This is a genomic window from Micrococcus sp. GbtcB5 (genome assembly GCF_019091605.1).
Lineage (GTDB): Bacteria > Actinomycetota > Actinomycetes > Actinomycetales > Micrococcaceae > Micrococcus > Micrococcus luteus.
Map to the genome: position 1 here is coordinate 1 of NZ_JAGXJK010000015.1, position 55,708 is coordinate 55,708.

Consider the following 55,708-nt stretch of genomic DNA (forward strand, 5'->3'; position numbering starts at 1 on the left):
GCCCCGGGCGCGCCAGGCCCGGCCCCGCCCCCGCCCCCCCCCGCCGGGGGGCCCCCAGCCCCGCGTTACCCCCCGGGGGGAGGGGGGGTGCCGGGGGGCCTCGGCGCCGGTCCGGTCGCCCACGACGACGGCGCGCCCTTCCGGAGGAGGACCCGCCGTCGTCGTGGGGTGGGGACGGGCGAAGCCCGTCAGGCGGGCCGGATCAGGCCGGGACCACCGGGTGGGAGCGGGTGGCGACGACCTGCTCGTCGTGCAGCTCGCGGTCCTGGATGCCCTTGGGGACGAACAGGACGGCGATGAGCGAGATCGCGGAGATCACGATGATGTACCAGGCCACGTTCTCCCAGCCGGTCTTCACGAGCTGGTCGGCGAGCAGCGGGGCGAAGGCGCCGCCGATGATGGTGCCGAGCGCGTAGCCGATGGAGACGCCGGAGAAGCGGACGCGGGCCGGGAACATCTCGGCGTACATCGCCGACTGCGGGCCGTAGGACGGACCCAGGCCCAGGGTCAGGACGAACAGGCCCAGCGAGAACAGCGGCAGAGACGCGGTGTTGAGCAGCCCGAACAGCGGGAAGGCCCAGATGATCAGGAACCCGTAGCCGAGGACGAAGGTCAGCTTGCGGCCGATCTTGTCCGAGACCCAGCCGCCGAGCAGGGTGAAGATGAACCAGCCGACGCCGCCGACGAGGCTCGCGATGAGCACCTCGGAGGAGGTCATGCCCAGGCCCTTCGGACCGCCGTACTTCGAGAACCACGCGATGAGCAGGTAGCCGACGCCATTGTTCGCGGCGAAGATCACGGCGGCGAGGATGACCTCCTTGGTGTGGTGCCGGAAGAGCTCGCCCAGCGGGGCGGACTCGTCCACCTTGAGCTGCTGCATCTCCTTGAAGACCGGGGACTCCTCGACGGCCTTGCGGATCAGGTAGCCGACGACGATGAGCACCACGGAGATCAGGAACGGGATGCGCCAGCCCCAGGTGAGGAACTGCTCCTCGGACATGGTGGAGCGCACGATGAACAGCACACCGGTGGCCAGGATCATGCCCAGCGGCACGCCGATCTGCGGGGCGGAGCCGAACAGGCCGCGCTTGCCGTGGGGGGCGTGCTCCACGGACAGCAGCGCCGCGCCGCCCCACTCGCCGCCCGCGGACAGGCCCTGCAGCAGGCGCAGCGCGACGAGCAGGATCGGGGCCCACACACCGATCTGGGCGTAGGTGGGCAGCAGGCCGATGAGGGTGGTGGCCAGGCCCATGCCGATCAGCGTGAGGGACAGGACGAACTTGCGGCCGAAGCGGTCACCGAGATGGCCGGCGACGATCGCGCCAAGCGGGCGGATGAGGAAGGAGATGCCGAGGGTGGCCCACGCGGCGATCTGGGAGCCGCTCTCACCCATCGGCTGGAAGAAGAGGGCGGCGAAGACGAGCGCGGTGGCCTGGGCGAAGATGAAGAAGTCGTACCACTCGACGGTGGTGCCGACGACGGTGCCGGCGATGACCTTGCGCTCCTCGCGGCGATCGCGCGCGGGGGCGGGCGCCGCGGGGGATGCGACGGTGTGGCTCATGGATGCTCCTGGGATGCGGGGCGGCGGCCGCCCGTGAGGCGGCGGCAGGACGGTGTGGTTCCCGACCGATCGGTCGGGAAGTGACACCCGTCACCGTATACGATCCCATGTGACTTACGCCACGATCCAGGCTGATGACGGGAATGTGACGCGGCGTAGCCGGGACGACGACGGCGCCGCGCCCCTCGTGCGAAGGGTGCGGCGCCGTCGTCGGTGGCGGGGTGCGGCGGCTCAGCCGCGGCCGGTGAACTCCGGCTTCCGCTTCTCCTGGAAGGCCTGGAAGCCCTCGGCGTAGTCGGCGGTGCCGCAGAGCTCGCCCTGGGCGATGTTCTCCGCGTCGAGGGACTCCCACAGGCCCACGCGGTGGTCACGGACCTGGGCCACGAGCTCCTTCGACGCGCGGAACGCGAGGGTCGCGCCGGAGGCCACCTGGGCGACCTTCGCGCGGGTGAACTCGAGCAGCTCGTCCGCGGGCAGGGCCCGGGAGAACAGCCCGGCCTGGACGGCCTCGGCGCCCGAGAGGAGCTCGGCCGTGTAGATCAGGTCCAGGGTGCGGTGCGCGCCCAGGCGCTCGGTGAACAGCCAGTGGCCGCCCGAGTCCAGGGTGGCCCCGAGGTTCGCGAACGGCGAGCCGATCTTCGCGTCCTCGGCCACGTACACCACGTCCGTGGCGATCGCGAGGCCCAGGCCCACGCCCAGGCAGGCGCCCTGCACCGCGGCGAAGGTGGGCACCGGGATCTCGGACATGGCCCGCAGCACCGGGGTGACCCTGTCCCGCAGGTAGGCGGTGGCGTCGTCCTCGGCCGGGACCACGGCGGAGATGTCGCGGCCCGCGCAGAAGCCGCGGCCCTCGCCGCGCAGCAGCACGGCCCGGACCTCGCCGGACTCGACGCCGGCGGCGGCCCGCTCGTAGGCGGCCTGGAGTTCGGCCAGCGCGGCCTCGTCCAGGGCGTTCATCCTCTGGGGGGCGTCCAGCACGATCTCGGCGACGCCGTTCTCGACGGTGATCTCGATCATCGGGGGCTCCTTCGGTCTCGTGGGCGGGCGCTCAGGCGTCGAAGTCCAGCGTGATCGAGTCGGAGGTCGGGCGGGTCTGGCACGTGAGCACGTAGCCCTTCTCCACCTCGTCTTTCTCGAGCGCGTAGTTCTCGTCCATCTCGTACGCGCCGTCGACGACCTTGGCGCGGCAGGTGCCGCACACGCCGCCGGCGCAGGCGAAGGGCACGTCCGAGCGGACGCGCAGCGCGGCGTTGAGGACGGTCTCGTGGGCAGACGTGGGGGACTCGACCTTGGCGGTGAGGCCGTCGAGGTTGAACTCGATGGTCACGTTGTCGCCCTTCGGGTCCACCTCCACCACGCGGCCGGAGTGGCCCTGCGGGTTCTCCGGGCGGCCGGTGGTGAACAGCTCGAAGCGCACGTCGTCCTCGGACACGCCGCGGGCGGCGAGCGTCTCACGCGTGAGCTGCACGAGCTCGAACGGGCCGCAGAGGAACCACTCGTCGGTGCCCTCCACGTCGATCACGCGGTCCAGGAGGGTGGTGAGCTTGTCCTCGTCGATGCGGCCGGAGAGCAGCGGGGACACGCGCTGCTCGCGGGAGAGCACGTGGTGCACCGTGAACCGGGCCGGGTACTTGTCCTTGAGGTCGCCGATCTCCTCGGCGAACATCACGTCCATGGCGGATCGGTTCGCGTAGATCAGGTCGAAGCGCGAGGTCTCGGAGGCCGCGAGCACGGCCTTGGCGATCGCCATGATCGGGGTGATGCCCGAGCCAGCCGCGAACGCCACCAGGTGCGTGTCCTTCTTCTCCGCGACCTTCTCGGCCGCCACCTTCTGGGCGTCGTTGAGGGAGGTGACGTGCGTGCGGGACGTGAACGCGCCCTGCGGGTTCATCACGTCGATCTTCTCGCCGACCTCGAGGCTCTCGTTGGCCCACGTGGAGAACTTGCCGCCGATGTCCTTCTTCACGGCCACGCGGATCTCGCCGCGCTTCGGGACGGCGCAGATCGAGTAGGAGCGGCGCACCTCGGCGCCGTCGAGCTCCTTGCGCAGGGCCACGTACTGACCCGGCACGTAGTCGTAGTCGTCGGCGAGCTCCTCGGGCACCGCGAAGGTGACCTCCACGGAGTCCTCGGTCAGGCGGCGCAGCTCGGACACCTCGAGGGTGTTGAACGTGGCGCGGCGCTTGCCGGTGGTGGGGGCGTCGGTGGTCTCGGTCATCAGTGCACCTTGAAGTAGTCGAAGGGCTCGAGGCACTCCCGGCAGGTGTAGAGGGCCTTGCAGGAGGTGGAGCCGAAGCGGGTGATCTCGCGGGTGTTCAGGGAGTGGCAGCGCGGGCACTTCACGGCCATGCCGATCCTGATCGGGCCGTCCGTGGCGCGCGCGACGGGCGGGGCGATGCCGTACTCGTTGAGCTTGGCCTTGCCCTCGTCCGTCATCCAGTCCGTGGTCCACGCCGGCTGGAGCACCAGGCGCACCTCGGCGTCGGGGAACCCGGCGCGCCCGAGCGCGCGGGTGACGTCCGCGGTGATGGTGTCCATGGCGGGGCAGCCGGAATAGGTGGGCGTGATGACGACGACGGCCCTCTCGCCCTCGACCCGTGCCTCCCGGAGAATCCCGAGGTCCGCGATGGACAGCACGGGGATCTCCGGGTCGTGCACGGTGGAGGCCGCATCCCAGACCCGCGCGTCGGCGGGATCGGCGGGGCGCAGCTCGCTGGCGGTGGTCACCAGGTCGCTCCCGGGTGACGGCGCGCCAGGGACTGCATCTCCGCGAGGATGTACCCGCGGTACTCGCTCATGGCGCCGGAGCGGTCGCCGCCGCGGGCGGTGCCCGTCGTCGGCACGGTCAGGCCGGCCTCCTCGATGGCCGCGCGGATGCGGGTCATCGTGGGCTCCTCCAGCGAGGACGGCAGCACGGCGACGCCCTGCTCGGCGAGGGCGCGGACGACGTCGTCGTCGTGGAAGAGCTCGGCCACGTAGGGCCACAGCTCGTCCAGGCCGCGCTGCATGCGGCGCTTCGACTCCTCGGTGCCCAGGCCCAGGCGCTGCAGCCACAGGGCGGCGTGGTCCTGGTGGTACAGGACCTCCTTGAGGGCCTTGTCCGCGATGGCGGCGAGCGTGGAGTCCGTGGACTCGCGCAGGCGGGTGTACAGCTCGTACGAGTAGAAGGAGTAGTACAGCTGGCGGGCGATGGTCTTGGCGAAGTCGCCGTTCTCGGCCTCCACGAGGCGGACGGAGCGGAACTCCTCCTCGTCGCGGAAGTACGCGAGCTCGTCCTCGGTCTTGCCCCACGCGGTGCCGGCGTAGGAGAGGAGGAAGCGGGCGTGGCCCACGAGGTCCAGGGCGATGTTGCCCAGGGCGATGTCCTCCTCGAGCTCCGGGGCGCGCGAGATCCACCAGGACAGGCGCTGGCCGAGCATCAGGGCATCGTCACCGAGGGCGAGGGCGTAGCGGGCGACGTCGTCGCTCGCCTTCTGCTCGCCCGCCGCGATCTCCTCCGCGGTGATGGCCACGCCCGCGGAGTGCCTCGTGGCGGAGTCGTTGGTCGCGAAGCTCACAGGTGCGGCACCCCCTCGGACTGCTGGTAGTAGGTGGCGTGACGGTAGGACTTGCCCTGCGCGGACTCGAAGAAGCCGCCCTTGGAGTCCGGGTCGGAGGCCGCGATGGCCTCGGCCGGGACGACCCACACGGAGGTGCCCTCGTTGCGGCGGGTGTACAGGTCACGCGCGTTCCGCAGCGCCAGGGTGGCGTCCGGGGCGTGCAGCGAGCCGGCGTGCACGTGGGAGAGGCCGCGGTTGGCGCGGACGAAGACCTCCCACAGGGGCCAGGCGTGGGAGGCGGCGGTGGTCTCGCTCATGGGTCAGGCTCCGATCAGGTGGGTCTCGGCCGGCGCGTTCTGCTCGGCCTGGCGGCGGGCGTAGGCGGCGGCGGCCTCGCGGACCCAGGCGCCCTCCTCGTGGGCCTGGATGCGGCGGGCCATGCGCTGGGTGTTCATGGGGCCGTCGCCCTTGATCACGGACATGAACTCGTCCCAGTCCAGCTCGCCGAAGTCGTAGTGGCCGCGCTCCTCGTTCCACTTCAGGTCCGGGTCCGGCAGGGTGAGGCCGAGGGCCTCGGCCTGCGGGACGATCATGTCCACGAAGCGCTGGCGCAGGTCGTCGTTGGAGAAGCGCTTGACCTTCCAGGCCATGGACTGGCGGGAGTTGGGGGAGTCCTCGTCCGGCGGGCCGAACATCTGCAGGGCCGGGCCGTAGAAGCGGTCCACGGCGTCCTGGGCCATCTGCTTCTGCTCCGGGGTGCCGTGCGAGAGCTCGTAGAGGATCTCCCAGCCCTGGCGCTGGTGGAACGACTCCTCCTTGCAGATGCGCACCATCGCGCGGCCGTACGGGCCGTAGGAGGCGCGGCACAGCGGCACCTGGTTGCAGATCGCGGCGCCGTCGACGAGCCAGCCGATCGCGCCCATGTCCGCCCAGGTGCGGGCCGGGTAGTTGAAGATCGAGGAGTACTTCGCGCGGCCGGAGAGCAGCTGCTCGTTCAGCTCGTCCCGCGGGGTGCCGAGGGTCTCGGCGGCGGAGTACAGGTACAGGCCGTGGCCGGCCTCGTCCTGGACCTTGGCCATGAGGATCGCCTTGCGCTTCAGGGAGGGGGCGCGGGTGATCCAGTTGGCCTCCGGCTGCATGCCGATGATCTCGGAGTGCGCGTGCTGGGAGACCTGGCGGGTCAGGGACTTGCGGTACGCCTCGGGCATCCAGTCGCGGGGCTCGATGCGCGAGTCCTCCGCGATCAGGCGATCGAAGTTCTCCTGGCCGGCCGCATCCTCGGGGGACGGGACGGAGGCCAGGTGCTGGGGGGAGCTGGTCTGCGTCATGGGGATCACCTCACGCTGAGTGCGGGCTGGTTCCGTGGTCAGGGCACACCGGGGTGCACCGAATTACTGACCGCTCGTTCAGAATAGGCCAGGGTGTGACCTCGGTCAACACGCCGAAGCCGGCGCGACCCGGGTGCGACGCGGCCGCCGGGACGGTGCGAGAGGGTTGGCTCCTGCACAGGCGTCCCGACGGCGTCCCCCATCCCCGGATCGCCCCTCGCCGCAGTCGCGGGGCCCGGGCCCTCCCTACGGTGGCCGCATGTCACCCCTCATCGGACCTCAGCAGATCGCCACGGCCCTGCGGGCCGTCGGACTCGACGACGACGCCGCCCGCCTGGTCGCGTGGGCCGACCCCGCCCGGCGCGAGCGGGAGGCCGCCGAGCAGGCCCTCGCCGACCTCGCCGTGGCCCAGACGCAGCTGCGCACGGCGCTGGGCGGGCTGGTCAGCGCCGCCACGGATGTGCGCTCGGCGCTGCACACGGCATGGCGCGGCGAGGCCGCCGGCGCCTATGGGGAGGCCGTGCGGCGGGCGGCGACCCTGGCGGCGGAGCTCGAACGGGAGGCCGGGGAGTGGCTCGCCCTGCGGGCCACCGCCGAGCGGGAGGCGGAGGACGCACGCCGAGACGCCGAGGCCCGGGAGCGGGCGGCCGAGGAGACGGCGCTGGCCGTCCTGCGCTCGTTGGCGGTGGCGGCGTGACCGGCGGGCGGGGTGCCGGCCCGGGGGCGGTGGCCTTCAGCACGCACGGCGGACCGGGCTCGATCTACGCGGAGGCCGAGGAGATGCGCGTCGTGGCCGGGCGGCACGAGCACGCCGCCGACGAGGCGGCCGGAGCCTCGTGGCAGGTCGACGCGGCCGCCTTCGGGCTGGGCCGGTCGGCCACGTGGCTCGCCTCCGCCGCCCTGCTGCAGGACCGACTGGCGGAGGCGGTCGGTCGGGTGCGGAACCTGTCGGAGCAGTGCGCCGAGCTGCACCGTGACCTGCTCTCCGCGGCGGCCCGCTACGAGGAGGCCGAGCGCGCGGCGGCCGGCATCATGGCCGCCGAGGACGCCTCCCTGGGGGAACTGCCGGCGCTGCTCTGGCGGGACGGCCATGACGGCCTCACCACCCGCGAGGCGGAGCGGCTCGTGCAGGACGTCGTCCAGGCGGTGCCCGAGGCCATCGTGGCCGCCATGCTCGCGGCCGCCGGGTTCCCCCTGCTCGCGGCCCTGGCACGGATCGACGTGAAGATGCTGACGAGGGCGCAGAAGCGCGTGCTGAAGCGGCCCGTCTCCTCCGCCGCGAAGAAGGGGACGGATGCCGCGTCGGACCTCACCGAGGCGCTGCGGGTCTCCCCGGACGAGGCATGGACCGTGACGGCGGACGCCCTGACCCTCGCCGGCGCGGCGCCCCGGGGCGCGGTGACCCCGCACGGGGCGCCGCAGGACCGGCCGACGGCGCCCGCCCTGCTGGACGGCTCGGCCACGGGGCTGGCCTCTCTCATCCCGCGCGCGGAGGGGGACGGAGACCTCACGGTCACGGAGGTGGTGCGAGAGAACGGGAGTCGGGCCTGGGTGGTGGGCCTGCCGGGCACCCGCGGCGGCCTGATCCCGGATCCCGAGTCGACCGACCCGTGGGACGCCGGCGGACTGTTGGACGCCCTCGGCTCCGAGTCCGAGGTCACGGCCCCGGCGGTGCGGGCGGCGCTCGAGGCGGCCGGCGTCCCGCACGGCGCACCGCTCGTCCTGGCCGGCTACTCCCAGGGCGGGGTGCACGCCGTCAACCTGGCCGGTCGTGAGGACTTCACGTCCGTGTATCCGGTGGCCGGCGTCATGACGATCGCGGCGCCGTCGGGCAACGCGGTGGAGACCGGGCGGACCGCGGTGCTGGAGTTCTCCTCGGACGGGGACCTGGCCGTCGCCGCGGACGGGGCGCCCACCCCCGTCTCGTCGCGCCGGGCCGAGGTGGTCTTCCACCCGGCCGGCCACGGATGGGATGCGCCCGGGGGTGGCTTCCGGACCGCCTCTCCGCTGGCGGTCGAGGACGACCTGGGCGCCGCCCACGACTTCGACGCCCAGGTGGACCTGATCCGGCAGTTCGAGGCCGCCGAGCCCGCGTCCCGGGCGGAGGTCGCCGGGCTCTCCGCCGCGTTGGCCGGGCTGACCGCCGGCACCGTGGCCTCGAGCCGGGCGGTGCGCCTGCGCCGCACGCCGCCCGAGCGGGACCACCTGCCCCCGGGAACCCGGTGAGCGCGCCGGCGGCGGGGCGCCCGCCGCCGCCCGCTCAGTTCGCGTCGAGCAGCACGCCCGCGAAGAACGCGTTCAGGCGGTCGACCTCGTCCAGGCCGAAGACGCCGGAGACGTACTGGTCCGGGCGGACCACGACGACGGCGCCGTCACGGCTGATGCCGCGGGCCTCGAAGATGTCCTCGCCGTGCGTGGGCCGGCACGTGGCGAAGATGTTGTTCAGGTCGTGCAGGCCGAGGGAGCCGGTGGTCGGGCGGAAGATCGACGGCACGTCCGGGTGGGCGAACTCGGTCTGCTTCTGCTGGTACACGACCTTGATGTCGAAGCGGGCGTCCTCCGGCCCGTCCGACGGGGTGTGGCGGTTGCGGAAGGACCGCGGATCCTCCACGATCGCCTTCGCCCACGCCGCGACCTTCGAATCCTCGGCGCGCGGGGAGGCGGCGTCGGCGAACACGTAGACGCGCCAGCGGCCGTCCGCGCGGTGCAGGTGTCCCAGGTGCTTGACGTTGGTGTCGCACGAGCGCTCCACCAGCCCCGACTTGAAGCGCTTGCCGATGGGGTAGCCCTGCGCCAGCGCCTGACCGGTGGCGTCCGTGGTGAGGAGGGAGGGCTGGTACTGCGTCATGAAGCCGGCCGGGAACTCGGCGGTCTTCGTGTAGAACTCGGCCACCTCGTTCGGGTCGCCCAGCTCGGAGGTGGGCTTGGCCATGAGCGTCGACCACTCCTTGTCGAAGTCGATCAGGTTCTTGGCGATCTCCTTGCGCTCCTCCGAGTAGGTCGGCACGAGCTCGACCGGGGCCATCCCGGAGAGCACCTGGCCCAGCTTCCAGCCGAGGTTCCAGCCGTCCTGCATGGACACGTTCATGCCCTGGCCGGCCTTCGCGGAGTGGGTGTGGCAGGCGTCGCCGAGCAGGAACACGTTGGGGTGGGCCACGCGCTCGCGGTTGTCGAAGCCCGAGGTGAGGCGGTGGCCCACCTCGTACACCGAATGCCAGGCGACCTCCTTCACGTCCAGCGTGTAGGGGCGCAGGATCTGCTGGGCCCGGCGGATGATCTCCTCGAGCGGGGTCTGGCGCACCTTGTGGTTGTCGTCCGCCGGGACCTCGCCGAGGTCCACGTACATGCGGAACAGGTGCCCGCCTTCGCGGGGGATCAGGAGGATCGAGCCGCTGGACGAGTGGATCGCGCACTTGGTGCGGATGTCCGGGAAGTCCGTGTCGGCCAGCGCGTCCATGACGCCCCACGCGTGGTTCGCGGCGTCGCCGGTCAGGGTGTGGCCGATCGCCTTGCGGACGCGAGAGCCCGCGCCGTCCGCGCCCACCACGTACTTGGCGCGCACCTGGCGGGTCGGTCCCGAGGCGGGGTCCTCGAGGGTGTTGCCCGCGGCGTCCACGGTGCGGCGCAGGGTCACGAGCACGGGGTGCTCGCCGTCGTTCGTGTCCTCGAGGGTCTCGAACGCCCAGCCGTAGTCCGGCCGCGCACGGGTGGGGGAGTTCTTCATGTACTCGGCGAACCAGTCCAGGATGCGGGCCTGGTTCACGATCAGGTGCGGGAACTCGGAGACGCCCTCCGGGTCGTCCTCGGCCAGCGAGGTGCGCACGATCGTGTCCGCGTCGTCCTCGGCCGGGTTCCAGAACGCCATGGAGGTCAGGTCGAAGGCCTCGTCGATGATCTCGCTTGCGAAGCCGAAGGCCTGGAAGGTCTCCACGGAGCGGGCCTGGATGCCGTCCGCCTGGCCGATCTCGAGGCGGTGGGGGCGGCGCTCGATGATGCGGGTGTGGACGTCCGGGAACATCGCGAGCTGGGCGGCGGCGATCATGCCGGCCGGGCCCGAGCCGACGATCAGCACGTCCATCTCGTCCGGCAGCTCGGCGGGGCGGTCCAGGCCGATGCCGGCCGCCACCTGGACGCGCGGGTTCGTGGAGACGTAGCCGTGGTGGTGGAAGAGCATGGGGGTCCTTTCGCTGCGGGGGATGTCGCTGCGCGGTGCGCGTGCCACCCGACGGCGTGTTCTCTCAGAGAACACGGTGTTCTCCCTGGGAACACATGTGTGCCAGACTGTACGCGGACGTGACCGGGTTCACAACCGGCGCGCGGGCCGACCACGCCCCGGGCGCGTTACGTCCGGCACCCGAGGCGAGGAGCACAGATGGCGGAGCACGACGGCGGCCCGGTCCGGGAGGGCGCACCCTCCCAGACGCTCTCCCGCGCGCTCACCCTGCTCGAGACCGTCGTGGAGGCGCCCGAGCCGCCCACCATCGCCGACCTCGCCGACGGCCTGGGCGTCCATCGCTCGGTCGCCTACCGCGTGCTGCGCACCTTCGAGGCCCATGGCCTGCTGCGCCGCGACGGCCTCGGCCGCGTCCACGCCGCCCCCGGCCTGGCCGTCCTCGCCCGCCGGGTGGAGCAGGATCTGCGCGCGGCGGCCATGCCGCACCTGACGGCCGTCTCCACCGACCTGGGCATGACCGCGTTCCTCGTGGTGTGGGACGGGGCCCACTGCCTCACCCTGGCCACGGCCGAGCCGCCCAGCGGCAACCTCGTCACGCAGCGGCCGGGGACCCGGCACCCCCTCGGGGTCGGTGCGCCGGGGATGGCGATCGCCGCCATCCTGACCGGACAGGAGTGGGCGCGGCTGCCCGGCGAGGCCCCGCCCGAGCGGCCCGAGCTCGACGACGTGCGGGAGCGCGGCTGGGCCGTCAGCTCCGACGAGGTCATCACCGGCGTCTCCTCGGTCGCGGTGCCGCTGCGGGTCCCCGGCCAGCTGCCCGCCGCCCTCGCCGTGGTCTACGCGACGCGGCCGGAGGACCCGGCGCGCCTCGGGGACCGGCTCGGTGAGGCGGCCCGGGCCGTCGCCGTCGCCTTCGGTGCGGCCTGAACCCCGGGGCGCCGAGCCCGGGTCCCGTGGTGCTGCTCACGGCGTCCGCGGCCCGCATTACCCTGGTGGCCATGACTGATGACGCACAGCAGCCGCCCGCCGTGGTCGCGCCCCACAAGAAGGTCGGCATGCTGCCGCCGTACGCCGCCGGCAAGCCGCCGGTCGCCGTCCCGGGCCTGCACCCCTACAAGCTCTCCTCGAACGAGAACCCCTACGCGCCCGTGTCCGGCGTGATCGACCGGGTGCGTCAGGTCGTGACCGGCCCGGAGGGCGCGCCCAGCACCCTCTGCCGCTACCCGGACACCCTCTCCACCGGCCTGCGCCAGGCCCTGGCCGCGCACCTGGACGTCCCGGCGGACGACGTCGTGACCGGCGCCGGCTCCCTCGGCGCCCTGGCCCAGGTCATCACCGCCTTCGCCGGCCACGGCGAGGCCGGGGAGGGCGACGAGGTGATCTTCGCGTGGCGTTCCTTCGAGGCCTACCCGATCGTGGTCCGCACCGCCGGTGCCGTGGACGTGCAGGTGCCGCTCACCGCGGACCACCGCCACGACCTGCCGGCCATGCTGGAGGCGATCACGGAGCGGACCCGCGTGATCCTGCTCTGCACCCCCAACAACCCGACCGGCCCCGTGCTCACGACCGCCGAGGTCGAGGACTTCCTGGCGCGCGTGCCCGCGCACATCCTCGTGGTCATCGACGAGGCGTACGTGGAGTTCGTCCGCGACGAGGACGCGGTCAAGGGCCTGGAGATGTACCGCAAGCACGCGAACGTCGTCGTGCTGCGCACCTTCTCGAAGGCGCACGGCCTGGCCAACCTGCGCGTGGGCTACTCGGTCTCGCAGCCGGAGATCACCAAGGCCCTGCGCACCGTGGCCACGCCGTTCGCGGTGTCCACGGTGGCCGAGGAGGCCGCGATCGCCTCGCTCGAGCACCTGGACGAGGTCCTCGAGCGCGTGCAGATCGTCGTCGACGAGCGCGAGCGCGTCGCCGCCGCCCTGGCCGAGGCCGGCTGGGACCTGCCCTCCTCGCAGGCCAACTTCGTGTGGCTGCCGCTCGGCGAGCGCACCCAGGCGTTCGCCGAGGCCGCCCAGGCCCGCGCCCTGTCCGTCCGGGCGTTCGCGGGCGAGGGCGTGCGCGTGAGCATCGGCGAGAAGGAGGCCAACGACCGCTTCCTCGAGGTCGCGCGCGACTTCCTGGCGTGAGCGGCCCGGCGCGAGCGGCACGTTGGACCGGCTGATCCGGGTCCGCTTCGCGTTCGACGCGGAGCGTCCGGCGTTGACCGTGGCGGCCCTGGCCCGGCGCACCGAGCTGCCCCTGGCCACCGCCTATCGGTGGGTGGACCGGCTGGTGCGCGCCGAGCTGCTGCAGAAGGACGAGGACGGCGTGGTCCGGCCCGGCCTGCGGCTGTGGGAGATGGCCTCCCGGAGCGCGCCGAGCATGTCCCTGGCCCGGACGGCCATGCCGTTCCTCGTGGACGTGCAGTCGGTCCTGCGGCAGCACACGCAGCTCGCGGTCCTCGACGACGACGGCGTCCTCGTGCTCGCCCGGCTCTCCTCCCAGGGGGCCGTGGTGAACCAGGCGGACGTCGCGGGTCGGCTGCCGCCGTTCACCACCGCCCTGGGACTCGTGCTGCTCGCCCACGCCCCGGTCGAGACGGCGGAGCGGTTCATCGCCCGGCACCGGGACCGGCTCGGCGCCGTCGTGGATCACCATCCCCTCGAGTCGGGGCGTGCGGTGCCCGCGGGCGTGCGGGCGCGGGTGGCCACGCCCAGCGAGCCGCGGCTGCGAGCGCTTCTGGCGGATGTGCGGCGGGAGGGGTACGCGGCCGTGGACGGCGCGTTGGACGAGGAGTCCCGGGGGGTCGCCGTGCCGGTCCGCGGGGCCGACGGCGTGGCGGCGGCCGCGCTCGGGGTCGTCGTCCCCCGCGAGGCGCCGTACACCCCGGGGGTGCCGCCCCTGCTGATGACGGCCGCCCGGGGGATCGCCCGCGGACTCGGCGGCCATTCTCACTGAGTGAGAACGGCCGGGCGCGGGCCGTGTCCTGCGCCACAGGATGGTCGGGACCTCCGCCGCCGGCCCCGGCCGCGCGGCCCGACCCGCCCGGCCCGACCGGTGACGTCCCCCGGAAAGGACGCCATGACCCAGCCCCCCGTGACCCGCACCCGCGTCGGCATCGTCGGCGGCGGGCCCGCCGGCCTGATGCTCTCCCACCTGCTCGCGCGGCAGGGGATCGACAACGTCGTCCTCGAGTCCCGTGACCCCGAGACCATCGCGCACACCCACCGCGCGGGCATCCTCGAGCAGCCCAGCGTGGAGATGCTGACGGACATGGGCGTCGACGGCCGGGTGAGGACGGTGGGCGACGAGCACCGCGGCATCATCCTGCGCTTCGACGGCGAGTCGCATGCCCTGGACTTCCCGGAGCTCGTGGGTGCCACGGTCACCCTGTACGCGCAGAACGAGGTCTTCGTCGACCTCGCCGCGGCGCGGCGGCGCGACGGCGGCGACGTCCGCTTCGAGACCGAGGTGCTCGAGGTGCTCGACGTCGACTCGGACACCCCCGGCGTCCGGTTCCGCTCCGTGGCCGCTGGCGAGGAGGGGCCGGTCGAGGAACTGCGCTGCGACATCCTCGTGGGCGCGGACGGCTCGCGTTCCACCGTCCGCAAGGCCCTCCAGCGCGACACCGAGGGCGAGGACCACTTCCACGCGTACCCCTTCGCCTGGTTCGGCATCCTCGCCGAGGCGCCCAAGTCCTCGCCTGAGCTGATCTACGCCCGCTCCGAGCATGGCTTCGGCCTGATCTCGCAGCGCTCGGAGACCGTGCAGCGCATGTACTTCCAGTGCGACCCCTCGACCCGCGTGGAGGACTGGTCCGACGACCGGATCTGGGACCGGCTGCAGCGCATCGTGGCCGGCCCGGACGGCTTCACCCTCAAGACCGGCCCCATCATCGACAAGACGGTGCTCGGCTTCCGCTCCTATGTGCGCACACCGCTGAGTCACCGCAACGTCTTCCTCGCCGGCGACGCCGGACACACCGTCCCGCCCACCGGGGCGAAGGGCCTGAACCTCGCCTTCGCGGACGTGCGCGTCCTGGCCGAGGCGCTCGAGTCGTGGGCCGCCACGGGCTCGCGCGACCTGCTCGACGCCTACTCGGAGACGGCGCTGACCCGCGTGTGGAAGGACCAGAACTTCTCCTACTGGATGACCACCATGCTCCACGCCCGCCCGGACGCCTCGGAGTTCGAGGACATGCGCGTGCGCGGTGAGCTCCGCAACGTGGTCCAGTCCCGTTACGGACGGCAGTTCCTCGCCGAGCAGTACACCGGCTGGCCCTCCGCCTGAGCCCGACCGATCCCCGACCCCGCAGAGAAAGGAGCCGACGTGAGCATCGCCGCCCAGGCCAAGGACGACGACACGTTCGACAGCGCCCACGTGCTCGATCCAGCCGCCACCCGCGACTCGCAGGGGCAGATCAGTGAAGAGATCGCGACCGTCCATGCCCAGGCCCAGGGCGAGACCCAGCCGCGGCTCGACTTCCCGCCCTATCGCTCGTCGGTGTTCCGCCACCCCACCAAGTCGCTCGTGCACGCCGACCCCGAGACCGTGGAGCTGTGGTCCCCGGCCTTCGGCCACCGCGACGTGCACCCGCTCGAGGCGGACCTGACCGTCGGCCAGAACGGCGAGCCGATCGGCGAGCGCATCAAGGTGCGCGGCCGCGTGCTCGACGACGACGGCCGCCCCGTGCGCCACCAGCTGGTGGAGATCTGGCAGGCCAACGCGGCCGGCCGCTACGTGCACAAGCGGGACCAGCACCCCGCGCCGCTGGACCCGAACTTCACGGGCATCGGCCGCACACTGACCGGCGCGGACGGGACCTACGAGTTCACCACCATCAAGCCGGCCCCGTACCCGTGGAAGAACCACCGCAACGCGTGGCGCCCGGCGCACATCCACTTCTCCCTGTTCGGCACGGACTTCACGCAGCGCATGATCACCCAGATGTACTTCCCGGGCGATCCGCTGTTCCCGCTGGACCCGATCTACCAGGGCATCACGGACCAGGCCGCCCGCGACCGGCTCGTGGCCACCTACGACCACTCGGTGACCAGCCACGAGTGGAACACCGGCTACTGGTGGGACATCGTGCTCACGGGCAGCCACCGCACCTGGATGGAAGACGAGGAGGGCGATCACTGATGCGGATCGACGAGACCACCGAGCGCACCGCCGACGGGAGGCTGGTCCCCACCCCGGGCCAGACCATCGGCCCGTTCTTCGGCTACGCGAACGGCTACGAGCAGGTCCACCTGCCGTGGCGCGACGGCCACCAGCTGGTCCCCGCGGGCCGCGCGGACGCGATGCGCCTGTTCGGCACCGTCTACAACGGCAACGGCGATCCGATCCCGGACGCCATGATCGAGATCTGGCAGGCCGACGCCGAGGGCGTCATCTCGCAGGAGGACGGCTCCCTCGTCCAGGACGGCTTCACCTTCACCGGCTGGGGCCGCTGCGCCGTGGACAACGCGGGCCGCTACACCTTCTCCACCGTGGAGCCCGGCGTGGTGAACGAGGACCGCGCCCGGTTCATCCACGTCGTCGTGTTCGCCCGCGGCCTGCTGAACAAGCTGCACACCCGCGTGTACCTGCCCGAGGACGCCGAGGCGATCGTGCAGGACGCGTTCCTGACCTCCCTCGACGAGGACCGCCGTCGCACCCTGATCGGCACCCGGAACGACGACGGCTCGCTCGAGTTCGACATCTGGATCCAGGGCCCCGGGGAGCACGCACCGAAGGAGACCGTGTTCCTGCAGTTCCCCGGCATCGAGTACCCCGAGCTCGACTGACGCCGGCCTCGGCCGCAGGCCCGGCCCCTCCCACACGCGGGACGGGTCGGGCCTGACGCCGCCTCCGGAGCCCGATCCCACCCCTCCGACCCCAGGAGCCCGCCATGACCTCAGCCGCCGCCGACCTCGCCGCCGTCGCCGACGTCGGCCTCCTGGATCCGGCCTGGGCCGGCAGTCGGGCGGAGGCCGCCACCGCGGACCGCACCTTCCTGGGGCACCTGCTCGACGTCGAGGCGGCCTGGGTGCGCGTGCTCGCCCGGCACGGGCTCGCCACGGAGGCGGAGGCGGCGGCCGCCGCGGCGGCGGGCGACCCGGACGCCTACGACCTCGCCGCGCTCGCCCGCGCGGCCCAGGGCGGCGGCACCCCCCTGATCCCGGCGCTGAAGGCGCTGCGCGCGCAGCTGCCGGCCAGCTCCCGCGCCGTGCACCTGGGCGCCACGAGCCAGGACGTCGTGGACTCCGCGCTGATGGTCATGGTGGGCCGGGTGGGCGCGATCCTGGCCGAGGACCTCGCCGCCGCGCAGGACGCGCTTGCGGAGCTGGCCCGCGCCCACCGCTCGACGCCGATGGTCGCCCGATCCCTCGCCCAGCACTCCCTGCCCTCCACCTTCGGGCTGCGCGCCGCGAACTGGCTCGACGGCCTCGGCCAGGCCGCGGATCGGCTCGCCGCCGCCGTCGCGGACCTGCCCGTCCAGTGGGGCGGCGCCGCCGGCACCCTGGCCTCCCTGTCCGGGCACGTCGACCGCGCGCACCGCGCGGGGACCCTCGGCCCCGAGGTCACCGCGTTCACCCTGGTCGAGGACCTCGCCGCCGAGCTGGGCCTCGCCGCCGAGCTGGGCCCTGGGACACGAACCGCATGGCCGTCACGGGCGTGGCCGCGGCCCTGGCCGACGTCGTGGCCGCGTGCGGGAAGATCGCCAACGACGTGCTGACATCGGCGCGGATCGAGAACGGCGAGCTCGGTGAGCCGCTTGCGGCCGGCCGCGGCGGCTCCTCCGCGATGCCGCACAAGCAGAACCCCGTGCTCTCCGTGCTGATCCGCTCCGCCGCGCTGTCCGCCCCCGGGCTCGCGGCGCGGGTGTACACGGCGGCCGGCGCCGCGGACGACGAGCGCCCGGACGGGGCCTGGCACGCCGAGTGGCCCGCGCTGCGCCGCCTGCTGCGGGTGGCCGGCGGGACCGCGGCCCTGACCCGCGAGCTCGTCTCCGGCCTGCGCGTCCACGAGGACCGCATGCGGCGCAACCTGGAGCTCACCGGCCCGCTGCTCGTCTCCGAGCGGATCATGGCCGAGCTGGCTCCGGAGCTGGACGAGGCCTCCGGCGAGCCGGGCTCCGGGAAGCGGCTGATCCAGGACGTCGTGGACCGCTCCCTGGCGTGCGAGGGGAACTTCCGCGCCCTGCTGCGCGCGGCGGTCCCGGAGTCCGTTCCGGACGCCCGCCTCGACGACCTCCTCGACCCCGCCGCCTACACGGGGGAGGCCGAGGCCCTCGTGGACCGCCTCCTCGCCGCCCGCCGGGGCACGACGACGCCGCCCCGCACCTGAGACCATCTCCGTCAGAACCGGCCGCGCCCCTCGGGGTGCGGCGCCGCCGCAGAGGAAGGACCGCCCATGAGCACCCCCCGTGTCACCACCACCCTCCTGAAGCCCGCCCAGGACCCCGCCCGCGTGCTCGTGGTCGGCACCGGCGTCCAGGCCCTGTGGAGCCTCGCCGCGCAGCAGCTCCCTGAGGACACCGTGGTGGTCGGCTACGACCTGCCCGGCCACGGCGCCTCCGAGCCCCACGCCGAGCCGTTCTCGATGGCGGAGCTGGCGGACGCCGTCGTCGCCGCCGTGCAGGCGCTGCAGGAGGACGGCACCGTTCCCGCGGACCTGCCCGTGCACTTCGCGGGCGTCTCCCTCAACGGGTGCGTGGCGCTGCAGCTGGCCCTGGACCACGCGGACACCGTCTCCGGTGTGGCCGTGATCTGCTCCGCCGCGAAGATCGGCGAGGCGGGGTCCTGGCGCGAGCGCGCCGAGCTCGTGGAGCGTGCCGGCACCCCGACCCTCGTCGAGGTCTCGGCGCAGCGCTGGTTCGCCGACGGGTTCATCGCGGCCCACCCGGAGCGGACGACGGGCCTGCTGCACACCCTGCAGGAGGCGGACCGCCATTCCTACGCGCGCCTGTGCGAGGCGCTGGCCGACTTCGACGTGCGCGGGCGCCTCGGGGAGATCGCCGTCCCCGTCCTCACGATCCACGGCGTGGCGGACCAGGTCACCCCGCCCTCGGCGGGCGAGGAGATCGCCGCCGCGGTGCCGGGCACCGTGACCCACGTGTTCGACGAGACCGCCCATCAGGCCCCCCTCGAGCAGCCCGAGCGCACCGCCGCGGCCCTGGCCGCCTTCCCGGCGCGCTGAGCCGCCCGCCCCCTCCCGCCCTGCCCCGCACGACGACGCCCCCACCACGAGGAGAGACTGCGCATGAGCGCCGAGCAGCCCATCGGGCACGACATGGACCGCACCTCCCAGGAGGTGCTCGACGCGGGCATGGCCGTGCGCCGCGAGGTCCTGGGCGACGCCCACGTGGACCGCGCCGAGGCGAGGAAGGACGCCACCACCGAGGACTTCCAGAACCTGATCACCCGCTACGCATGGGGGACGATCTGGACGCGGCCCGGTCTGGACCGGCGGATGCGCTCAGCCGTGACCATCTCCGCCATGGTGGCCGGCGGCTACTGGGACGAGTGCGCCATGCACCCGCGCGCCGCCCTGCGCAACGGCCTGACCCGGGAGGAGATCCAGGAGATCCTCCTGCAGACCGCGGTCTACGCCTCCGTGCCGGCGGCGAACATCGCGTTCAAGCTCGCCCAGGAGGACGCCGACCTCGCCGAGGGCAGGCCGCTCTGAGCGCAACGTTCACAGCGCGCACGAGGCCCCATGCCCGGGAAGGACATGGGGCCTCGTCTGCGCGCTGATCAGTCGAGCTCGACGACCACCGGCTGATCGAGGGAGAGGCCGCCCCCGGAGACCTTGACCTGGGTGATCTCGGTCCCTGCCGGAACGTCGAACCACAGGTAGCCGCTGGCCACGTTGCCCGGGTTGGTCGGCTCGATGTTCATGCCGTTCTCGGTGCCGTAGATCGATGCGTCCGTGCTGTAGCTGTACTCGGCCCCGTCTGCGCTGACGAGCTTCACGCTGTCGGCGAAGAACGTCCGCTCCTCCTTGGCGTTGTTCTTCGCGCTGATCTGCACGGGCACGAACTCGCCCTGGGCCTCCGTGGAGAAGCCGGACGGGCCGACGCTCGCGACGGGCGTATCGACCGACTCAACGGTCGTGGCCCAGTCGCCCACGGTGAACTCCTGGCCGAGGCCGACCTTGGCTGCCTCGTCGCTGGAGCTGGTCTCGCCCTGGGAGGCGGCCTCTCCGCCCCCCTCCGAGGTGCTGTTCGAACCGCCGCCCATCATGGAGGCGAGGACGGCGATCACGATCAGGGCGAGCAGGCCGATCAGGGCGTACTTGAGACACCCCCCTTTCTTCTTCGCGGGGGGCTGCACGACATTGCCGTTGGCGTCGTAATACACAGGATTGCTCTTGCGGGCCACGATGCTCCTTCGGGAGGGCGCAGTGATGTCACATGCCGTTGTGGCCAACGGCTGCCATGCACGGCGCGTGAATTGAGTAATGAATGATGGGAGTATCGCATGCCGTAGAGGAAGCTGGGAGTACTCCCCGGAGCATCGCGTTCCAGCTGGCCCAGGAGGTCTTCGCCCGGCACGATGCCGACCTTGCCGACGCCGGGTCCGGCGTCGTGCTGGGCATGTGGGACCCGGCCGGCCTCCTCTACGGCCTCGGACTCATGGCCGTGGCGGCCGTGACCCTTGTCCGCCGCGCCCCGTTCGGCGGGTCGATCATGGTGCGGGTGGCCCGCTGCACTTGTGACCCTTCTGGCGGCCGTTCCACCCCGGAGAAGGGTCAGAACCGCAGTCGATTCGCGGGGGCCGGTGCTACGGTCGGGCCGAGCCGCCCCACCCCCACTCTCGGAAGGACACCCATGCGTGAGCGCGTCGCCCTGATCGGAGCCGGCCCGTCCGGCATGGCCCTGCTGAGGAGCCTCGCCCTGGCCGAGGACGCGGGGGCGGCGGTCCCGGAGGTCGTGGCGTTCGAGCGCCAGGACGACTGGGGCGGCCAGTGGAACCTGGACTGGCGCACCGGCGCGGACCGCCACGGCGAGCCCGTGCACTCCGCCATGTACCGGGACCTGTGGATCAACGGGCCCAAGGAGTGCATGGAGTACCCGGACTACCCGTTCGATGCGCATTTCGGCCGCGCCGTGTCCTCGTACCTCCCGCGGGAGGCCATGCGGGACTACATCGTGGGCCGGGTGGCCAAGGTGGCCGGGCGCATCCGCCCGCAGATCCGGTTCGCCACGGCCGTCCGCTGGGTGCAGCCGCTCGACGACGGCGGGTTCGGGGTGACCTCGGAGGACCTGGTCACGCGCGAGGCCGTCACCGAGCGGTTCGACCGCGTCGTGGTGGCCACCGGGCACTTCCACACCCCGCACCTGCCGTCCTGGCCCGGCGTGGAGACCTTCCCCGGGCAGGCCCAGCACGCCCACGACTACCGAAGCCCGGAGCCGTACACGGGCCGTCGCGTGCTCGTGGTGGGCTCCTCCTACTCCGGGCAGGACCTGGCCCTGCAGCTGCACCGCGCCGGCGCCGCCCACGTGACCACCGCCTACCGTGCCCGCCCGCAGGACATCGCGTGGCCGGCCGGCATGGACGAGGCCCCCGAGGTGCAGGGGTTCGACGGTGCGGAGGTCACCTTCGCGGACGGCTCCACCGCCGAGTACGACGCCGTGCTGCTGTGCACCGGCTACCGCCACCACTACCCCTTCCTGCCGGGCGAGCTGGCGCTGGCCGGCCCGAACCTGCTGGCCCCGTTCGGGCTGTGGAAGGGCGTGGTCTGGCACGCCGACCCGCGCGTGCTCTACCTGGGTGCCACCCAGCAGCTGTTCACCCTGACGCTCCTGGACGCGCAGGCCTTCTTCGCCCGCGACGTGCTGCTCGGCCGCGTCCCGGTGCCCGGCGATGAGGAGCGTCGGGCCGACATGGACGCCTGGTTCGAGCGGATGACGCGGATCGACGGGCCGCCGGCCGCGCTGGCCTACCAGGGCGCGTACATCCAGGACCTGTCCTCCCACACGGACTGCCCGGAGGTGGACGTCGAGGCGGTGGCCCGCACCTTCCTCGAGATGCGCGACGCCCGGATCGAGGACGTCCGGACGTTCCGCGACCGGCGGCACCGCTCGACCGTGACCGGCACGCTGGCCGCGGCGCACCCGGTGCCGTGGATGGACCGCCCGGACGACTCCCTCGAGGAGTACCTCCGCCGCTTCCCGGCCTGACCCCCCACCCTGCCCTTCCCGTTCCGAATCCACTGCACTTCCGACCCTTCTGGCGGCCGTTCCGGGCCTCAGAAGGGTCAGAACCGCAGTCGATTCGCGGGGGCGGGTGCTGGTGCTGGTGCTGGTGCGGATGCGGGTGCGGGGAGTGCTGAAGGGGGTGGGCGCTCAGCGCTGGAGCGCGGCCAGGGCGGCCTCGGCGTCGTCCGCGGCGGCGCGCAGCACCGGCAGGGCCTGCACGACGGCGGCCGCCACCTCCGGCGTGCGCGGCGCCGGCACGCGGGCCCCGGTCCGCAGGGCCGCCCGGCGCGCGCCCGGGTCGCGATGGTCCGGCCCGAGGGACAGCGCCGTGTTGATCGCCACGGCCACTCGCCCCTCGGCGTCGCGCACGGGCACGGCGACGCTGCTCAGATGGGCGTCCAGCTCCGCGGTCACCACGGCGTGGCCCTGCTCCCGCACGCGCGCCAGCTCGGCCATCAGCGCGTCCACGTCCGTGAGGGTGTGCTCCGTGGCGGGGGTGCGCGGGGCGCCTGCGAGCAGGGCACAGGCCTCGTCCTCGGGCAGGTCGGCCAGCAGCACGCGGCCCATGGACGTGGTGAACGCGGGCAGGCGCGTGCCGACGTCGAGGTTCACCCGCAGGATCCGCTCGGTGTGCACACGCGCGATGTACATCAGGTGCGCCCCGTGGAGCACGCCCGCGGAGCAGGACTGGTGCAGGCGCTGCGAGGCCTGGGTGAGGATCGGCCGGAGGATCTCGGAGACGGACCGGCCGGACCAGTAGCCGTGGCCGAGCTCCAGCACGCGCGGGGTCAGCGCGAACCGCCGCCCGTCCTGCACGGCGTAGCCGAGCTCCGTGAGCGTCAGCAGCATGCGCCGCGCCGTGGCCCGGGTGACCCCCGCGGCGGTCGCGGCCTCGCTCACCGAGAGCGTGGGGGTGTCCGGGGTGAACGCGCGCAGCACCGCCAGACCGGACGCCAGGGCGCGCACCACGTCCCCGCCCGACGCGGGACGTGCGCCGGGGGCGTCGACGTCGTCGGTCATGTCCGCCAGCGTAGTCCGCTATGCGCACAGCGCACGCCCGTGCGCGTCACGCACACACCCTTCCCCGCCCGCCGAGGCGGTCCTACGGTGAGGCCATGAGCCTCACCGATGCCTACGTGTTCGACGCCGTCCGCACCCCCTTCGGCAAGGTCGGCGGCGCGCTGTCGGGGGTGCGCCCCGACGACATGGCCGCCCACGTGGTCCGCACCCTCGTGGACCGCGCCCCGGGCCTGGAGGGCCTGCGCGCCGCGTCCGCCCAGGCCGTGGCCGACGCCGCCGCCGGCCGCCCGATCGAGGCCGGCACGGACGCCGCCGCCCCGCAGCGGATCGACGAGGTCGTCTTCGGCAACGCCAACGGCGCGGGCGAGGAGAACCGCAACGTGGCCCGCATGGCCACCCTCCTGGCCGGCCTGCCGCTGTCCATCCCCGGCACCACCGTGAACCGCCTCTGCGGCTCCTCCCTGGACGCGGCGATCATCGCCTCCCGCCAGATCAACACCGGCGAGGCGGACGTGGTCCTCGTGGGCGGCGTGGAGTCGATGTCCCGTGCCCCGTGGGTGCTGCCCAAGACCACCCGCCCGTTCCCCATGCACGACCTGGCGGCGGCGAACACCACGCTCGGCTGGCGCCTGATCAATGACGCGATGCCGCCGGAGTGGACCGTCTCGCTCGGCGAGGCCACGGAGCTGCTGCGCGAGCGCTTCGGCATCTCCCGCGAGCGCCAGGACGAGTTCGCCGCGCGCTCGCACCGCCTTACCGCGCGGGCGTGGGACGAGGGGCGGTATGACTCCCTCGTGGCCGCCGTGCCCGGCACGGACCTGGAGCGGGACGAGACCGTCCGCCCGGACTCCACCCCCGAGACCCTCGCCGGCCTGCGCACCGTGTTCCGCCGGGAGAACGGCACCGTCACGGCGGGCAACGCCTCGCCCATGAACGACGGCGCCTCGGCCGCCCTCCTGGGCTCGTCGACGGGCGCCGATGTGCTCGGCCTGGAGCCCCTGGCCCGCATCGCCGGCCGCGCCACCGCCGCCAACGAGCCCGACTTCTTCGGCTACGCGCCGGTGGAGGCGGTGAACCGGGCCCTGTCCCGCGCCGGGATCGGCTGGAAGGACGTGGCCGCCGTCGAGCTCAACGAGGCCTTCGCCGCCCAGTCCCTGGCCTGCACGGACGCCTGGGGCGTGGACCCGGAGATCGTGAACGCCTGGGGCGGCGCGATCGCGATCGGCCACCCCCTCGGGGCCTCCGGCACCCGCGTGCTCGGCACGCTGGCCCGCCGCCTCGAGGCCTCCGGTGAGCGGTGGGGCGTGGCCGCGCTGTGCATCGGCGTGGGCCAGGGCATCGCCGTCGTCCTCGAGAACGTGGCCGCGCGCTGACGCGTCCGGCCGAGCACCCACCCGACCCCCTCATCCAAGGAGTCCCCATGCTGGAGTTCGTGGACACGGCCGCGCAGGCCGTCTCCCGCATCACCGACGGCGCCACGGTGCTGATCGGCGGGTTCGGCAACGCCGGCCAGCCGATGGAGCTGATCGACGCGCTGCTCGAGTCCGGGGCCACCGGCCTCACGGTGGTCAACAACAACGCGGGCCAGGCGGACGCGGGCCTGGCGCTGCTGATCAAGGAGCGGCGGGTCGCCAAGATCATCTGCTCGTTCCCGCGCCAGTCCGACTCGTGGCATTTCGACGAGGCCTACCGTGCCGGGGAGATCGAGCTGGAGCTCGTCCCGCAGGGCAACCTGGCCGAGCGCCTGCGCGCCGGCGGCGCCGGCATCGGCGGCTTCTTCACGCCCACCGGCTACGGCACGCAGCTGGCCGAGGGCAAGGAGGTCCGCGAGATCGACGGCACGCGCTACGTGCTGGAGGCCCCGATCCGCGGCGATGTCGCGCTCATCAAGGCGTACGCGGCGGACCGCCACGGCAACCTCGTGTACCGCAAGACCGCCCGCAACTTCGGACCCGTCATGGCCGCGGCCGCCGCCACCACGATCGTCCAGGTGGACGAGGTCCGCGAGGAGCCGATCGACCCGGAGCACGTGGTGACCCCCGGCATCTACACGGACACCGTGGTGCGGATCGACACCGAGTCCGGGGAGAAGGAGCGCGCCGAGCGGGCTGCCCTGGCGGAGGGCCGGCCGAAGCCGTGCGCGGCCACGACGACCGCGGCCGAGCCGGCCGCCGAGGGGAAGTGAGGAGAGCGATGAGCATCACCCAGACCGACACCCCGCTGACCCAGGACGAACTGGCCCGTACGATCGCGGCGGACATCGCCCCCGGCTCCTTCGTGAACCTGGGCATCGGCCAGCCCACCACGGTGTCCAACTACCTGGAGGCGGAGAAGAACGTCACCCTGCACACCGAGAACGGCATGCTGGGCTTCGGCCCGCAGGCCGAGGGCGAGCAGATCGATGAAGACCTCATCAACGCCGGCAAGATCCCCGTCACCGAGCTGCCCGGGGCCGCGTACTTCCACCACGCCGACTCGTTCGCCATGATGCGCGGCGGCCACCTGGACGTGTGCGTCCTCGGCGCCTACCAGGTCTCCGCGACCGGCGACCTCGCCAACTGGTCCACGGGCAAGCCCGGGGCGATCCCCGCCGTCGGGGGTGCGATGGACCTGGCGATCGGCGCCAAGGACACCTACGTGATGATGGATCTCTTCACCAAGAAGGGCGATCCGAAGCTGCTGGCCGAGTGCACGTTCCCCCTCACCGGCGTCGGCTGCGTCTCCCGCATCTACGCGGATCGGGGCGTCTTCCTGCTGGACGCCTCCGGGGTCGTGCGGGTCCGCGAGCTGCACGGCATCACGTGGGAGGAGCTGGAGGCGGCGCACCCCGGCGTGCGGTTCGAGAAGCTCGAGGACTGAGCCGCGGCGCCGCAGCCACCGGCCCCACGGGCTCTCGGAGGCCTGCGCCGTCGTCGACTTGTCCTGGGGAGCAACGTCGGTTGACTTATCCCGGGTGCGGCGGCCTACGACCGGTGATAACTCAACCGACGACGGCGGCCGGCAGGCCGTCCCGCGCCGCGATAGACCAGCGGCACGGCACGGGCGAGGCCCCCGAGCGCGGCCGGAATGTGCCGAGGAATCTCCTTGACACCCCACCGGGGGGGATGATGATTACCCTACTCACAGGGGTATGAGAGACATCACAGATGGTCAGGGGGATCTTCTGGGTGTCACACAGCAAGGAGGCCATCATGGCCCTGCTCAGGAAGACTGCCGCGTGGGGAGCCGCTGCGGTCGGTGCTGCGGCGCGGGTGCAGTACGGGGCCTTGTCAGAGCCTCTCGGCGGGAACTGACCGTGACGGGCAGGGGGCTGCGGACGTTCGGGCTGCTCGTCACCCGTGCCGTGCTGCTCGTGGCACTGTGCGGGCTGGCGCTGAGCCTCGTGGGCTCCCTGTCCGTCCACCATCGGCAGTACTTCGGAGCCGCGGAGTGCGGCGACGCGGTGTGGGATGTCGGCATCGGAGGCAGCGGCGAGGTCTGGTCCGCCACGGAGGCCGCCCTGACCGGGCGGAACCTGACCCTGATGGCCAACGGGGCGGACCCCGGCGTGCGCCACCTGGCCGGCCCCGCGGCCCCGTGTCTTGCGGGCGTCGACGTGCCGACCTTGGAATCTCTGCGGGCAGCGCGAGGGTTTCTGGTGCGCGAGGGCAGTGTGCTGGCCGATCGCGCAGCGGGGGAGGGGGAACTGGCGGGCCGGCCTGTGGCCCTCGCCTCATCGGCCCGCTGGCGAGGACTGCCCTCGGACGGGGTGATCCAGCCGACCCCGGCGTTCGACAACGCCGCCGCCTACGTCGGGTTCCTCGTGGGCGACCCCGCCGACCTGGACGGATTCCTGCAGAACCTGCGAACCGCCGGCCTGGAAGTCGACGCGGCGCCGGCACCCACGGCGATGACCGCGTCGCTCGGGACGCCCGTGCTCGGCGTGACCTCGTCGCTGACCGGCCTCACTCTGATGAGCGTCACGGCGTTCTGGGTGCTGACTCTGCGCGCGGGGGAACGTCCCTCTTTGCGGGTGCTGCGCCTGCTCGGGGTCTCCCCGCTCCGGGCCGCCGTGTCTCGGGCTCGCGTGAGCCTGGTGCCGTTCCTCGGCGCTGCGGGGATCTCTGCCGCGCTGTGGCAGGGGATGGTGCTGACCGGTGCGGTCACGGAACCGTCCCCGCTCGTCGCAAGCGGCGTCATCCTGGTCGTGCTGCTGGGCGACGCCGTGCTCGTGGCGGCGACCCATGTGGTCTCTCTCTGGATGCGAGCGCCCCGGTGAGCCTCCGGAGTCTCGGCGTGGCCTGGAGCGACGGGCTGCGCGACACGCTGAGGTTCTGGCCGTTGGTGCTGGTCGCCTTCGTCCACGCGGTCGCCTCGTGCTCGCTCTTGGGACTGTCCTTCCAGCAGGCGAGCGAGGCGCAGGAGATCGATCGGCACCTGCAACGGTGGGAGCAGCTCGGTGCGGCCTCGTTGCGGGGCTACTACCTCGCGGGGCTAGGGGATCTGGAAGGGCGCGGCAACGCCCCGGGCGAACCGCAGCAGGAGCCGCCCGAGCCCGACCTCTCTGCCGGCTCCCAGACCGACTCCGTCGACGACGGTCGACGCACCGCCGCGCTGTTCGCCCTCCTGACGGACCCGCACCGGACGGCGTACACGATGGACCCCTACGGGGACCGATTCGGCGATGACCTCCCCGGCGCCCTGCTGGTGACCGAGGACTTCTTCGCCGGGTCCGGTCTCGACGAGACGCTGTCTCCGACGGGTCAGTCCCCGCATCGCGACGCCGACGGCACGGCCGCTCCCTACGCGGTGCTGGGCAGCGACTCCTCGGCGAAGGATCCGTACGCGCTCACGGCCGGGGGCGTCCTGCCACCGCCGACGCGTGTGCAGTTCCAGGACGCCATGATCCCGGTGACCGGACGGCTGGCGCCGGGCGCCACCGCTCTGGATCCGATGATGGGATCGGTTCCGCTGGACGAAGCCGTCCTGGTGGTCGTCCCGACCTCGATGCTGGCGAGCCTGTACCCGCCAGACGCGTTGGAGGGCCTCCTGCTGCGCACCATCGTCCTGGGCCAGGATGCCGTCCCGGCACTGGATGCGGCAGGACGAGCCCTCGAAACGGACGCTCTGGTGGTCACCGCCGAACCCCTGACTCCGCAGTCCTCCGCGCTGCTGCAGTCCCTGAGCGCCAGCTCCCGCACGCTGCTCGTCCTGTTCGGCGCGGCGGTGCTCGGCGCCGTCGTCTCCCTGTTCGGCGTTCTCGGCGTGCTCGCCCGGGCTCTGGCCCCCACCTGGCGGATCGCCGCGATGGTGGGCGCCGCCCGCTGGCAGGCCGCGGTGCGGATCACCGTTCCCGTGCTCTTCGCATGGGTCCTGCCGGCCGTTGTCGGTCTCACCGCGGGTGCGTCCGCCCTGCCGGGGCCGCCGTCCACCGGCCCGATGTCCGCCGCGCTCATCGCCGTCATGGCGATCGGCGCCGTCGCCACCCTGTCCTCCTGGCGCGCACTCGCGGCGACCTTCGGTCGCCGCCCCCGCCGCCACCGGCCGACCAAGGAGACCGCATGAGCCTCCTCGAAGTCCACGACGTGGACAAGACGTTCCTCTCCGGCGGGGAGGCGGTGCCCGTCCTCCGGGGGGCCTCTCTGCTGGTTCCGGCCGGTGAGATGCAAGCCGTCACCGGGCCTTCCGGGTCCGGGAAATCCACCCTGCTGCGGATCCTCGCGTGCCTGGATTCCCCGGACTCGGGTCGCGTCCTGCTGGGGGGAGAACCCCTCCCGGAGCCGTGGAGCCGGGGCGGGGACCGGTATCGGAACCAGCGGTGCGGCATCGTCCTGCAGGACTTCGCCCTCATGGAGCACGCCACCGCACTGGAGAACGTGATGCTGCCCCTGCGCTACGGCCCGGACCGGGTCCCGCGTGGGGAGCAGCGACGCCGCGCGGGGGAGGCCCTCGAGCGGGTGGGGTTGGGAATGCGCACGGGTCACCGGGCCCGCACGCTGTCCGGCGGGGAGAAGCAGCGGGTGGCCGTCGCCCGCGCTCTCATCAACGAGCCGCCGCTGGTCCTGGCGGACGAACCGACGGGGGCGCTGGATCAGGAGAGGACGCGGGACGTCGTCGACCTGCTGCGCGGAGCCGTGGGGCCTGAGCGGGCCGTGGTGGTCGTGACCCATGACCCGAGGGTGGCGGCCGCCTGCGACCGGCGCTGGCACCTCGTGGACGGGGAGCTGGCACCACAGGACTGAAGCGGCGCGCGCCGTCGTCGACTTCTCGTGGGGAGCAACGCCGGTTGACTTATCCCGGGTGCGGCGGCCTACGACCGGTGACAACTCAACCGACGACGGCGGCCCGCACCTTCACGCGCAGGTGCGGGCCGACGTCGTCCCGGCGGGGCGCTCAGGCGGTGCGCAGCACCATGCCCGGGTGGAGCATGGTCGAGACCGTCATGCCGTTGAGGCGTTGCAGGCGCTCCATGGAGACGCCCGTGCGCTGGGAGATGAGCCACCAGCCGTCGTTCGCCTGGACCACGTACGTGGCGGGCGAGGGCGCCGGGGCGGAGGCGGTCTGGCCAGTCCGCAGCACCATCCCCGGGTGCAGCACGGTGGTCGCGGTCATGCCGTTGAGGCGATGGAGGGTCTCCATCGTCACGCCGGTGCGGTGGGCGATGATCCACCAGCCGTCGCCCTCGCGGACCGTGTACGTGCCCGGGGCAGGGGCCGGGGTCGGGGCAGGCGCGGGCGGGGAGGCCGGCGCCGTGGCGGCCGTGATGAGCACCATCCCCGGGTGCAGGACGGTCGACGCCGTCATGCCGTTGAGCCGCTGGAGCTCCGCGGCGCACACGCCGGTCCGTCGGGCGATGACCCACCAGCCGTCGTCCGGCTGCACCGTGTAGGTGCCGGTGGTGATCGGGGTGGGCTCCGGGGCGGTCGGGTCGGCGACGGTGCGCAGCACCATGCCCGGGTGGAGCACGGTCGACTCGGTCATGCCGTTGAGCTCCTGGAGGGTGGCCGCGGGCACGCCGGTGCGGCGGGCGATGGTCCACCAGCCGTCGTTCGGCTGCACCGTGTACGTGCCGGCGGTCGACGGCGCGGTCGTCGGGGCCGGCGTCGGAGCCGGGGTGGTCGGTGCCGGCGGCTGGCCGGCCGCCGTCGCGATGGCCTCGGCGCGGTCCCGCAGGTCGTCGAAGCGGGCCATCAGGTGCTGCCCCGGGCACGCGGTCGCGGACGTGGCCCGGTGCGGGAAGATCGTGTCCACGGTGACGGGCGTGCCCGCGGCGTACTTCGTGCTGCCGCCCGAGGTCAGGGTGACCCGGCCCCGCGCGTGGATGCCGTCGCGGTACAGGTAGTAGGCGGTGGCGCGGGCCATCGCGTCCACGACCTCCTCGGACGGGGCGACGACGTCGTGGTCGCCCATCGTGGAGACGCCCATCGTGCCCCGGTTGAACCCGCCCGCGTGCGTGCCCAGCGGGTTCGAGTCCAGGGCGCCGCGGCGGCCCTCGTAGATGTTGCCGAAGCGGTCCGTGATCAGGTGGTACGGGAAGTCGCCCCAGTCGAGGGTCTTCGTGTAATACGCGTAGATGCCGCGCATCTGCTCCACGGCCTGGGCGCGCGTGTAGTCGTTCGTGCCGGCCGTGTGGTGGATGGTCAGCGCGCGCACCTGGTCGAACTGCGGGGAGGGCTCGGCCCAGGACTCGTCCGCGCCCCACTGCGCGCGGGTGATCACGTCCGGGAGGATCTTCGCGCGCGCGTCCGAGGCCGTGGCCACGGTGCGGGCCTCGGCGGGCTCCTCGCCCCCGACGACGGCGCTCGACTTCACGCCCCGGGGCAGGCCGGCGGTCTCGGCGGCCTGCTCGGCGGCCACCGCCGGGTGCGCGCTCGCGACGGTCTCGTCCGTGGCGGCCGTGCCCGGGTCGATGAGGGACAGCTCGAGGCCGGCCGGGGCTGCGCCGTCGACGGTGGTCACGCGCAGCTGGGCGCCGTCCGCGCCGAACGCGACGAACGGGTCCGTGCCGGTGCGCGCGGGGGCGGCGTCCTCAGGCAGGACGGGCCGCTCCAGGACCTGCCACGGGCCCCAGGCCCCGTCCTGACGCACGCGGATCTCCACGCGCTCGACGGCGTCGTCCGCCGCGGCGTCCCACACGGCGGCGGCCACCGTGAACGGGCGGTCCACCACGGGCTCGCCGAGCACGACGCCGGCCGGAGCCTCCTCGGCCGGGACGAGGTTCTCGCCCTCCTGCGGGACGGTCGCGACGCCGGCGCCCTCGACGGGAGCGGCCGACGCGGGGGTCGTGGCCGTCCCGGCGGTCGTGGCACGGGCGGCGTCGTCGAGCGGGCGCGCGTCGGGGGCGCCCTCCGTGGTCGCGGACGGCTGCTGCGGGAGCAGGCCGCCGACGAGGACGGAGAGCGCGGCGACCGCGACGGCGGGCGCGAGCGGGCGGGGGGACGCGGCGGAACCCGGCAGGAGAATCTTCATGCGGATGCCTTCGGAAGGTGGAGTGCCCGAGGAATGACAGGCGCGGGCCGTGTCGCTTTCCCGGGTCGGTGACGTGGTGCGGGCGGGATGACGGCCGGAGAGCCGTCGTGATCGTAGCGTGATCGACCATTCCCGGGAGCATTTCTCGGAGGCTTGTCGGGTCATTTCACGCCCCGGTGATGTCCGGTTCATCCATTCACAGGTGGGCGCGGTGTGGCACCGGGGCGGAGCACAGCGAAGGGGTGTCGGGTCCGCGCCGGGAGATACGGTGACGGGAGACCACCACGGGCCGCCCGGCCCGGGAACCAGAGGAGGCAGACCATGGCGGAGCCGATCCACATCGGCGCGGCGGCGGACGTCCCGGAGGGCGAGGCGATCGTCGTCCCGGCGGCGACGGCGGGGACGAGGGACGACGTCGCGGTGTTCCACACGGACGCGGGCGAGTTCCACGCGATCGACGACACGTGCACCCACGAGGACGCCTCGCTGGCCGAGGGCTGGCTCGAGGATGACCGGGTGGAGTGCCCGCTGCACGCCGCGCAGTTCTGCCTGCGCACCGGCGAGGCGCTCTGCCTGCCCGCCACCAAGGGCGTCGGCGTGCACCGCGTCGAGGAGCGCGAGGGCCAGCTCTACCTCGTCCCCGGCGCATGAGCCACGACGTCGAGGCCCCGGCGGGCGTGCCCGGCTCGGTCGCGGTGGTGGGCGGCGGCGTCGCGGGCTTCGCCGTGGTCCGCGAGCTGCGGCGTCGCGGTTTCGCGGGCGGGATCGCACTCGTGGACCCGCAGGGCGTGCCCTATGACCGGCCGCCCCTGAGCAAGGAGTTCCTGACCGGCGACGCGGACGCGCACCGCCTGCTGCTCGCCCCGCCGGCATGGTTCGCCGAGCACGGGGTGGAGCTGGTGGAGGACGAGGCGGTCCGGGTGGTGCCGGGCGGCGTCCACCCCGACGGCGGCCCCGCGCCCCACCGGGTGGAGACGGCCTCCGGGCGGGTCCTGGACGCGGACGCGGTCGTGCTCGCCACGGGCGGGCGACCCCGGGCCCTCGACGTCGCCGGCGCCGACCACCCGGACCTGATCACCCTGCGCACCCGCGCCGACGCCGAGGCCCTGCGCGACCGCCTGACGTTCGGGGCCGAGGTGGCGGTCGTGGGCGGCGGCTTCACGGGGGCGGAGGTCGCGGCCGCGGCGCGCCGCTCGCTCGCCGCGGTGACGCTCGTGACCGGGACGGACGCCCCGGCTCGCGCGGCGGTCGGGCCGGCGCTGGCCGCCCGCCTGCACCGGATGCACGCCGAGCACGGGGTCGCTGTCGAGGTCGGCCGGGCGGCCTGGATCGAGCACCGGGACGCCGACGGCGGCGCCGCGCTGCCGGCCGCCCACCGGCTCCACCTCCACGACGGGCGGACCGTGGACGCCGACGTCGTGGTGCTGGCCGGGGGCACCGTGCCGGACACCGCGCTCGCCGAGGACGCCGGTCTGGAGGTGGCCGACGGCGTGCTCACGGACGCGATGGGCCGCACGACCGTGCCCGGGATCCTGGCCGTGGGTGACGCCGCGCGCGCCCGGGAGTCCGCGTGGGCCCCGTCCCGGCACTGGGAGCCGGCCCTGCGTTCCGGCGCGGCCGCCGCGGCGGCGATCCTGGGGGAGGAGGCGGACGCCCCGGGCGCCCCGTGGTTCTGGTCCGACCGGTACGACGCCCACGTGGAGGCCGTGGGGGACATGACGGTGCCGGCCGGTGGGCGGATCGTGGACCGCGAGGTGCGCGGGACGGTGGTGGCGAGCTTCGCCCTGGCCGCGGACGGGACCCTGCGCGGGGCCGCGTCGATCGACGACCCCATGACCGTCAAGGCCGCCCGGCGCATCATCGACCGGGGGATCGTGGTGGACGCCGCGCTCGCGGACCCGGCCGTGCCGGTGAAGTCGCTGGCGCGGGGGTGAGGGCGTCCGTTTCGTCAACGAAAGCGGCCTGGAGGGCGTCCGTTTCGTCAACGAAAGTGGTCAGGTGCCGCAGTAGGTGACGAACGGGGCCCCGTCCTCCGGCCACGGCTCCGCGTACCGCTCGAACCCGGGGCGCGGGGTGAAGGGATCCGTGACGGCCTCGAGCAGCCGGTGGACGGCGGTGAGGTCCCCGTCCTCCGCGGCCGTCAGGGCCTCGTCGAGCAGGTGGTTCCGTGGGATGTAGACGGGGTTCACCGCGCGCATCCGGGCCGGATCGGGACCCATCGCCCGCCAGTCCGCGAGCCAGGCGGCGAGCCCCGCGGGGTCCGGGGCGCCGGGGACGAGTCGTGCCGCCTCGGTGCGGGCCGCGTCGTCGTCCACGGGCGCCGCCGTGTGCTCGGCCAGCCGCACCCAGAACGAGGTCCAGTCGGCCCGCGCCGCGGCCAGCCACGGGAACAGGCGGTCGGTGAGCGCGGCGACGTCGTCCTCCGCCACGGACGCCGGGAGACCGAGCTTGTCCTGCAGTCCGCCCCGCCACGCCGCGAGATGGGCGCCGTGGAACCTGCCCAGCGCCTCCTGGGCGAGTGCGACGGCGCGGTCGGGGTCGTCGTCGAGCACGGGCACGAGGGCCTCGCCGAGCCGGGCGAGGTTCCACGCCGCGATGGGCCCCTGATTCCCGTACGCGTACCGGCCCTGGGTGTCGATCGAGGAGAAGCTCGCGGCCGGGTCGAAGGCGTCGATGAACGCGCAGGGGCCGTAGTCGATGGTCTCGCCGGACAGGGTCATGTTGTCCGTGTTCATCACACCGTGCACGAAGCCGACGAGCATCCAGCGGGAGACGAGCGCGGCCTGCGCGGCGATCACCGCCTCGTAGAGCGCGAGCGCGGGGTGCTCGGCGTCGGTGGCGTGCGGGTGGTGGCGGGCGATGGCCTCGTCGACGATCCGGCGCAGCACCTCCGTGGGGTGCGCCTGCTCGGGGAGGGCCGCGGCGTACTGGGCCGTGCCGACGCGCAGGTGCGACGCGGCCGTCCGGGCCAGCACCGCACCCGGCAGCACGGTCTCGCGGCGGACCGGGTGGCCCGTGCCGACGACGGCCAGCGCCCGCGTGGTCGGCACGCCGAGGGCGTGCATCGCCTCGGAGACCACGTACTCGCGGAGCATGGGGCCGAGCACGGCCTGCCCGTCGGCGTTGCCGCGCGCGAAGGGCGTGCGACCGGAGCCCTTGAGATGCAGGTCGTGGAGCCGACCGTCCGGAGCCGTGAGCTCGCCGAGGAGGAGGGCGCGCCCGTCACCCAGGCGGGGAGAGTAGTGGCCGAACTGGTGGCCCGCGTACGCCTGCGCGACCGGCCGCGCGCCCGGGCCGGGCTGCTCGCCGGTGAGGAAGGAGACGCCGTCGTCGGTGGCGAGCCACTCGGCGTCGAGGCCGAGCTCCGCCGCGAGGCCGGCGTTGAGCAGGACGAGCTGCGGGCCGTCCGTGGCCTGGGCCTGCCAGGGCAGGGCGAGCTCGGGGAAGGTGTCGGCGAAATGCGAGCTCAGGGCGGGAACGGACGTGGTCATGGGGCCACGCTACGTGGGGGAGCACGGGTGTTCACGGGCCGACTCCCACCGGGCCCGTCCTTTCGAGGCGGGAAATCGACCCCACGGGCGTGGACCAGAGCGCTTTGACCTGGATTTCCCGCCTCGAAACGGGGGGCCGTGGCGGACTGCGGTGACCGTGGATCTCACCGGGTCACCCACCGAACTCGGCCGCCCGGCGCCGCACGCGCACGACGACGTCCGCGTAGTCGTCCCGGGCGTCGGCCCACATGACCTTGATCGACAGCCAGTCGTGGTCGGCGCACCAGCGGTCGCGCAGCACGTCTCGGGCCTGCTGCTCGGCGGTGCGGTGGTGCTCGCCGTCGTATTGCAACGCGAGGCGCCACGGCCGATACCCGAGGTCGACCGTCGGAGCGCGGCGGTCTGACGAGTCCAGCCGATACTGCACCTCGGGCTCCGGTAGCCCGGCGTCCACGAGCGCCAGCCGCAGACGCGTCTCGCGCGGCGAATCCGCCCCCACGCGCATCCTCGCCAGCGCCGCCCGGGCCAGTCCTCGCCCCCGGAAACGTCCCCGTTCGGCCAGGGAACCGATGAGCTCCTCCGTGGTGTAGGCGGGAGCCCCGCGTCCGCCGCCGGGCAGCCACGGCGGGCAGAGCAGGGCGTCACCGGCGACGACGACGTCCCGCTCCGTGAGCGCCGCCCGTGCCGCGCACAGGTCCCACAGGGTGCGGGCCGGCGTCGTCACGAGCACGCCGCCCCACGTCATCCGCTGTCCCTCCGGCACCTCGATGCGGTGCGGCACCAGACCCGCCTGGACCGGCCGGCCACCCGAGGTGCCGACGCTGACGTGCACCTCCCCAGGGGCCAGCAGCCGTTCGGGCACGGTCAAACCGTGCAGGCGGGCGGCGGTCTCGTGGCTGACGACGACGTCGGGATGGCGCCGCTGGTACGCGCGGACCTCATCCAGCGTCCACTCACGCACGGAGACCGCCGCAGGGCCGGCCGGCCCGTAGATGCCGTGGCGCAGCCGACGCAGGTCTGAGGACTGCAGTCGGGACCACGTCACGCCCGCCCGGCGCGCGTCGTCGACCGTGAAGGCGGCGGGGTCGATCGACGGCGGCAGCGGGGCGGGACGACGGGGCATGCGGTGAGCGTGCCCCGTCGCTCCACGTCCCGAGACGGACGAGCGGGGGTCTGGGGATGCACGAGGGGGTCCGGTGCGGTTGTGCAGGAGGCGGCGACGTCCCCCGAAGCGCCGGCCCCGAGCCATTCGAGGCGGGAAATCCACGTCATGGGCCAGGATCGGACGTCCATGGGGTGGATTTCGCGCCCCGAAGTGAGGGGATGGCCAGGTCAGTACGACGCGCGGGGCGCGCCCTCCCCGTCGGTCGCGGCGTCGCTCGGGGCCGGGCACCAGCGGTCGGCGAGGGCCTCGGCGGCGCGGGCCAGCAGGGCGACGTCGGCGCCCACGTTGACGTAGTCCGCGCCGGCGACGGCGTAGGCGTCGGCCTGCGCGGGCACGAACGCGTTGACGCCCACGATCTTCCCGGCGGCCTTGACCTTGGCGATGACCTCCTCGACCGCGGCCACCACCTCCGGGTGCGACTGCTGGCCGAGCAGACCCAGGGACGCGGAGAGGTCCGAGGGGCCGATGAAGACGCCGTCGATCCCGTCCACCGCCGCGATCTCTTCCGCGTTGCGCACGCCTGCGGCCGTCTCGATCTGCACGATCACGGAGACGTGGTCCGCCGCGCCGGGCAGGTAGCCGGGGATCCGGTTCCAGCGGCCCGAGCGTGCCAGGGCGGAGCCCACGCCGCGCACCCCGCCCTCGGCGGAGCCGTCCGGGTAGCGGGCGGCGGCCACGGCGCGGCGGGCCATCGCGGCGTCGTCGACCATGGGCACCAGCAGCGTCTGGGCGCCCAGGTCCAGGAACTGCTTGATGGCCACGGTGTCCAGCGCCGGCACACGCACCAGGGTGGGCACGCGGTAGCCGGCGATCACGCGCAGCTGGGCGAGGACGTCCTGCAGGGTCAGCGGGGCGTGCTCGGCGTCGATGAGCAGGTAGTCGAGGCCCGCGCCGGCGCAGATCTCCGCCGTCGTCGGGTCCCCGGAGGAGAGGAACATGCCGGCGGCGGGGCGGCCCCCACGGGCGGCGACGGCCTCGGGTGTGAAGAGGTCGCGGAACAGCGGCTGCGGGTTGTGGCGGACGGGCATGGGATGTTCCTCCGGGGTTCTCCGCGCCCTCCACCCGACGCGGGTTGAGTTGTCGCGGGTGGAGCGGGGTCGTACTGGTGATAGGTCAACCCGCGTTGCGGGCGGGCGGGGCGACGACGACGGGCGGGTCAGGCGAAGCGGCAGGTGATGGTGCCGAGCGGGCCGTAGTCGGCGTAGACGGTGTCGCCCTGGTACACCCACATCGGGCGGGTGAAGGAGCCGGCGAGCACGATCTCACCGGCTTCGAGCGCGTCTCCGTGCCCGGCGATGCGGTTGGCCAGCCAGTGCACGCCGTTGGCCGGGTGGTTCAGCACGCCCGCGGCCACGCCGGTCTCGATGATCTCCTCGTTGCGGGAGAGGATGCCGGAGACCCAGCGCAGGTCCACGTCGTGCACGCCCACGGGGCGGCCGCCGATCACCAGGGAGCCCAGCGCCGCGTTGTCCGAGATGGTGTCCGTGATGGTGCGGCCGGCCATCTCGATGCGCGAGTCCAGCACCTCGAGCGCGGGCACCACGTACTCGGTGGCGCGCAGCACGTCCATCAGGTTCAGGCCGGGCCCGCGCAGCTCGTCCCGCAGCACGAACGCCAGCTCCATCTCGATGCGCGGATGGGTGTACTTCTTCCACTCGTACACGTGGCCGGACTCGAACACCTGGTCGTCGAAGATCACGCCGTAGTCCGGCTCGTCGATCCCGGTCGCGTCCTGCATGGCCTTGGAGGTCAGGCCGATCTTGTGGCCCACCTTGCGGCGGCCCGCCTCGGCCTGGCGCTCGGCCCAGATGCGCTGGACGGCGTACGAGTCCTCGATCTCCATCTCCGGGTAGCGCGCGGTCAGCCGCGGCACGGGCACGCGGTCGATGCCCGCGCGGTGCAGCTCGTCGGCGATCTTGACGTGGGTCTCGTGGTTCAGCACAGCGGTCTCCTTCACGACGACGGGCAGGGGCCTGGCCTTGATCGTATACGATTACGCGGCTCGGCCCCCGGCCCTGTCGCCATCCTGTCACCGCCCCGGATCAGTCCGGGGCGCGCGTCCCGATGCCCAGCCCGGGCTGGCGGCGGTGCACCGTGAGGCAGGCCAGCCCCCCGACGCCCGTCTGCGAGGCGGGACACCCCTGCTCCCCACGCTTTGAGGCGGGAAATCGAGCTCAAACTGGCCCTCCCGGCTCGAATGAGATGGATTTTCCGCCTCGAACGGCGTGGGGCGGGGAGACGCGGAGGATGGCAGGGAGGGCGGACGCCGACGGCGGGCACCTGCGTTGGGTGCCCGCCGTCGTCGTGGTGTCCCGAAGCGGCGCCCGGCAGTGCCGTCAGAGCTGGTTGCCGAGCTTGTACTCGCCCTGCTTCCACTCCGGCATGGACTCCTCGCCCTGCCCCTCCCGGGTGTAGGAGAAGCCGTCGGCGCCGATGGTCACGGCCATCTCCGAGTCGTCGGTGCGGGAAACCAGCGGCTGCAGGTTGCCGTCGAGGTCCAGCACGCGGGAGGCATCGGTGTACCAGGACGGCACGACCGGGGTGCCCCACCAGTCGCGGCGCTGGTTGTCGTGCACGTCCCAGGTGACCACGGGGTTGTCCGGGTCGCCGGTGTAGTAGTCCTGGGTGTAGACCTCCACGCGGTGGCCGTCGGGGTCGCGCAGGTAGAGGTAGAACGCGTTGGAGACGCCGTGGCGACCCGGGCCGCGCTCGATGTGGTCGGACATGCGCAGGGCGCCGAGCTTGTCGCAGATCGCCAGGATGTTGTGCTTCTCGTGCGTGGCGAAGCACACGTGGTGCATCCGCGGGCCGTCGCCGCCGGTCATGGCGGTGTCGTGCACGGTGGGCTTGCGGCGCATCCACGCGGCGTAGACGGTGCCGTTCTCGTCCTGGATGTCCTCGGTGACGCGGAAGCCCAGGTCCTGCATGTAGCGGGCGGCACGCGGCACATCCGGGGTCACCTGGTTGAAGTGGTCCAGGCGGACCAGTGCGCCCGGGGTGTAGAGGTCATAGCGCCAGGCCAGGCGCTCCACGTGCTCGACGTCGTGGAAGAACTCGTAGGGGAAGCCCAGCGGATCCTCGACGCGCACGGAGTCGCCGACGCCCTTGACGAAGCCATCCTTCCGGCGCTCGACACGGCAGTCCAGCTCCTCGTAGAAGGCGACCGCCTTGTCCAGGTCCTCGGGGGTGCGCACGCGGTAGGAGAACGCGGCCACGGCGGCGGTCTCGCCCTGGCGCAGCACCAGGTTGTGGTGGATGAACTCCTCCATGGAGCGCAGGTAGACGGTCTCCTCGTCCTCCTCGGTGACCACGAGGCCGAGCACGTCCACGTAGAACTCGCGGGACTGGGCGAGGTCCGTGACCACGAGCTCCATCGAGGCGCAGCGCAGGATGTCCGGCGCCTCGGACGTCGGGGTGGGGAGGGGGTTCTCCGGGTCGATGGGGGCTTCCTTCGTGACGAAGAAGCCGGAGGAGGTCTTCTGGCGGCTCTCGAGGTTGGTCATCGGTGCTCCTTGGTGATGGCGGTGCGCTGTGGCCTGGGACACGTTCACTGGCTCGATCGTATACGATCCGCGCGGCCGACGGGAAGGCCGTCGAGGAACGCGGGTTGAGTTGTCGCGGGTCCGGGGCGCCCGCACCCGCGACAACTCAACCCGCGTCAGGTGGGCCGGGTGGGCCGGGGGAGAGACCCGGCGCGGCCCCACCACGACGACGGCGCCCGCACCGTCGCGGGGACGGTGCGGGCGCCGTCGTGGTCGCCGGTCAGCGCGGGGTCAGCCGTCGATCTTCGCCGCGGCCTGCTCCTGCTTGCCGAACACCGGGTTGTGGACCTCGCCGAGGTTGATGTGCACGGCCTGTTGATCGGTGTAGAAGTCGATCGAGCGGTAACCGCCCTCGTGGCCCAGGCCGGAGGCCTTCACCCCGCCGAACGGGGTGCGCAGGTCCCGCACGTTGTTGGAGTTCAGCCACACCATGCCGGCCTCCACGTTCTGCGCGACGTTGTGGGCGCGCTTGAGGTCGTTGGTCCAGATGTAGGCGGCCAGGCCGTACTTGGTGTTGTTGGCCAGCTGCAGGGCCTCCTCCTCCGTGTCGAAGGGGGTGATGGCCACCACCGGGCCGAAGATCTCCTCCTGGAAGATCCGGGCGTCCGGGGCCACGTCCGCGAACACGGTGGGCTGCACGAAGTTGCCCTCGGGGAAGCCCTCCGGGCGGCCGCCGCCGGCCACCAGGCGGGCCTCGGTCTTGCCGATCTCCACGTAGGACATGACCTTCTCGAAGTGCTCCGGGTGCACGATGGCGCCGACCTCGGTGGTCTCGTCGTCCGGCAGGCCGACCTTCACGCGGGAGGCCTGGGCGGCGTAGCGCTCCACGAACTCGTCGTAGACGGAGCGCTGGACCAGGATGCGGGAGCCGGCGGTGCAGCGCTCGCCGTTCAGGGAGAACACGCCGAAGATGGTCGCGTCGATCGCGGCGTCCAGGTCCGCGTCCTCGAACACCACGGCCGGGGACTTGCCGCCGAGCTCCATGGACAGGCCCTTCAGGTGCGGGGCGGCGTTGGCGAAGATGATCTGGCCGGTGCGGGACTCGCCGGTGAAGGAGATCAGCGGCACGTCCGGGTGCTTCACGAGCGGGTCGCCCGCGTAGCCCTCCTCGCCGAAGCCGTGCACCATGTTGAACACGCCCTTCGGCAGGCCGGCCTCCTCGAAGATCCCGCCCCACAGGGAGGCCGAGAGCGGGGTGAACTCGGCGGGCTTGAGCACCACCGAGTTGCCGGTGGCGATGGCCGGGGCCAGCTTCCAGGACTCCAGCATGAACGGGGTGTTCCACGGGGTGATCAGGCCGGCGACGCCGATCGGCTTGCGGTTCACGTAGTTGATCTGGCGGCCCGGCACCTTGAAGGTGTCGTCGTGCTGGGCCACGATCAGGTCCGCGAAGAAGCGGAAGTTCTCGGCGGCGCGCGCGGCCTGGCCCCTCGCCTGCTTGATCGGCAGGCCGGTGTCGAAGCACTCCATGGCGGCCAGCTGGTCGCCGCGGGTCTCCATGATGTCCGCGATCCTGTGCAGCACGCGGGAGCGCTGGCGCGGCAGGGCCTGGGACCATTCGCCGGACTCGAAGGCCCGCTTCGCGGCGGCGACGGCGCGGTCGATGTCCGCGGCCTTGCCGGAGGCGGCCGTCAGGTACGGCTCGTTGGTCACCGGGTCGAGCACCTCGAAGGTGTCGCCGTCGATCGAGTCGACGAACTCGCCGTCGATGTAGTGGCGCAGGACGTCGGGCAGGCCCTCGGGCTTGCGGGCCTCGATGCTGGTCTTCTCCGTCATGGTGTCTCTTTCGCTGAGTGCTTCGGGGGCGGATGGTCGGGGTCTGGCGCCGACGACGTCGGCGCCGGTCCGGCCGGCGGTCACGCGGACGGCTCGGCGCCGTGCTCCAGGTAGGCGCGCAGGGTGTTCAGGCGGTGGGCGCGGGCGGCGGCCTCGATCTCCTCGAAGCGCGCCCCGTCCTCGATCAGGCGCAGCAGGTGCTCGTGCTCGTCCACGGAGGCCACCGCCCGGCCGGGCACGTACGCGAACGTGGAGGAGCGCAGCGCGGCCAGGCGGTTCCAGCCGCGGTGCACCAGGTCGTGCACGTGCTCGTTCTGGTGATGCTCGAACAGGATCGAGTGGAAGCGGCGGTTGAGCTCGGTGAACGTCACCGGGTCCCAGGCCGTCTCCGACTCCGTCATCGCGCGCATGGTCGCGTTCACCTCGCGGGCCGCCGCGAGGTCCTCGGCGGTCACGTGCGGGGCGCACTGGGCGGTGGAGAACCCCTCCACCAGCGCCAGCGTCTCCATGGTGTGGCGGTACTCGACCGGGTCGATGCCCACCACGGTGGCGCCCACGTTGCGCTCGTAGGCCACCAGCTTCTCGGACTGCAGGCGGCGGATCGCCTCCCGCACGGGCACCACGGACATGCCCAGCTCCGCGGCGATCTGGGACAGCACCAGCCGGTCGCCCGGCTCGTGGCGCTGGTCCCGGATCCCCTCGAGGATCGCCTGGTAGGCGCGGTCCGCCTTGGAGACGGGGGCGCCTGCGAGGCCGACCGTTCCGATGTCCGTGCGGCGCATGCTCAGGCGTCGCCCTCCGGGGCCGGGGCGTCCGGCAGGGTCTTGCGGTACTCGGCGAACTTGGCCTTCCACTCGGCGTTCGGGGGGAACATCCCGTCCACCGGGTAGCCGGCCTTGACCTGCTCGTACGCCCAGGCGTCCTGGAGCTCCTGCTCGTAGGCGTCGTCCACAACCTCCTGGAGCAGGGACGGCGGGATGACCACCACACCGTCGTCGTCGCCGACGATGATGTCGCCGGGCTGCACGGTGGTGCCGCCGCAGGCGATGGTGCCGCCGACCTCCCACGGGATGTGACGGCGGCCCAGCACCGCCGGGTGCGTGGCGCCGGCGTACACCTGGAGGCCGACCTCGGCGACGGCGGCGGAGTCGCGGATGCCGCCGTCCGTGATCACGGCGTTCGCGCCGTTCACCTGGGCGCGCAGGGCCAGGACGTCCCCGAGGGTGCCGGTGCCGTGCTCGCCACGGGCCTCCATGACCACCACGTCGTCCGGCTGCACCGAGTCGATCGCCCGCTTCTGGGCGTTGAAGCCGCCGCCGAACTCCTTGGCCAGGTCCTCGCGCTTGGGGATGTAGCGCAGGGTCTTGGCGTAGCCGAGGACGCGCCGACCCCGGTGGATCGGGCGCGGGCCGTCGATGGTCGCGTTCTGGACGCCGCGCTTCTGCAGCTGGGCGGTGAGGGTGGCCACCGCGATGGCGTCGATCTTGGCGCGCAGCTCGGGGGTCAGCAGGGAGCGGTCCGGCTGCGGGGCGCTCGCGACCCAGTGGCCGTTCTCGTCCACCGCGGACGACGACGGCGCCGCGGCCTGCGGGGCCAGGCCGGCGGCCTCGCGGGAGCCCCAGGCCTCCTCGCGCTGCACGTCGTCCACCTGCGGCTGCGCGCCGAACGGGGCCAGGGAGTGCTCCGAGTCGACGACCGTCGTCACCAGGCGGCCGGTGGTCGGTGCGCCGGGGGCGCTGGGGGCGTCCACCTCCACCTCGACGACGTCGCCCGGCTGGGCCACGGAGGACCCGGCGGGGGTGCCGGTGAGGATGACGTCGCCCTCCTCGAGCGTCATGAGCTGCGAGAGGTCGGCCACGAGCTGGCCGAACGGGAAGACGAGGCCCTCGGTGGTGTCGTCCTGGACGATCTCGCCGTTGACCCAGGTGCGCACGCGCAGGGCGGCCGGGTCCAGGCCCGCGGCGGAGATCACCGCGGGGCCGAGCGGGGTGTAGCCGTCGCCGGACTTGTTCTTGACGTTGGAGCCCTTGTCCGCGTGGCGGAGGTCGTAGAGGCCCCAGTCGTTGGCGGCGGTGATGCCGGAGACGTGCGACCAGCCCTCCTTCGGGCTGACGCGCCGGGCGGTGCGGCCGATGATCAGCGCGATCTCGCCCTCGTAGGCGAGCAGCTCGGTGCCGGCGGGGCGCTCGATGGTGTCGCCGGTGCGGGCGAGGGAGGTGCCGGCCTTGAGGAAGTAGCCGGGGGCCTGCGGGGACTGGCCGCGCTGGGCGATGCGGGAGGGGTAGTTCAGGTGGACGGCGAGCACCTTGCCCGGCCGGTTCTCCCGGACGGTGAAGTCGTGCTCGGTGACGGTGGGCGTGGGGTCCGGTGTGCTCTGCGTCATGGTCGAGATCGTATACGATCTCGCGGGCCCGGGGAAGAGGTCGCACGTCCGGCAGACGCGCCGGGCCGACGTCGTCGTGGGCGCCCGCCGCGGCTCAGCGGGCCCGGGCGATCGACTCGTTCACCACCGGGGCCAGGCGCCGCACGCCCTCCACGAGCTTCTCGGCCGCCACGAACGAGTACGCCAGGCGCAGGGTGGAGTGCGTGCCCTCGACGGGGGTGAAGGCCGCCCCCGGCACGAACACCGCGCCCGCCTCGATGCCGCGGTGCATCACCTCGAGGGTGTCCACCCCGGCGGGCAGGGTGGCCCACAGGAAGAAGCCGCCCTGCGGGGTGATGAACTCGACCCCCGGGTCCCAGTGCTCACGCACCGCGTCCACGAGCGCCGCGGCCCGCTCGCGGTACAGCCCGGTCACGTGGCGGACGTGGCCCTGCCAGTCCAGCTGCGTGACGAAGGCGGTGGAGAGCATCTGCGAGTACGTGGACGCGTGGATGTAGGCCGACTCCGCGCACAGGTAGAACTCGCGCTTGAGCGCGGCCGGCACGAGCGCCCAGCCGATGCGCACGCCCGGGGAGAAGATCTTGGACATCGTGCCGAGGTGGACCACGTTGTCCCGGTGGTCGGCGGCGATCGGGGCGACGGGCTCGCCGTCGAACGCGATCTGCCCGTACGGGTTGTCCTCCACGATGAGCACGCCGTGCTTCTCGCAGATCGCGCCCACCTCGGCGCGGCGGCCCGGGGGCAGCAGGGCGCCCGAGGGGTTCGCGAACGAGGGGATCGTGTAGAGGAAGGCCACGCGGCGGCCCTCGGCGGCCAGGCGGGTCAGGGTCTCGTCGAGGGCCGCGGGCACCAGGCCGTGGTCGTCGGTGCCCGTGGCCACGGCCTCGAGCTGCCAGGTGGTGAAGGTGGTCAACGCGCCCACGAATGTGGGGTCCTCCACCACGACGACGTCGCCCGGGTTCGCGAACGCCCGGCAGGCGGTGTCGATCGCGGCCTGCGAGCCGGGGGTGATGACCACGAGGTCGGGATCCGCGTCCGGGATGCCGTCGGCGGCCATCACGGCGGTCGCGGCGGCACGCATCGCCTCGGTGCCCTGGCCCGGGCCGTACTGCAGGGACTCCGTGCCGAACCGGGTCATCAGGTCGGAGGCGATCCGGCCCAGCTCGTCGAGGGGCAGGTCGGCGAGCCACGGGTTCCCGCCCGCGAGCGAGACGAGGTTCGGGTCCATCGCGATGTCGAAGACGTCGCGGACCGCGGACTGCTTCACGCCGACGGCGCGCTGGGACAGGTGATCTCGGAGGTTCCGCACGCTCGGCACCCTATAGCACGGCGCGGCCGTGCCCGAAGGTCCGATGACGGGCGACGACGGCGGGTCGCGCGGTCAGGGGGCGCTCGGCTCCTGGGCGGGGGACCACGTGCCCTGGGTCGGCTCGGCGGGACCCCACGACGACTCCTCGTCCGGCGCCCAGGTGTCGTCCGAGGGCTCGGCCGGCGCCCAGGTGTCGTCCGAGGGCTCGGCCGGAGCCCACGTGTCCTCCGGCGACTCGCCCTCCGGCGCCCACGTCTGCCCGCCGGATCCGTCGCTCGGCTCCCCACTCGGCGTGGGGTCCCCCTGCGGGACGTCCACGGACTCGCCGAGGCGGAGCGGTTCGAGCCCCAACACGTCGTCGAGGTCCCGGCCGTCCACCTCGAGCCGGACCTGTCCCGCTGACGTGAAGGCGGCGGCGGTCGCCTGCAGCTGGGCGCGGATCCGCTCGGCCGTGCAGTCGTCCTCCGGCGTCACGGTGCCGGTGAAGGTGAAGATCTCCACGTCGCCCGCGCGGCGGTGCCCGGTCGGGGTGAGGGTCTCGCGCGCGTCGAACACGGCGTTCCACAGCGACGGGTCGCCGTGCCAGCCGCGCTCGTCCGCGAACAGGAAGTCCAGGGCGGCGTCCGCCTCGTCCTCGGTGTCCGTCGGCACGGTCTGCACGGGCACCAGCAGGTCGCCGCAGCCGAAGGGCCGGCCGCTCGTCCCCGGGACCGCCTCCGCCTCGGCGACGGCGAGGTAGACCGTCAGCGGCTGATACCCCTCCGTCGCGGGCAGGGGCACGCCGTCGTCGGACGCCGAGTCCTCGGCCAGGTCGGGGGCGACCGCGCAGCCGGCCAGCAGGCACGCGGCCGCCACGGCACCCGTGAGCCGCAGGGCGCGGGAAGGGGGGGTCGGGCGCATCGGGTACTCCTGGCGGTCGGGGGTCGGCGGCGTCGGACGGACCGACGGCCTCTCCATGCTACGGCCGTCCGTCTCGCCCGCCGCGAGCGGATGTGAGGCCTCCCGCGGGTGGGAAGGGGCCCGCGGGCGGACGGCCGCGGCGGGCTAGGCTGGAGGCCATGCCCGTGAGGAACCGTCGCGCCGCCGCCCTGCCCGCCAAGCTCAGCCGCTCCTGGCTGCTGGTCAACGCGGCCACCCCCGACGCGTTCGCCCCCGCCCTGGCCTCCGAGGCCGACTCCGTCATCTTCGACCTCGAGGCCGCCGTGCCGGAGGAGCAGAAGGACGCGGCCCGCCAGCACGTCGTGGACGCCCTCTCCGGCGGCATGACGGCGTGGGTGCGCATCTCCGCGACCTCCACGGACCACTGGCAGCGGGACCTCGAGGCGCTCACGGGTCTCGACGGCGTGCGCGGCGTCGTGCTGGCCGAGACCGAGGAGCCGGAGCAGGTCACGTTCACCGCGATGCGTCTGCGCGCCGGCACCCCGGTGATCGCCCTGCTGGAGTCCGCCCTGGGCATCGAGAACGCCACGGCCGTGGCCAAGGCGCCGGGCACGTTCCGTCTCGCCTTCGGCGTGAACGACTTCCGCAAGGACGTCGGCGTCGGCGAGGACCCGCTGGCCATGGCCTACGCCCGCTCCCGCATGGTGATCGCCTCCCGCGTGGGCGGTCTGCCCGGGGCGATCGACGGACCGCCCGGCAACGCGGACGGTGAGGACGCGGTCGTCGACTCCAGCGCCGTCACCGCCTCGATGGGCATGACCGGCCGCCTCGTCCTGAACCGGGATCAGGTGGACTGGGTCAACCGGGCGATGTCCCCGTCCGAGGACGAGCTCGCGTGGGCCCGCGACCTGCTCGAGAAGCATGCTCAGGGCGCCGCCGTCGGCGACGGTTCGTACCTGCCCCGCGTGCTGCGCGCCCAGAAGATCGCGGACCTCGCGGACTCGTACGGGCTCTGGAACGCGTGAGCACGGCCGGGGCGAGCGCATGAGTCCCCGCACCGACGGGTGGCTCCGCCCATGATGGCGTGGATCGACGGGCTGCCGCTGCTGTGGTCCATCGGGTTCTTCTGGATGCTGGCGATCCTGCGCACCCTGATCGTGTTCGCGCTCGGGCGGGGGCTGGCCTCCGGCGTCGAGCGGACCCGCTGGTTCGCCCGCGTGATGGAGGGGCCCGTCTATGTCCGGGCCCAGCGCTTCATCCAGCGCCACGGGGTGTGGGCCATCCCGTTCTGCTACCTCACGGTGGGCATCCAGACGGCGGTGATCGGCTCCGCCGGCGTCGCCCGCATGCCCTGGCGCCGGTTCCTGCCGGCGGCCGCGCTCGGCACGTTCCTGTGGGGCGTGGTGTACGGGACCGTCGGGATGGCCGTGGTGTGGGCCGTCATCGGCGCGGCGCTCGGAGAGGGCCGGGGCGCCCTCGCCCTCGTGCTGATCCTCGCGGCCGTGGCCGCGTTCGTCGTGTGGCGCCGACGCCGCACGCTGCGCCGGCACGGGGCCGGGTGACGTCGTCGTCCGTGACGCGGGCCGGGCTTCGCCGCCGGGGGACTAGAGTTGACCGCGTCTTCGCCCCGGCCAGCCGCCCCGCGGCCGGGGCCGCCACCCCTTCGGAAGGACCACCATGAGCGACGAGCGCGCCCGCAGCTTCTCCGCCTCCACCGCCTCCGCCGCCGACGACGGCGCCCGCGGCACCGGCACGACCCGCGTCAAGCGCGGCCTGGCGGACATGATGAAGGGCGGCGTGATCATGGACGTCGTCAACGCGGAGCAGGCGCGCATCGCCGAGGATGCCGGCGCCGTGGCCGTCATGGCGCTCGAGCGGGTCCCGGCCGACATCCGCGCCCAGGGCGGCGTGGCCCGCATGTCCGACCCCGACCTGATCGACGGGATCGTCGAGGCCGTGTCCATCCCCGTGATGGCCAAGGCGCGCATCGGCCACTTCGTGGAGGCCCAGGTGCTGCAGGCGCTCAAGGTGGACTTCATCGACGAGTCCGAGGTGCTCTCCCCGGCGGACTACGTGAACCACATCGACAAGTGGGACTTCGACGTGCCCTTCGTGTGCGGCGCCACCAACCTCGGCGAGGCCCTGCGCCGCATCACCGAGGGCGCGGCCATGATCCGGTCCAAGGGCGAGGCCGGCACCGGCGACGTCTCCGAGGCCGTGAAGCACATCCGCACCATCCGCAAGGAGATCGCCCAGCTCCAGGGCCTGGCCCAGGATGAGCTGTACGTGGCCGCGAAGGAGCTGCGGGCGCCGTACGAGCTGGTGCGCGAGGTCGCCGAGACCGGCGCCCTGCCCGTCGTGATGTTCACCGCCGGCGGCGTGGCCACCCCGGCCGACGCGGCCCTGATGATGCAGATGGGCGCCGACGGCGTGTTCGTGGGCTCCGGCATCTTCAAGTCCGGCAACCCGGCCGAGCGCGCCCGTGCCATCGTCAAGGCCACCGCCCAGTTCGACGACCCGATGGCGGTCGCCGAGGCTTCCCGCGGCCTGGGCGAGGCCATGGTGGGCATCAACGTGGGCGACCTGCCCGCCCCGCACCGCCTGGCCGAGCGCGGCTGGTGAGCCGCGGAGTCCCGGGCGCCCGGAGGCCCTAGGGTCGGGGCCATGGTGAGTCCACAGAAGACCGTCGGCGTGTTCGCGCTCCAGGGCGACGTGCGGGAGCACGCCCACGTGCTCGAGTCGCTCGGCGCGCGCACGCGCCCGGTGCGCCGCCCTGCGGACCTCGAGGGTCTGGACGGCATCGTGCTGCCCGGCGGCGAGTCCTCCGTGATGGACCGCCTCGCCCGGATCATGGGGCTGAAGGACCCGCTCATCGCCGCCCTCCGCGACGGCCTGCCCGCCTACGGCACGTGCGCGGGGCTGATCATGCTGGCCCGCGAGATCCGCAACCCGGCGCCGGATCAGGGCGGGCTCGGCGTGCTGGACGTGGCCGTGCGGCGCAACGCCTTCGGCGCGCAGGTGGACTCGTTCGAGGAGGACCTGGACGTCCCCGCGGTCGCGGCGGAGCCGGTGCACGCCGTGTTCATCCGCGCCCCCGCCGTCGTCCAGGCGGGGGAGGGCGTCGAGGTCCTGGCGAGTGTGCCGGCGTCGCGCGTGTCCGTGCCCGCGGCGGACCCGGTGCTCGACGGCGACGCCCGGCTGCCCGTGGCCGTGCGGCAGGGCCACCTGCTCGCCACGGCCTTCCACCCCGAGGTGACCGGCGACTGGTCCTTCCACCGGGCGTTCCTCGCGGGGCTCTGAGGGGCCGGCCGGCCCCGCGCGCGACGGGCGCGGGGCTCAGGCCTCCGCGAGCACCTCGGAGGTGACGCGGACGTCCTTCCGGGGGTCCAGGCCGAGCTCGTCGGCCACGGCCGTGGCGACGGAGGGCAGGGTGAGCACGCCGTCGTGCGCGTTGAGGCCCCCGGCGAAGCCCTCGTCCGCGGCCAGTGCCGCGCGCCATCCGAGGTCGGCGATGCGCTTGATGTAGGGCAGCGTCGCGTTGGTCAGGGCCGCGGTGGAGGTCTGCGGCACGGCGCCGGGCATGTTGGAGACGCTGTAGTAGATCTTGTCTCCCACGAGGTACGTCGGATCCTGGTGGGTGGTGGCCCGCGAGTTCTCGAAGCAGCCGCCCTGGTCGATCGCGATGTCCACCAGCACGGAGCCGGGCCGCATGGACTCCACCATCTCGGCGGTCACCAGCTTCGGGGCCGCGGCGCCGGGGATCAGCACGGAGCCGATCACGAGGTCCGCGTCCGCCACGGTCTCGCCGATGTTCAGGTGGGAGGAGGCCAGCGTGCGGATCCGGCCCTGGTGGACGGCATCCAGCTGGGCGAGCCGCTCGAGGGAGATGTCCAGGACGGTCACGTCCGCGCCCATGCCCGCGGCGATCACGGCCGCCGCCTCGCCGGCCACACCTCCGCCGATCACGGCCACCCGGGCGCGGCGGGTGCCGGGCACGCCGCCCATCAGCACGCCCGAGCCGCCCTGCGGTTGGAGGAGGTGGTAGGCGCCCGCGGCGGGGGCCAGGCGGCCGGCCACCTGGCTCATGGGGGCCAGCAGCGGCAGGGAGCGACCGCGGGTGACCGTCTCGTAGGCGATCGCCGTCGTGCCGGCGTCCAGGATCGCCCGCGTGCACGCGGGAGAGGCGGCCAGGTGCAGGTAGGTGAAGAGGACCTGGCCGCGGCGCAGGCGGCCGTACTCCTCCGGCTGGGGCTCCTTGACCTTGAGGACCAGCTCCGCGCGCTGCCAGAGCTCGTCGACGTCGTCGACCAGTTCGGCACCGGCGTCGCGGTAGTCCTGGTCCGAGGCGCCGGAGCCGACGCCGGCCCCCGACTGCACGAGGACCTGGTGGCCCGCGCGCACCAGCTCCTGGACCCCGCCCTGCGTCAGGGCGACACGGAACTCGTTGTTCTTCACTTCGGTGGGCACGGCGACCAACATGCGGCGAATCTAGCCGATCCGGCCCGTTCCGGCGAGGGCACGGGGGCCGCTGCGCGCTCGCCCATGCCGCCGTCAGCGCGGTGCCCGTCCCGTCATACTGGTGAGGTGACTCCCGCGCTGATCTCCCTCGTGGCCGTGCTCCTGCTCCTGGTGGGGCTGGTGGGCACCGTGTACCCCGTCCTGCCCGGCTCGCTGCTCAACCTCGTGACGGCTCTCGGGTGGGCCGCGCTGCTGGGGTCCCCCGCGTCCTGGACGTTCGGCGTCATCGCGGCCGGTCTCGCTGTGGCGGGGCTGAGCGCGTCCGCGGTGCTGACCGGTCGGCGGCTGCGGCGTGAACGCGTCACCCGCGGCCCGATCCTGTGGGGGGTGGCCGGCGCCGCCGTCGGGTTCTTCGTGATCCCGGTGGTGGGTCTGTTCCTCGGCTTCGCCGTCGGCCTGTTCGCCTCCCAGTGGGCCCGCACCCGGGACGCCCGGGCCGCGCTCAGCAGCTCGATCGGCGCGCTCACGGCCATGGGCATGGGCATGCTCGTGGAGTTCTGCTGTGCGCTGGGCTCGCTGACCGCCGTGGGCGTGGGCGCCCTGGTGCACGGCGTCACCGCCTGAACCGCCGGAGCCGTCCGTCCGGCGGGACCCCGCGCGCGCCGGACCCTTCGCCGGCTCAGCCGCCGGCGGGCACCCTGCCGGTCTGGGCGAGGGCGGCGAAGCCGAGGACGTGCTCCCGCAGCTCCTGCGCGGCCGCCCGGCCGTCCCCGGCGGCGGAGGCGGCGAGGATCCGCCGATGGTCGGCCTGCAGGCCGGCGCGCACGGCGGGCCAGTCGGACAGCCCGGCCACGGTCTCGGTCACGTAGCCGATGGTCGCCTGGCGCAGGGAGTCCAGCATCATCGCCGTCACGACGTTCCCGCCCAGGGTGGCCAGCCGCACATGGAACTCGGTGTCGAGCAGGTGGAAGTCCTCTTCCGGCAGCGCGGGGTCGTCCATCCGGTCCAGCAGGGTTTCCACCTCGGCCAGGACGGCGACGCTCTCGGGGTCGCCGGAGGTGGCGGCGGCCGCCTGCGCCGCATCGGTCTCGAGGAGCACGCGCGCGGCGACGACGTCGGCCATCGGCAGGGACCGGGTGGCGATGTGCAGGCGCAGCGCCCAGCCCAGCGCCGCGGACGGCTCGGAGACGACGACGGCGCCCGAGTTCGGCCCGGAGCCGGCGCTGGCGCGGATCAGGCCCATGGCCTCGAGCATCCGGGTGGCCTCCCGCACGGACGCCCGGGAGATGCCGAAGCGTTCGGCCAGGGTGCGTTCGCCGGGCAGCTTGTCCCCCACGACCACGGCGCCGGAGCGCAGCTCGGCCTCGAGCCAGTCGAGCACGATGGTGTAGGCGGGGGCAGCGGTCATGGACGGACCTTCCGAGGGGGCGGGGCGGCGACCGTCCATCCTACCGACGGGCGCCGCCCCGCTCGGGTGGTGCAGGCGGTCAGCCCGCCGCCGGCAGCATCCACGCCAGCACGTTGGACTGCAGGTACACGAGCGTGCACACCGCCAGCAGGAGCACGAGCGACCACACCACCACACGACGCAGGATCTCGGACTCCCGGCCCTCCATGCCGACCGCCGTCGCGGCGATCGCCAGGGACTGCGGGGAGATCATCTTGCCCACGACGCCGCCGGAGGTGTTGGCGGCCACCAGCAGGGCCGGATCGGCGCCGATGTTCGTGGCGGCGGTCTGCTGCAGGGTGGAGAACAGGGCGTTCGCGGAGGTGTCCGAGCCGGTCACGGCGGTGCCGAGCCAGCCGAGCACCGGGGACAGGAACACGAAGGCCGCGCCCAGGCCGGCCACCCACGTGCCCATGGCGACCGTCTGGCCCGAGAAGTTCATGACGTAGGCCAGGGAGAGCACGATCACGATCGTCAGGGCGGACCAGCGCATGCGGGCGAAGCAGCGGCCGATCTCGGCGAGCGCGTTCCCCACCGAGAGCGGGAACCGGCCGTCGTGGTCGAACCGGGAGTAGACCACGGCCATGATCAGGCCGGCGATCAGCAGCAGCGTGCCGGGGGAGGCCAGCCACTCGAACTTGTACACGGTGCTCGCCAGGGGCGCGCCGGAGGCGTCGACGAGGTGCCCGTCGAGCCCGGGCCACGGGATCTTCGCGGTGACGGAGTTCAGGGCCGCGGTGATCGGGGGGACCAGCTTGGCCAGGGCGAACACGGCCACGACCACGATGTAGGGCAGCACGGCCATGAAGATCCGGCCGGGGGTGAGATCCTGCGCCGCCGCGCGGGCGGGGGCGTCGAGGCGCTGGCGGGCCTCCTCGGCGCCCCGCGGCCGCCAGAAGCGCAGCAGCAGGACGGCGGCGGCGAGGGAGACCAGGGAGGCCACGACGTCGGTGAGCTCGTAGGAGAAGTGGGTCGAGGCCAGCCAGATGGCGACGGCGAAGCTCGCGCCGATCACGATCAGCGCCGGCCACGTCTGCCGCACGCCGCGCAGCCCGTCGATGATGAACACGAGCAGGAACGGCACGATCACGGCCACGAACGGGGCCTGGTGGCCGACGATCGCGCCGATGTGCGTGGCGGGGATGCCGGTGAGCGTGCCGGCGGTGGTGATGGGGGTGCCCACGGCGCCGAAGGCCACGGGCGCGGTGTTCGCCAGCAGCACGGCGGTGGCCGCCCGCAGCGGGGGCACACCCAGGCCGAGCACCATGGTGGCCGTGATGGCCACGGGGGCGCCGAAGCCGGCGAGGGCCTCGAGCAGGCCGCCAAAGCAGAACGCGATGAGCACGGCCTGGATGCGGATGTCTCCGCCGCCGAGCGAGTCGAAGATCGCGCGCATGTCGTCGAATCGCCCGGAGAGCACGGTGACCTGGTAGAACCACAGCGCCATCACGACGATCCAGACGATCGGGAACAGGCCGAAGGTCGCTCCCTGGGCGGCGGCCAGCGCCGCCAGGTGGGCCGGCATGTGGAAGCCCAGCACGGCCACGAGCAGGGCCACCACGAGCGCGGCGAGCCCCGACTGCCAGGCCTTGAGGCGCAGACCGAGGAGGGTGGCGAAGAACGTCAGCAGGGGCAGGACGCCGAGCGCGGCGGAGAGCGCGACGCTGCCGGCGGCATCGGGGGTGGGGGTGAAGGTGTGCACGGGGGTCTCCCGGTGGGCGAGGGGACGGGGCGAGATCCGGTCGGGCCGGTGATGGTCGGACCACTGTGGTCAGACCAAGGAGCGTACTGTGAGGGCGGTCACCTCGCAAGCGGCTGGCATGATATGGTCTGACCACTACGGCACCCGTGTGCTGCCGCACCGCACGGCGCCCCAGGCGCCCCGTCCGGAACGGAGACCGGCATGAGAATCGCCCTGTTCGCCACATGCATCGTGGACGCGATGTACCCCAAGGTGGCCCTCGCCACCGTCCGCATCCTCGAGCGGCTCGGCCATGAGGTGGTCTTCCCGCCCGGCCAGGTCTGCTGCTCGCAGATGCACGTCAACAGCGGATACATGGAGGACGCCCTGCCCGTGGTGCGCAACCACGTCCGCACCTTCATGAAGGCCGACTACGACCTCGCCGTCGCCCCCTCCGCCTCCTGCGTGGCCTCGCTCGGCCACCAGCAGCCGGACGTCGCCCGCTCCGGCGGGGACGAGGGGCTGGCCCGCGACGCCGAGGTCGTCGCCTCCCGCACCCTCGAGCTGTCCCAGCTGCTCACGGACGTCCTCGGGGTGACGGACGCCGGTGCCCAGCTCGGCTCCTGGTTCCCGCACACCGTGACCTACCACCCCTCCTGCCACGGCATGCGCCTGCTGCGCCTGGGCTCGCGCCAGGAGGACCTGCTGCGCACCGTCGCGGACATCGACCTGCGCCCGCTGCCGGACGCCGAGGAGTGCTGCGGCTTCGGCGGCACCTTCTCCCTGAAGAACCCGGACGTCTCCGCCGCCATCGCGGAGGAGAAGATCGAGAAGGTCACCGCGTCCGGCGCCTCCCTCTGCACGGGCGGCGACGCGTCCTGCCTGCTCCACCTGGACGGGGCCATGCACCGTCGTGAGGCGCGCGGCCAGGACGGCCGCCCGCTGCGCACCGTGCACCTCGCCGAGATCCTCGCGGCCACCCGGGAGAACCCGCTCGAGGTCGACGGCCCCGTCGAACTGTCCATCCCCGCGTCCGCCGGCGCCCGCCGCGGACCGTCCGCCCGTGTTGAGGAGGCCCGCCGATGAGCACCGCACCCACCCGCGTGCGCCTGGGAATGCCCACCGTCCGCCCCGTCCACGGCGAGGGCGAGATCCTGCTGAACACCCCGTTCCCCCAGTCTTCCCGCGAGCAGCTGGGGAACGGCCAGATGCGCGCCAACATCCGCCGGGCCACGCACACCATCCGTGCCAAGCGTGCCGGCGTCGTCGAGGAGCTGCCGGACTGGCAGGAGCTGCGCGCCGCCGGCTCCGCGCTGAAGCAGTCCGTCATGGCGGACCTGCCCGCGCTCCTGGAGCGGCTCGAGTCCGAGGTCACCGCGCGCGGCGGCGTCGTGCACTGGGCCCGGGACGCGGCCGAGGCCAACCGCATCATCACGGAGCTCGTCACCGCCAAGGGCGTGGACGAGGTGATCAAGGTCAAGTCCATGGCCACCCAGGAGATCGGCCTGGACGCCGCGCTCGAGCATGCCGGTGTGGCCGCCGTCGAGACGGACCTGGCCGAGCTCATCGTCCAGCTCGGCCACGACCGGCCCAGCCACATCCTCGTCCCGGCGATCCATCGCAATCGCCGGGAGATCCGGGACATCTTCCTCCGGGAGATGCCGGACACGGACGAGAGCCTCACCTCCGAGCCGGCCGATCTGGCCGAGGCCGCACGCCGGCACCTGCGCGAGAAGTTCCTGAGCACGAAGGTGGCGATCTCCGGGGCGAACTTCGGCGTCGCCGAGACGGGCACGCTCTCCGTCGTCGAGTCGGAGGGCAACGGCCGCATGTGCCTGACCCTGCCGGAGACGCTGATCACCGTGATGGGCATCGAGAAGCTCGTGCCCACCTTCGAGGACCTCGAGGTGTTCCTGCAGCTGCTGCCGCGCTCGTCCACGGGCGAGCGGATGAACCCGTACACCTCCATGTGGACGGGCGTCACCGAGGGCGACGGTCCTCAGGAGTTCCACCTGGTCCTGCTGGACAACGGCCGCTCCGCGGTGCTGTCCGACCCGAAGGGCCGTTCCGCGCTGCACTGCATCCGCTGCTCGGCGTGCATGAACGTGTGCCCCGTGTACGAGCAGACCGGCGGCCACGCCTACGGCTCGGTCTACCCGGGCCCGATCGGCGCGATCCTCTCCCCGCAGCTCACCGGTGTGGACGCGGGGGAGAACGGCACCCTGCCCTACGCCTCCACGCTGTGCGGCGCGTGCTACGACGTGTGCCCCGTGGCCATCGACATCCCCTCGATCCTCATCCACCTCCGGGACGAGGACGTGCAGGCCACCCACG

The 55,708-nt window shown here is 73.2% G+C and carries 52 protein-coding genes (1 of these 52 cut by a window edge); 28 read left to right on the top strand and 24 right to left on the bottom strand.

What is annotated here, in order from left to right; genetic code table 11:
• Nucleotides 1-202: 202 nt before the first annotated feature.
• The 7 genes from KVS67_RS06995 to paaA form a co-directional block, all read right to left on the bottom strand.
• Nucleotides 203-1,561, bottom strand: coding sequence for an MFS transporter (locus KVS67_RS06995; RefSeq protein WP_069941107.1), 1,359 nt, complete (start codon nt 1,559-1,561; stop codon nt 203-205).
• A 231-nt stretch (nt 1,562-1,792) separates the two neighbouring features.
• Nucleotides 1,793-2,578: an enoyl-CoA hydratase/isomerase family protein gene (locus KVS67_RS07000; RefSeq protein ID WP_049146507.1), complete on the bottom strand. Its 786-nt coding sequence runs from the start codon at nt 2,576-2,578 to the stop codon at nt 1,793-1,795.
• Nucleotides 2,579-2,609: 31 nt separating this feature from the next.
• Nucleotides 2,610-3,779 (bottom strand): 1,2-phenylacetyl-CoA epoxidase subunit PaaE, encoded by a 1,170-nt coding sequence (paaE, locus tag KVS67_RS07005; protein WP_217565154.1) that lies wholly within the window; start codon nt 3,777-3,779, stop codon nt 2,610-2,612.
• Nucleotides 3,779-4,288 (bottom strand): 1,2-phenylacetyl-CoA epoxidase subunit PaaD, encoded by a 510-nt coding sequence (gene paaD / locus KVS67_RS07010; protein WP_336627758.1) that lies wholly within the window; start codon nt 4,286-4,288, stop codon nt 3,779-3,781. Before paaD ends, paaE begins: the two co-directional genes overlap by 1 nt.
• The gene (paaC, locus tag KVS67_RS07015; RefSeq protein WP_095347245.1) at nt 4,285-5,118 is read right to left on the bottom strand and encodes a 1,2-phenylacetyl-CoA epoxidase subunit PaaC; all 834 of its coding nucleotides are present in this window, start codon (nt 5,116-5,118) and stop codon (nt 4,285-4,287) included. The genes paaD and paaC overlap by 4 nt, the downstream gene beginning before the upstream one ends.
• Nucleotides 5,115-5,417 (bottom strand): 1,2-phenylacetyl-CoA epoxidase subunit PaaB, encoded by a 303-nt coding sequence (gene paaB / locus KVS67_RS07020; protein ID WP_020624884.1) that lies wholly within the window; start codon nt 5,415-5,417, stop codon nt 5,115-5,117. The genes paaC and paaB overlap by 4 nt, the downstream gene beginning before the upstream one ends.
• A gap of 3 nt (nt 5,418-5,420) precedes the next feature.
• Nucleotides 5,421-6,428, bottom strand: a complete 1,008-nt coding sequence (gene paaA, locus KVS67_RS07025) for a 1,2-phenylacetyl-CoA epoxidase subunit PaaA (protein WP_036316646.1) — start codon at nt 6,426-6,428, stop codon at nt 5,421-5,423.
• 259 nt (nt 6,429-6,687) lie between these two features.
• Between paaA and KVS67_RS07030 the strand changes: the two genes are divergently transcribed.
• Complete coding sequence (locus KVS67_RS07030; protein ID WP_095347247.1) at nt 6,688-7,125, top strand: hypothetical protein; 438 nt, start codon at nt 6,688-6,690, stop codon at nt 7,123-7,125.
• Nucleotides 7,122-8,654: a hypothetical protein gene (locus KVS67_RS07035; protein WP_203552740.1), complete on the top strand. Its 1,533-nt coding sequence runs from the start codon at nt 7,122-7,124 to the stop codon at nt 8,652-8,654. Before KVS67_RS07030 ends, KVS67_RS07035 begins: the two co-directional genes overlap by 4 nt.
• 34 nt (nt 8,655-8,688) lie before the next feature.
• Here the strand turns inward: KVS67_RS07035 and KVS67_RS07040 are convergent, their stop codons facing one another.
• Complete coding sequence (locus tag KVS67_RS07040) at nt 8,689-10,602, bottom strand: FAD-binding monooxygenase (RefSeq protein ID WP_203552739.1); 1,914 nt, start codon at nt 10,600-10,602, stop codon at nt 8,689-8,691.
• A gap of 198 nt (nt 10,603-10,800) precedes the next feature.
• Between KVS67_RS07040 and KVS67_RS07045 the strand changes: the two genes are divergently transcribed.
• From KVS67_RS07045 to KVS67_RS07085, 10 genes are all read left to right on the top strand, one after another.
• A complete protein-coding gene (locus tag KVS67_RS07045; protein ID WP_217565155.1) occupies nt 10,801-11,529 on the top strand; it encodes an IclR family transcriptional regulator in 729 nt (242 codons plus the stop codon).
• Between the two features lie 71 nt (nt 11,530-11,600).
• Complete coding sequence (locus tag KVS67_RS07050) at nt 11,601-12,731, top strand: histidinol-phosphate transaminase (protein ID WP_217565156.1); 1,131 nt, start codon at nt 11,601-11,603, stop codon at nt 12,729-12,731.
• Between the two features lie 22 nt (nt 12,732-12,753).
• Nucleotides 12,754-13,542 carry an IclR family transcriptional regulator gene (locus KVS67_RS07055; protein WP_217565157.1) on the top strand — a complete coding sequence of 263 codons (789 nt, stop codon included), beginning with the start codon at nt 12,754-12,756 and terminating at the stop codon, nt 13,540-13,542.
• A gap of 123 nt (nt 13,543-13,665) precedes the next feature.
• The gene (locus tag KVS67_RS07060) at nt 13,666-14,874 is read left to right on the top strand and encodes a 4-hydroxybenzoate 3-monooxygenase (protein WP_036316631.1); all 1,209 of its coding nucleotides are present in this window, start codon (nt 13,666-13,668) and stop codon (nt 14,872-14,874) included.
• Nucleotides 14,875-14,913: 39 nt separating this feature from the next.
• A complete protein-coding gene (gene pcaH, locus KVS67_RS07065; RefSeq protein ID WP_368669039.1) occupies nt 14,914-15,729 on the top strand; it encodes a protocatechuate 3,4-dioxygenase subunit beta in 816 nt (271 codons plus the stop codon).
• Complete coding sequence (gene pcaG / locus KVS67_RS07070; protein WP_217565158.1) at nt 15,729-16,376, top strand: protocatechuate 3,4-dioxygenase subunit alpha; 648 nt, start codon at nt 15,729-15,731, stop codon at nt 16,374-16,376. Before pcaH ends, pcaG begins: the two co-directional genes overlap by 1 nt.
• Nucleotides 16,377-16,480: 104 nt before the next feature.
• The gene (locus KVS67_RS14045) at nt 16,481-17,308 is read left to right on the top strand and encodes a lyase family protein (RefSeq protein WP_254629269.1); all 828 of its coding nucleotides are present in this window, start codon (nt 16,481-16,483) and stop codon (nt 17,306-17,308) included.
• A complete protein-coding gene (locus tag KVS67_RS14050; protein WP_254629270.1) occupies nt 17,233-17,919 on the top strand; it encodes a lyase family protein in 687 nt (228 codons plus the stop codon). Before KVS67_RS14045 ends, KVS67_RS14050 begins: the two co-directional genes overlap by 76 nt.
• 66 nt (nt 17,920-17,985) lie before the next feature.
• Nucleotides 17,986-18,771, top strand: a complete 786-nt coding sequence (locus tag KVS67_RS07080) for an alpha/beta fold hydrolase (RefSeq protein ID WP_217565159.1) — start codon at nt 17,986-17,988, stop codon at nt 18,769-18,771.
• Nucleotides 18,772-18,834: 63 nt separating this feature from the next.
• Nucleotides 18,835-19,260, top strand: coding sequence for a carboxymuconolactone decarboxylase family protein (locus tag KVS67_RS07085; protein WP_020625039.1), 426 nt, complete (start codon nt 18,835-18,837; stop codon nt 19,258-19,260).
• Between the two features lie 68 nt (nt 19,261-19,328).
• On the opposite strand, the gene KVS67_RS07090 is transcribed toward KVS67_RS07085, so the two are convergent.
• Entirely contained in the window at nt 19,329-19,955 is a 627-nt protein-coding gene (locus KVS67_RS07090; protein ID WP_129867092.1) for a DUF4352 domain-containing protein, read from the bottom strand.
• 83 nt (nt 19,956-20,038) lie between these two features.
• On the opposite strand from KVS67_RS07090, the gene KVS67_RS07095 reads away from it, so the two are divergent.
• Nucleotides 20,039-21,757: an NAD(P)-binding domain-containing protein gene (locus KVS67_RS07095; protein WP_200891080.1), complete on the top strand. Its 1,719-nt coding sequence runs from the start codon at nt 20,039-20,041 to the stop codon at nt 21,755-21,757.
• Nucleotides 21,758-21,922: 165 nt separating this feature from the next.
• On the opposite strand, the gene KVS67_RS07100 is transcribed toward KVS67_RS07095, so the two are convergent.
• Nucleotides 21,923-22,795, bottom strand: coding sequence for an IclR family transcriptional regulator C-terminal domain-containing protein (locus tag KVS67_RS07100; protein ID WP_020624471.1), 873 nt, complete (start codon nt 22,793-22,795; stop codon nt 21,923-21,925).
• Between the two features lie 95 nt (nt 22,796-22,890).
• Here KVS67_RS07100 and KVS67_RS07105 point away from each other — a divergent pair, with 95 nt between their 5' ends.
• The 6 genes from KVS67_RS07105 to KVS67_RS07130 all read left to right on the top strand — a co-directional run bounded on the left by KVS67_RS07105 (nt 22,891) and on the right by KVS67_RS07130 (nt 29,016).
• Complete coding sequence (locus KVS67_RS07105; RefSeq protein WP_020624470.1) at nt 22,891-24,168, top strand: thiolase family protein; 1,278 nt, start codon at nt 22,891-22,893, stop codon at nt 24,166-24,168.
• Nucleotides 24,169-24,215: 47 nt separating this feature from the next.
• On the top strand, nt 24,216-24,980 hold the full coding sequence (locus KVS67_RS07110; protein ID WP_036339722.1) for a 3-oxoacid CoA-transferase subunit A: 765 nt from the start codon (nt 24,216-24,218) through the stop codon (nt 24,978-24,980).
• 8 nt (nt 24,981-24,988) lie between these two features.
• The gene (locus KVS67_RS07115; protein ID WP_020624468.1) at nt 24,989-25,654 is read left to right on the top strand and encodes a 3-oxoacid CoA-transferase subunit B; all 666 of its coding nucleotides are present in this window, start codon (nt 24,989-24,991) and stop codon (nt 25,652-25,654) included.
• 436 nt (nt 25,655-26,090) lie between these two features.
• The gene (locus tag KVS67_RS07120) at nt 26,091-27,053 is read left to right on the top strand and encodes a hypothetical protein (protein WP_217565160.1); all 963 of its coding nucleotides are present in this window, start codon (nt 26,091-26,093) and stop codon (nt 27,051-27,053) included.
• Nucleotides 27,050-28,339: a hypothetical protein gene (locus KVS67_RS07125; protein ID WP_217565161.1), complete on the top strand. Its 1,290-nt coding sequence runs from the start codon at nt 27,050-27,052 to the stop codon at nt 28,337-28,339. Before KVS67_RS07120 ends, KVS67_RS07125 begins: the two co-directional genes overlap by 4 nt.
• Nucleotides 28,336-29,016, top strand: a complete 681-nt coding sequence (locus tag KVS67_RS07130; protein ID WP_217565162.1) for an ABC transporter ATP-binding protein — start codon at nt 28,336-28,338, stop codon at nt 29,014-29,016. The genes KVS67_RS07125 and KVS67_RS07130 overlap by 4 nt, the downstream gene beginning before the upstream one ends.
• 151 nt (nt 29,017-29,167) lie before the next feature.
• On the opposite strand, the gene KVS67_RS07135 is transcribed toward KVS67_RS07130, so the two are convergent.
• Entirely contained in the window at nt 29,168-31,243 is a 2,076-nt protein-coding gene (locus KVS67_RS07135) for a LysM peptidoglycan-binding domain-containing protein (protein WP_217565163.1), read from the bottom strand.
• A 321-nt stretch (nt 31,244-31,564) separates the two neighbouring features.
• Between KVS67_RS07135 and KVS67_RS07140 the strand changes: the two genes are divergently transcribed.
• Nucleotides 31,565-31,894 (top strand): bifunctional 3-phenylpropionate/cinnamic acid dioxygenase ferredoxin subunit, encoded by a 330-nt coding sequence (locus KVS67_RS07140; protein WP_002857882.1) that lies wholly within the window; start codon nt 31,565-31,567, stop codon nt 31,892-31,894.
• A complete protein-coding gene (locus tag KVS67_RS07145) occupies nt 31,891-33,177 on the top strand; it encodes an NAD(P)/FAD-dependent oxidoreductase (RefSeq protein ID WP_217565164.1) in 1,287 nt (428 codons plus the stop codon). The genes KVS67_RS07140 and KVS67_RS07145 overlap by 4 nt, the downstream gene beginning before the upstream one ends.
• A gap of 60 nt (nt 33,178-33,237) precedes the next feature.
• On the opposite strand, the gene KVS67_RS07150 is transcribed toward KVS67_RS07145, so the two are convergent.
• The 10 genes from KVS67_RS07150 to KVS67_RS07195 all read right to left on the bottom strand — a co-directional run bounded on the left by KVS67_RS07150 (nt 33,238) and on the right by KVS67_RS07195 (nt 45,809).
• Nucleotides 33,238-34,734, bottom strand: coding sequence for a YdiU family protein (locus KVS67_RS07150; protein ID WP_217565165.1), 1,497 nt, complete (start codon nt 34,732-34,734; stop codon nt 33,238-33,240).
• Nucleotides 34,735-34,906: 172 nt separating this feature from the next.
• Nucleotides 34,907-35,857, bottom strand: coding sequence for a hypothetical protein (locus KVS67_RS07155; RefSeq protein WP_217565166.1), 951 nt, complete (start codon nt 35,855-35,857; stop codon nt 34,907-34,909).
• A gap of 209 nt (nt 35,858-36,066) precedes the next feature.
• Nucleotides 36,067-36,927: an HpcH/HpaI aldolase/citrate lyase family protein gene (locus KVS67_RS07160; protein WP_305799834.1), complete on the bottom strand. Its 861-nt coding sequence runs from the start codon at nt 36,925-36,927 to the stop codon at nt 36,067-36,069.
• 128 nt (nt 36,928-37,055) lie between these two features.
• A complete protein-coding gene (locus tag KVS67_RS07165; protein ID WP_217565167.1) occupies nt 37,056-37,841 on the bottom strand; it encodes a fumarylacetoacetate hydrolase family protein in 786 nt (261 codons plus the stop codon).
• 394 nt (nt 37,842-38,235) lie between these two features.
• On the bottom strand, nt 38,236-39,402 hold the full coding sequence (gene hpaD, locus KVS67_RS07170; RefSeq protein WP_217565168.1) for a 3,4-dihydroxyphenylacetate 2,3-dioxygenase: 1,167 nt from the start codon (nt 39,400-39,402) through the stop codon (nt 38,236-38,238).
• A 270-nt stretch (nt 39,403-39,672) separates the two neighbouring features.
• Entirely contained in the window at nt 39,673-41,217 is a 1,545-nt protein-coding gene (gene hpaE, locus KVS67_RS07175) for a 5-carboxymethyl-2-hydroxymuconate semialdehyde dehydrogenase (RefSeq protein ID WP_217565169.1), read from the bottom strand.
• 80 nt (nt 41,218-41,297) lie between these two features.
• Nucleotides 41,298-41,999, bottom strand: coding sequence for a GntR family transcriptional regulator (locus KVS67_RS07180; RefSeq protein ID WP_036339691.1), 702 nt, complete (start codon nt 41,997-41,999; stop codon nt 41,298-41,300).
• Nucleotides 42,000-42,001: 2 nt separating this feature from the next.
• The gene (locus KVS67_RS07185) at nt 42,002-43,600 is read right to left on the bottom strand and encodes a fumarylacetoacetate hydrolase family protein (protein ID WP_217565170.1); all 1,599 of its coding nucleotides are present in this window, start codon (nt 43,598-43,600) and stop codon (nt 42,002-42,004) included.
• 94 nt (nt 43,601-43,694) lie between these two features.
• The gene (locus KVS67_RS07190) at nt 43,695-44,909 is read right to left on the bottom strand and encodes a PLP-dependent aminotransferase family protein (protein WP_095694999.1); all 1,215 of its coding nucleotides are present in this window, start codon (nt 44,907-44,909) and stop codon (nt 43,695-43,697) included.
• A 72-nt stretch (nt 44,910-44,981) separates the two neighbouring features.
• Nucleotides 44,982-45,809: a hypothetical protein gene (locus KVS67_RS07195; protein WP_217565171.1), complete on the bottom strand. Its 828-nt coding sequence runs from the start codon at nt 45,807-45,809 to the stop codon at nt 44,982-44,984.
• Between the two features lie 158 nt (nt 45,810-45,967).
• On the opposite strand from KVS67_RS07195, the gene KVS67_RS07200 reads away from it, so the two are divergent.
• The 4 genes from KVS67_RS07200 (at nt 45,968) to pdxT (ending at nt 49,088) form a co-directional block, all read left to right on the top strand.
• Nucleotides 45,968-46,813, top strand: coding sequence for a CoA ester lyase (locus tag KVS67_RS07200; protein WP_144825175.1), 846 nt, complete (start codon nt 45,968-45,970; stop codon nt 46,811-46,813).
• Between the two features lie 51 nt (nt 46,814-46,864).
• A complete protein-coding gene (locus KVS67_RS07205) occupies nt 46,865-47,350 on the top strand; it encodes a DedA family protein (protein ID WP_217565172.1) in 486 nt (161 codons plus the stop codon).
• 115 nt (nt 47,351-47,465) lie between these two features.
• Nucleotides 47,466-48,410, top strand: a complete 945-nt coding sequence (gene pdxS / locus KVS67_RS07210) for a pyridoxal 5'-phosphate synthase lyase subunit PdxS (RefSeq protein WP_060775464.1) — start codon at nt 47,466-47,468, stop codon at nt 48,408-48,410.
• Nucleotides 48,411-48,452: 42 nt separating this feature from the next.
• Nucleotides 48,453-49,088 (top strand): pyridoxal 5'-phosphate synthase glutaminase subunit PdxT, encoded by a 636-nt coding sequence (gene pdxT / locus KVS67_RS07215; protein ID WP_217565173.1) that lies wholly within the window; start codon nt 48,453-48,455, stop codon nt 49,086-49,088.
• Between the two features lie 36 nt (nt 49,089-49,124).
• Here the strand turns inward: pdxT and ald are convergent, their stop codons facing one another.
• Nucleotides 49,125-50,267, bottom strand: coding sequence for an alanine dehydrogenase (gene ald, locus KVS67_RS07220; protein ID WP_217565174.1), 1,143 nt, complete (start codon nt 50,265-50,267; stop codon nt 49,125-49,127).
• Nucleotides 50,268-50,372: 105 nt separating this feature from the next.
• On the opposite strand from ald, the gene KVS67_RS07225 reads away from it, so the two are divergent.
• Nucleotides 50,373-50,870: a DUF456 domain-containing protein gene (locus KVS67_RS07225; protein WP_036339666.1), complete on the top strand. Its 498-nt coding sequence runs from the start codon at nt 50,373-50,375 to the stop codon at nt 50,868-50,870.
• Between the two features lie 55 nt (nt 50,871-50,925).
• Here KVS67_RS07225 and KVS67_RS07230 read toward each other — a convergent pair whose 3' ends face one another.
• Nucleotides 50,926-51,654, bottom strand: a complete 729-nt coding sequence (locus KVS67_RS07230) for a FadR/GntR family transcriptional regulator (protein WP_036313468.1) — start codon at nt 51,652-51,654, stop codon at nt 50,926-50,928.
• 79 nt (nt 51,655-51,733) lie between these two features.
• On the bottom strand, nt 51,734-53,395 hold the full coding sequence (locus KVS67_RS07235; RefSeq protein ID WP_217565175.1) for an L-lactate permease: 1,662 nt from the start codon (nt 53,393-53,395) through the stop codon (nt 51,734-51,736).
• 201 nt (nt 53,396-53,596) lie between these two features.
• Here KVS67_RS07235 and KVS67_RS07240 point away from each other — a divergent pair, with 201 nt between their 5' ends.
• Nucleotides 53,597-54,460, top strand: a complete 864-nt coding sequence (locus KVS67_RS07240; protein ID WP_036339657.1) for a (Fe-S)-binding protein — start codon at nt 53,597-53,599, stop codon at nt 54,458-54,460.
• On the top strand, nt 54,457-55,708 hold the 5' portion of the coding sequence (locus KVS67_RS07245; protein ID WP_217565176.1) for a LutB/LldF family L-lactate oxidation iron-sulfur protein. It continues 389 nt past the right edge of the window; only the first 1,252 of its 1,641 coding nucleotides appear in the window; the start codon lies at nt 54,457-54,459; its stop codon lies off the right edge, out of view. Before KVS67_RS07240 ends, KVS67_RS07245 begins: the two co-directional genes overlap by 4 nt.

Bases quoted from the DNA above. Each gene is read 5' to 3' on its own strand.
- KVS67_RS06995 (WP_069941107.1), bottom strand. From the start codon at position 1,561: ATGAGCCACACCGTCGCATCCCCCGCGGCGCCCGCCCCCGCGCGCGAT.
- KVS67_RS07000 (WP_049146507.1), bottom strand. From the start codon at position 2,578: ATGATCGAGATCACCGTCGAGAACGGCGTCGCCGAGATCGTGCTGGAC.
- paaE (WP_217565154.1), bottom strand. From the start codon at position 3,779: ATGACCGAGACCACCGACGCCCCCACCACCGGCAAGCGCCGCGCCACG.
- paaB (WP_020624884.1), bottom strand. From the start codon at position 5,417: ATGAGCGAGACCACCGCCGCCTCCCACGCCTGGCCCCTGTGGGAGGTC.
- paaA (WP_036316646.1), bottom strand. From the start codon at position 6,428: ATGACGCAGACCAGCTCCCCCCAGCACCTGGCCTCCGTCCCGTCCCCC.
- KVS67_RS07030 (WP_095347247.1), top strand. From the start codon at position 6,688: ATGTCACCCCTCATCGGACCTCAGCAGATCGCCACGGCCCTGCGGGCC.
- KVS67_RS07040 (WP_203552739.1), bottom strand. From the start codon at position 10,602: ATGCTCTTCCACCACCACGGCTACGTCTCCACGAACCCGCGCGTCCAG.
- KVS67_RS07045 (WP_217565155.1), top strand. From the start codon at position 10,801: ATGGCGGAGCACGACGGCGGCCCGGTCCGGGAGGGCGCACCCTCCCAG.
- KVS67_RS07050 (WP_217565156.1), top strand. From the start codon at position 11,601: ATGACTGATGACGCACAGCAGCCGCCCGCCGTGGTCGCGCCCCACAAG.
- KVS67_RS07060 (WP_036316631.1), top strand. From the start codon at position 13,666: ATGACCCAGCCCCCCGTGACCCGCACCCGCGTCGGCATCGTCGGCGGC.
- pcaG (WP_217565158.1), top strand. From the start codon at position 15,729: ATGCGGATCGACGAGACCACCGAGCGCACCGCCGACGGGAGGCTGGTC.
- KVS67_RS14045 (WP_254629269.1), top strand. From the start codon at position 16,481: ATGACCTCAGCCGCCGCCGACCTCGCCGCCGTCGCCGACGTCGGCCTC.
- KVS67_RS14050 (WP_254629270.1), top strand. From the start codon at position 17,233: ATGGCCGTCACGGGCGTGGCCGCGGCCCTGGCCGACGTCGTGGCCGCG.
- KVS67_RS07080 (WP_217565159.1), top strand. From the start codon at position 17,986: ATGAGCACCCCCCGTGTCACCACCACCCTCCTGAAGCCCGCCCAGGAC.
- KVS67_RS07085 (WP_020625039.1), top strand. From the start codon at position 18,835: ATGAGCGCCGAGCAGCCCATCGGGCACGACATGGACCGCACCTCCCAG.
- KVS67_RS07095 (WP_200891080.1), top strand. From the start codon at position 20,039: ATGATGGGAGTATCGCATGCCGTAGAGGAAGCTGGGAGTACTCCCCGG.
- KVS67_RS07100 (WP_020624471.1), bottom strand. From the start codon at position 22,795: ATGACCGACGACGTCGACGCCCCCGGCGCACGTCCCGCGTCGGGCGGG.
- KVS67_RS07105 (WP_020624470.1), top strand. From the start codon at position 22,891: ATGAGCCTCACCGATGCCTACGTGTTCGACGCCGTCCGCACCCCCTTC.
- KVS67_RS07110 (WP_036339722.1), top strand. From the start codon at position 24,216: ATGCTGGAGTTCGTGGACACGGCCGCGCAGGCCGTCTCCCGCATCACC.
- KVS67_RS07115 (WP_020624468.1), top strand. From the start codon at position 24,989: ATGAGCATCACCCAGACCGACACCCCGCTGACCCAGGACGAACTGGCC.
- KVS67_RS07130 (WP_217565162.1), top strand. From the start codon at position 28,336: ATGAGCCTCCTCGAAGTCCACGACGTGGACAAGACGTTCCTCTCCGGC.
- KVS67_RS07135 (WP_217565163.1), bottom strand. From the start codon at position 31,243: ATGAAGATTCTCCTGCCGGGTTCCGCCGCGTCCCCCCGCCCGCTCGCG.
- KVS67_RS07140 (WP_002857882.1), top strand. From the start codon at position 31,565: ATGGCGGAGCCGATCCACATCGGCGCGGCGGCGGACGTCCCGGAGGGC.
- KVS67_RS07145 (WP_217565164.1), top strand. From the start codon at position 31,891: ATGAGCCACGACGTCGAGGCCCCGGCGGGCGTGCCCGGCTCGGTCGCG.
- KVS67_RS07150 (WP_217565165.1), bottom strand. From the start codon at position 34,734: ATGACCACGTCCGTTCCCGCCCTGAGCTCGCATTTCGCCGACACCTTC.
- KVS67_RS07155 (WP_217565166.1), bottom strand. From the start codon at position 35,857: ATGCCCCGTCGTCCCGCCCCGCTGCCGCCGTCGATCGACCCCGCCGCC.
- KVS67_RS07160 (WP_305799834.1), bottom strand. From the start codon at position 36,927: ATGCCCGTCCGCCACAACCCGCAGCCGCTGTTCCGCGACCTCTTCACA.
- hpaD (WP_217565168.1), bottom strand. From the start codon at position 39,402: ATGACCAACCTCGAGAGCCGCCAGAAGACCTCCTCCGGCTTCTTCGTC.
- hpaE (WP_217565169.1), bottom strand. From the start codon at position 41,217: ATGACGGAGAAGACCAGCATCGAGGCCCGCAAGCCCGAGGGCCTGCCC.
- KVS67_RS07180 (WP_036339691.1), bottom strand. From the start codon at position 41,999: ATGCGCCGCACGGACATCGGAACGGTCGGCCTCGCAGGCGCCCCCGTC.
- KVS67_RS07185 (WP_217565170.1), bottom strand. From the start codon at position 43,600: ATGACGCAGAGCACACCGGACCCCACGCCCACCGTCACCGAGCACGAC.
- KVS67_RS07195 (WP_217565171.1), bottom strand. From the start codon at position 45,809: ATGCGCCCGACCCCCCCTTCCCGCGCCCTGCGGCTCACGGGTGCCGTG.
- KVS67_RS07200 (WP_144825175.1), top strand. From the start codon at position 45,968: ATGCCCGTGAGGAACCGTCGCGCCGCCGCCCTGCCCGCCAAGCTCAGC.
- KVS67_RS07205 (WP_217565172.1), top strand. From the start codon at position 46,865: ATGATGGCGTGGATCGACGGGCTGCCGCTGCTGTGGTCCATCGGGTTC.
- pdxS (WP_060775464.1), top strand. From the start codon at position 47,466: ATGAGCGACGAGCGCGCCCGCAGCTTCTCCGCCTCCACCGCCTCCGCC.
- pdxT (WP_217565173.1), top strand. From the start codon at position 48,453: ATGGTGAGTCCACAGAAGACCGTCGGCGTGTTCGCGCTCCAGGGCGAC.
- ald (WP_217565174.1), bottom strand. From the start codon at position 50,267: ATGTTGGTCGCCGTGCCCACCGAAGTGAAGAACAACGAGTTCCGTGTC.
- KVS67_RS07230 (WP_036313468.1), bottom strand. From the start codon at position 51,654: ATGACCGCTGCCCCCGCCTACACCATCGTGCTCGACTGGCTCGAGGCC.
- KVS67_RS07240 (WP_036339657.1), top strand. From the start codon at position 53,597: ATGAGAATCGCCCTGTTCGCCACATGCATCGTGGACGCGATGTACCCC.